This is a genomic window from Catenibacterium sp. AM22-6LB, assembly GCF_003435615.1.
Classification (GTDB): domain Bacteria; phylum Bacillota_I; class Bacilli_A; order Erysipelotrichales; family Coprobacillaceae; genus Catenibacterium; species Catenibacterium mitsuoka_A.
Genome location: NZ_QTUM01000007.1, coordinates 361 through 58,031 on the forward strand (window position 1 = coordinate 361; position 57,671 = coordinate 58,031).

The following is a 57,671-nucleotide window of genomic DNA, read 5'->3' on the forward strand; positions in this document are numbered from 1 at the left end:
CATCTTTCAAAGGCAGTTGCTTCGCAGAAGTTTTATGAATTTAAAACAAAGCTTCTAGCTAAATGCAAAGAGAACGGAATCGAACTTCGAATAGTAGATAGATGGTTCCCATCATCTAAGACATGTTACTGCTGCAAAAGTATCAAGAAAGATTTAAAGCTTTCAGATAGAATTTTCAGATGTGACTGTGGATATATCGAAGACAGAGATTTCAATGCTGCACTAAATCTGAGAGATGCTACGACTTACGAAGTTGCATAAATGAACGCAAACGTAGGTATGTACCGAAGGCTATTTCGGGAATTTACGACTATGGAGTGTACTTGAACTTGTGAGTAGATATGATTTCGGTCAATCCAAAGCATACACGATGACAAAGTAAGTAATGTTCGTGAGAACTTACATTATCTCGATGTGAGTATATTTAATCACATTTTGAGTGGCAGGATTATATATAATGGGAATGACAATGACGCAGAAGATCTTAGCTGATCATGCGGGAGTAAAAGAAGTTCATGCAGGTGAATTAATTGAAGCAAATGTAGATATTGTAATGGCAAATGATATTACAGGACCTATGGCTTTACCAATCTTTAAGAAAATGGCTGATAAGGTCTTTGATAAAGATAAGGTTGTCTTAGTGCCAGATCACTTTACACCTAATAAAGATATTAAATCTGCAGAGAACTCAAAGGCAATCAGAGAATTCTCTCGTGAGCAGGGATTAACACATCATATGGAACAGGGTAAATGTGGTGTAGAACATGCTATTTTACCTGAAAGCGGCATTGTTGTGGCAGGAGATGCTGTCATTGGTGCAGACTCACATACTTGTACTTATGGAGCGATTGGTGCTTTCTCTACAGGTGTAGGAACAACTGATATTGCGACAGGTATGGCGACTGGACAGTTATGGTTCAAGGTACCTTCAGCCATTAAATTTAATCTTCATGGCAAATTACCAAAATACGTATCTGGTAAGGATGTTATTTTACATATTATTGGACGTATTGGTGTAGATGGTGCTTTATATAAATCAATGGAATTTACTGGTGAGGGTGTCAAAGAATTATCTATGGCAGATCGTTTCACTATTTGTAATATGGCTATTGAAGCAGGAGCTAAGAATGGTATCTTCCCTGTTGACGAAGCCGCTATTGAATACTTAGATAAACATGCTAAACGTGAATATAAGATCTATGAAGCAGATAGTGATGCTGAATATGAAGAAGTGGTAGATGTAGACTTATCTGCTATTAGACCAACTGTTGCTTTCCCTCATCTTCCAGGTAATGCGAAGACAGTGGATGAAATTGAAGCAATGGATAAGATCTATATTGATCAGGTTGTTATTGGATCATGTACAAATGGTCGTATGGAAGACTTAAGAAAAGCAGCCGCTATTCTTAAAGGTAAGAAAGTCGCTGATAATGTGAGAGTGATGGTTGTACCAGCCACTCAGAAGATTTACTTACAGTGTATCCTAGAAGGTATTCTAGAAACATTTGTAGAATCAGGATGTGCTGTCAATACACCAAGCTGTGGTCCATGTATGGGTGGTCATATGGGTGTACTTGCGAAAGGTGAAAAGTGTGTTTCTACTACAAATAGAAACTTCGTTGGACGTATGGGTGATGTAGAATCATTAATTTATCTTGCATCTCCAGAAACAGCAGCTGCAAGTGCGATTGCAGGTTATATCGCAAATCCAGAAAAATTCGGAGGTAATAACTAATGGAAGCTAAAGGTAGAGTATTTAAATATGGTGATAACGTTGATACAGACGTTATTATTCCAGCAAGATATCTTAATTCATTTGATGCCAAAGAATTAGCAAGTCACGCTATGGTGGACTTAGATCCTACATTTGTAGAAAGAGTTCAGCCTGGTGATATTATTGTCGCAAAGAAGAACTTTGGTTGTGGTTCATCAAGAGAACATGCCCCTCTTGCATTAAAGACAGCAGGTGTTTCATGTGTTATCGCAAAAAGCTTTGCACGTATCTTCTATCGTAACTCTATTAATATCGGTTTTGCGATTCTTGAATGTCCAGAAGCCGTAGATGGTATTGATGATGGCGATGAAGTAAAAGTAGATTATGAAACAGGTAAGATTTATAACCTCACTAAGAATACAGAATATCAGGGTCAGCCTTTCCCAGCGTTCATGCAGAAGATTATTGAACAGGGTGGTCTTGTAAACTACGTCAATAATAAGAAAGGATAGAGGATATGGAAAAGAATATTGCGGTTATTAAAGGTGATGGAATCGGTCCTGAAATTGTGAATGAAGCAATTAAGGTACTTGATGCCATCGCAAAGAAATATAATCATACATTCAACTATAAGAATATCCTCATGGGAGGCTGTTCTATTGATGCTTATGGAGTCCCATTAACTGATGAGGCATTAGAAGTCGCAAAAAACAGTGATGCTGTATTATTAGGTTCTATTGGGGGAGATACTAATACATCTCCATGGTATAAATTAGATCCTACATTAAGACCAGAAGCAGGATTATTAAAGATTAGAAAAGAATTAGGTTTATTCGCAAACTTAAGACCTGCTTATTTATATAAAGAACTTGCAGGTGCATGTCCATTAAAGGAAAGCACATCAGAAGCAGGTTTTGATATGATTATCGTAAGAGAATTGACTGGTGGTTTATATTTTGGTGAAAGAAACACAAAAGAAATCAATGGTGAATTAGTGGCTCATGATAATCTTGTTTATTCAGAACTTGAAATTAGACGTATCGCACAAAGAGGATTTGAAATTGCGATGAAACGTGGTAAGAAACTTACAAGTGTGGATAAAGCCAATGTTTTAGATACATCTCGCTTATGGCGTAAGATTGTGAATGAAGTGGCTCAGGATTTCCCAGAAGTAAAAGTAGAACATATGCTTGTAGATAACTGTGCCATGCAGTTAGTTAAAGATCCAGCACAGTTTGATGTTGTCCTCACTGAGAATATGTTTGGGGATATCTTAAGTGATGAAGCATCTATGGTTACTGGTTCTATTGGTATGTTATCAAGTGCTTCACTTCGTGAAGACAGTCTAGGTATGTATGAACCAAGTCATGGCAGTGCACCTGATATTGCAGGACAGAATATTGCGAATCCACTTGCGACTATCTTAAGTGCTGCTATGATGCTACGTTATTCATTTGATATGGATGAAGAAGCAGCATGTATTGAAAAAGCAGTAGAAAAGGTTCTTGCAGATAATATTCGTACTGTTGATATTTATAAAGAAGGAATGACAAAAGTATCTACATCACAGATGGGTGATGCTGTAGTAGAAAGACTTTAGGAGGCTAATATGAGAAGTGATAATGTAAAAAAGGGAGTAGAACGTGCACCTCATCGTTCACTCTTCAATGCCTTAGGCATGACAGAAGAAGAATTAGAAAGACCTCTAATCGGGGTAGTTTGTTCATATAATGAAATTGTTCCTGGTCATATGAATCTAGATAAGATCAGTGAAGCAGTTAAGAAAGGTGTTTATTTAGCTGGTGGTGTACCAGTTGAAGTACCTGCGATTGCAGTATGTGATGGTATTGCGATGAACCATACAGGTATGAAATATTCACTCGTTACAAGAGAATTAATTGCTGATAGTACAGAATGTCTTGCGACAGCACATCAGTTTGATGGTCTTGTTATGATCCCTAACTGTGATAAAAACGTTCCAGGCTTATTAATGGCAGCTGCTCGTTTAAATATTCCAACTATCTTTGTATCAGGTGGACCAATGCTTGCAGGTAAGAAATTAAATGGTAAGAAGACTTGTCTTTCTTCACTATTTGAAGCTGTTGGTCAATATAATGCAGGTACTCTAGATGCCGCACATCTTGAAGAATTTGAAGAAAAAGCATGTCCAACATGTGGTTCATGTTCAGGTATGTATACTGCAAATTCTATGAACTGTTTAACTGAAGCACTCGGTATGGGTCTTCGTGGTAATGGTACTATTCCAGCTGTTTATTCAGCACGTATCAGACTTGCTAAACATGCTGGTATGAAGATCATGGAATTAGTAGAAAAGAACATCAAACCAAGAGATATCATGACTCCAGCTGCATTCAAGAATGCGATGACAGTGGACATGGCTTTAGGATGTTCTACAAACTCAATGCTTCATTTACCAGCAATCGCACATGAAGCAGGTGTGGAATTAAATCTTGAAATTGCGAATGAAATTTCTAAATATACACCAAACCTTTGTCACTTAGCACCAGCAGGTTCTACATTTATGGAAGATTTAGATGATGCCGGTGGCGTATATGCAGTCATGAATGAACTTGATTCATTAGGTATTTTAGATACAACAGGAATCACATGTACTGGGAAGACTATTAAAGAAAATATTGCAGGATGTGTAAACTTAGATTCAGAAATCATCCGTCCTGTTGATAACCCTTATATGAAAACAGGTGGTATTGCAGTATTAAAGGGTAATATTGCACCTGATAGCTGTGTTGTTAAGGCAGCGGCAGTCGCACCTGAAATGATGACACATACTGGACCAGCAAGAGTATTTGATAGTGAAGATGATGCAATCAAGGCAATTCGTGCTGGTAAGATTGTTAAGGGTGATGTTGTTGTTATTCGTTATGAAGGTCCTAAAGGTGGTCCTGGTATGAGAGAAATGTTATCTCCTACAAGTGAAATTGCTGGTATGGGACTTGATAAAGATGTTGCATTAATTACCGATGGTCGTTTCTCAGGAGCAACTAGAGGGGCGTCTATTGGACATGTATCTCCTGAAGCAGCAGTAGGAGGACCTATCGCTTTAATTGAAGAAGGAGATATGATTTCTATTGATATTCCAAATAATAAGATTAATGTAGCTGTAGATGATGCTACATTAGAAGCACGTCGTGCTAAATGGCAGCCAAGAGAACCTCGTATCACTACAGGTTACTTAAGACGTTATGCTGCTCAGGTAACAAGTGCCAATACTGGAGCTGTATTACAGCCAAATGATAAGTAAAGGAGGAGAATCCAAAAATGTTAATGAAAGGATCGGACATTGTAGTAGAAAGCCTTCTTGAACAGGGCGTTGATACTATCTTTGGCTATCCAGGAGGTGCCATCCTAGAAGTCTATGATAGTTTATATAAGTATCAGGATAAGATTCATCATGTTCTTACATCTCATGAACAAGGTGCGTCTCATGCAGCTGATGGTTATGCACGTGCCACTGGTAAAGTGGGTGTTTGTATGGCAACAAGTGGACCGGGTGCCACTAACCTTGTCACAGGTATTGCGACAGCCATGATGGATTCTATTCCTTTAGTCGCTTTAACTGCCAATGTAGGTGTCAATGCCTTAGGTAAAGATGCCTTCCAGGAAATTGATATCAAGGGTGTGACTATCCCTATCACAAAACATAATTTTATCTGTAAATCACCAGAAGAATTGGCTCCAACTATTCGTAAAGCATTCCAGATTGCGAAAGAAGGACGTCCAGGTCCAGTATTAGTCGATATGACTAAGAATGCGACTGTAGGTTCATGTGAATATACTAAAAAGGTGCCAGATGTCATTGGCAGCCGTAATTATACATTCCCTACATCTTCAATTAAGAAGGCTGTAGAAATGATTGAAGCATCAGAAAAGCCATTCGTATTTGTCGGTGGTGGATGTATTGCCTCTCAGGCGAGTGCACCATTAAAAGAATTTGTAGAAAAAATCGATGCACCAGTTACTGATACATTAATGGGTAAAGGAGCATATGACGGCACTAATCCACGTTATGCAGGAATGCTAGGAATGCACGGGACTAAAGCAAGTAATATCGGTGTATCAGAATGTGACTTATTGATTGCGATTGGTGTACGTTTCAGTGACCGTATTACTGGTAATGTGGATACATTTGCGAAGAATGCGAAGATTATTCATATTGATGTCGATGATGCAGAAATCGATAAGAATGTGCCTGTTGATTTAGGTATTGTCGGAGATGCAAAAGATGTTATTGAAGCCATTAACTTAACTTTAACACAACAGAATCATCCAGGATGGATGAAGGAAGTACGTACATTAAAGGATCGTTATCCTTTAACTTATGATCAGTCTAGATTAACTGGTCCATATGTGATTGAACAGATTGATAACTTCACTGATTCTCAGGCTATTATCACAACTGAAGTAGGTCAGAACCAGATGTGGGCAGCACAGTACTATCACTATAGACGTCCTAGACAGTTCTTAAGTTCTGGTGGACTTGGTACTATGGGTTATGGACTAGGTGCTGCAATAGGAGCTAAATATGGCTGTCCTAATCAGTTAGTATTCAATATTGCAGGTGATGGATGTTTCCGTATGAACCTTAATGAACTCGCTACTGCATCACGTTATAATGTCCCAATCATTGAAGTAGTACTTAATAACCATGTACTTGGAATGGTAAGACAGTGGCAGACATTATTCTATGGTGAACGCTATAGTGCAACAGTACTTCATGATAAGGTAGACTTCTGTAAAGTAGCAGAAGGATTAGGCTGTAAAGCTATCCGTGTCACTAAGAAAGAAGAAGTCATGCCTGCTTTACAGGAAGCAGTGGATTATCATGGTCCAGTTGTTATTGAATGTATCATTGATGATGATGACAAGGTATTCCCAATGGTTGCACCAGGAAGCTCTATTGCGGAAGTATTTGATGAAGCAGATATTAATAAGTAATTAAAAAGGCTGTTAAACTAATGAGAGTTCGAAAGATATACTATCTCATTAGCATTTACAGCCTTTTTACATGTCTAATTTTTCAAACACCTTTTACCTCACCATAAGTTGGAAGATTGTTTATTCTGCCAGTACTTGTCCACGTATTGGCTTCCATTGTGACCAAAGAAATACAAATTGTTATTATTCTTTTTCGTTTCATGGCTTTCTTCTTTTATGTTTTATGAAAAATAAATACAGTATTGGAATATAGAGGATTATACCAATTGGTAATACATTAAAAAAATCATATTGTAAAAAAGTGATAGAGGTTAATATAGATGATAAATGACACAAATCTCCACTATATACATAAAATGAATGATAAGTAGTAAATATTGTAATAAAGAATACAGAATAATAAAATAAAATTATTTTATCTAATAATGTAATATCAAATAAGCGTACACTCATTTTATAATAAGTAAAGAATAGAATGAGTAATAGTAAGCTGCTAGCCAACAGAATTTTTGAAAAAATATTAAATTGAATAAGGTAATCTGTTTGATCAATTATAGCTCCGGGAGATATGTATGCAGTAAAATGTTTTTCTTTTAAAAATATAGAAACAGCTATTACAATAGCAAAGAAACTTATTTTTATGATTAAATGTAATTTTTTCATCATACTAAATAGTATACTCCTTTTGATCTTATATTTGCTTGCCCTCTAATTATCTTATGATCAAGCCTTTTTTAATGGAATAGAGATGTGGATGGAGAATGTTTCTTCACTTTCTTCAATAGAACATGTTCCGTTATGAAGTTCTACAATACGTTTTACACTTCTTAAACCAATCTTATTACTCTCTACTTTAGATAAATCACTCTTCTTTTTATTGGTTAAGAGGAGATCAAAAGAATCATCAAGAGTAAGAGTCATATCTACATGTTTATCGGAATACTTATGAATATTAGAACAGAGGTTATTGATCATTCTTTTGATCATGGAGAAGTCTAAAAGGACTTCTTTTTTTATATATTTAATGTCTTTGTGAATGATAAAGCCTTCTAATTCTAGATAGTTGAGATTCTCTTCTATATAACCTAAGAGTTCTTCTGTAGATATCTTTTCTAATTGAGGATGACTATTCTGTTCAAACACAAGTGAATAAGCAAATGTCTTATTAGACAATTCTTTGATTTGTTCTACTTTGTCAATACATCTATGTAAGTAGTTATCCATCTGTTCCTGATCCTTGAAACAATGCAAGGCAAGAATATCCAGATAACCTCTTAAACTTGTGAGAGGAGTTCTTAAGTCATGTGACATGGCAGTAATCAAATCATGATGTGTCTGTTGCATTTCTTTTTCTTTCTCATAATTTTCCTCTAATGTCATTCTTAGACCATCTATTTGATGAGCAAGTACTGCAAGTTCATCACGTCCTTGAATTGTCATAGGATGAGATAAATCACCCTGGGACATATTGAGTATTTCCTGTTTTAAACATTCAATATATTTGACTTTATGACGAATAAAAAAGAAAGTAGGAAGAAGGAATGTGAGGAAAGAAGCAAACAAAGCAATATAGAAATAATACTTAATATATTTAAGTAAGTTCATATCATACAGTTCTACTTCAGCCTTTTGATCCTTGAACTGTACAATCTTTGTATAAACCGCATTATACGCATCTGTTTCAAAGTCTGTCTGTAAGATATAAAGTGGTGTAATCACACTCACAGGTTGAGTAAGGAAATCTGCATAATTAGCTGCAACATAATATTCATTCTTATTATCATAAATATAAACAGACAAGTAAGGATCATTGGTCTTGATCAATTTCTTTACTTGTTTCTTATCTGTTAAATTGACATCTTTCGCTTTTTCTTTAAACTCTTTAAAGAACTTATTTCTCTTATCCTTAATACCAGCAACTTCATCTATAAAACTATAATAGTGAGGAATCTGTTCTCTAAAACAGCTATATACCAATACTGCAGACATACTTGAGGCAATTAATATAAAGAAAATCTTAGAGGCAAGACTTACATATTTCTTACTCACAATAATATCCTTTACCCCAGATTGTTTTGATATGTTCAGGATTTGTAGGATCCTTTTCAATCTTCTGTCTTAAATGTCTAATATGCACCATGATTGTATTGTTTGCCCCATAATAATATTCTTCATGCCAGATAGCTTCAAATAGCTGACTAGGAGAAATAACATGCTGTTTATTCATTAATAAATATTCTAGAATATTATATTCTAAATCTGTTAAGTTGAGTTTCTCTCCATCTATTGATGCTGTACGTTTCGCACTATTGACTTCTATATTACCTGTCTTATATATAATCTGTTTTTCTTGTGTAGTGCTTTTACCCTGATACACATGATAGCGTCTCAGTAATGCTTTCACACGTCCATTTAACTCATTATAAGAAAATGGTTTAGTTAAGTAATCATCGCCACCACTAGAAAAAACTAATGTTTTATCACTATCCTGCCCCTTTGCAGTTAAAAAGAGAATAGGGGCTTTTGTTTTCTCTCTTAATAATACACACGCTTGATACCCATTCATTTCAGGCATCATCACATCAAGAATAATAAGATCTGTATCATCATCCACTAATTCTAATGCTTCTTTCCCATTACTTGCTTCTATGACATTATATCCTTCACTAGACAATAATACCTGGATTACTTCTCGTATATCTTTATCATCATCTACTATCATGATTCTTTCATTCATAACTATCTCCAATCCTTTGCCTTCACCCAGTTCTCATGAGGTAACATGTGTCCAAGATGATCCATAACCTTAGATTGTGAACTATACATACTTGTTAACTTCATCTTCTTCTCTAAATCACTTTGACTTATAGAATTAAGATTATGAGGCATATTCTTTTTTCTATAGTATTTACCGAAATAGACAAGCTGATTCATATCAACACGACTATCTTTACTTACTATATAAGAAGTCATCTGATGATGCGTATGACCATATTCACCATCAGGATTATGTGTCACAACAGTTTTCCATTTCTTCTTACCTAATATATAGTGTACATCATTTTTGATATATTTTCTTGATTTATTCCAATTATCTCTTTGTCCATTTGTTTTATCTGGATAATTAAACATAACACCTGTACTACCTGTTGCCTTCATGACATTCATAAACTCTTTTCTTCTTACCTTATTATTACCATTAGTCAAACATACAACAAGATAATGTTTCTTTAAAAGATGACTGCCACCCCATATAGTTTCATCATCAGGATGTGCTACAAACATCACAGAATCTATATTCTTAAGATTTAATCCATCAATCATCTTCTTATGCTTAATTGTATGATTAGAACCAAATAATGAACTAATCATCAACAAAGAACTAATTGTCAACATTTTTAAATTATTCATATTTATCACCCATTTTTACAATATCATCTCTTTATTTAAAAAACCTTAAAAGAATTCTTAAGATTTCTTAAACATAAAATTCACAAAAATTAAGTGAATTTAAGATTTGTTTAAGTCTAAATTTAAGATTTGTTTCTTACAATAGTATCGAGGTGAAAATCATGACTAAAAAAGACAAGCGCACCGTTTGTCTACTTGGTCTACTATCTATCGCATTAGTCTTTATACTTACATCCAATGTCTTTGGTAACACAATTGACTGGTATAGCCAACATGTAGTTATTGCGGATGCATTAAGACATGCAATAAGAAGTGAAGGAACACTATTCCCTACTTATATGAAACAGTTAATGGGTGGAGGAAATATATATCACTTCTCTTATTATGGATACTTAAGACTAGATATTCTTATAGGTGCATTACTCATACATGTAAATATGCAGACAATCATCATTGCCTATAGTGTATTGATGCTGACACTCTCTGTTATATGTTGTTATATCTTTTTAAGACAACATACAGATAACGAAAACATCTGTATCTTTGTCAGCTTGCTTGTATTATTATCAAGTATCTTCTTTCATTCACATAAACAGATCATGTTTGTGAACTATATGCCTTACTTATTCCTCGCTTTAATAAGTATAGAAAAGAAGAACTTTGCAGCTTTTACACTATGTGGCAGTATGATTGTACTTCATAGCTATTTCTATTGTATTGGATGCTTTATTGTATGTTTCATTTATTTACTCTATCGTTATCCTGCTGAATGGAAAAAGCTCTTTATATCCTATGTACTCATTGTCTTATTAACCGCAATACTGACAATTCCAACACTCTATATTATATTAATGAATGGTAAATCTGGTGCACCCACTGCACTTGCATCATTATTCATCCCTTCTCTTAATTTAAAGGGATTACTCTATAGTAAATATGGATGTGGACTAACATATATCTCATATATTCTTTTAGTTCTTGCATTAAGTGATAAACAGCTAAGAAAGCTTTCTATTGTCACTCTTGTATCATTCTACTCTCCACTTATGTGGTTTATTATGAATGGTTTCTTATATGCAAGAAGTAAGATCATGATTGTCTTTATTCCAATCGTGGCTTATATCATGTGTATGATGTTAGTAAAGATTAAAGAAGGGGATGTTACACTTTCTAGATATTCTGTACTGTTACTAATGATTCCATTATTCTTTATTAAATACCCATTCTCAGCACTTGTAGATTGCCTATTTGCGCTTCTTATCTTACTCCAAAGAAGAAAGCATGTACTGTATGGATATCTTGTGGTTCCAATGTTGGTTGTATCATTTATTAATGGACCTTCTTCATTCTATAAGCCAAAGAAATCAGAAAAGAATGTTTCACAGTTAGTAAGAAGAAATAAGATGCATACAGTCGCGGATTTGACTACAAGACAGAATGTCAATCAAACTCATGGTTATCTATTTAAACGTGTATCAGGCTATACATCTACTAATAATAAACATTACAATGAATTCCTATTTGATACATTAAGAATCCCTGTTCCTACAAATAACCGTGTAGCACAGAATGACACAGACAATATCTTCTACCTTAAGACACTTGGTATTGATACAGTTATTTCTAAAAGAAATGCCCCTTATGGTTATTCTTTAAAGGATCAAGATAAGAATGTAAAACTTTATCAATCAAATACTTCTTTACCTCAAGCTTATGCAACAAACCAGTTAATGAGTGAAAAACATTTTAGACAGCTCTCTTATCCATATACTCTAGATACACTTGTGAATTGCGCGATTGTGAATAAAGGTGATACACATTATCAAAGTCAATTTATTAAAGAAGATCCAGGATTCAAGAATTCTTATCATATTACTAAAAAACAGAAAAAAGAAATGACATTGAATCGTCAAACAAACAATGAAATCGTTGTATTAGAAGCAGATATTGAGAATAAGAAACCTCTTAAGGGTGTATCTATTACTGTCAATGGAATGAAGAATAAACTCGCTAGTATTAAGAATCCTTATTATCATCCTCATACACATTTCACTTATGTGACTACAAGTAATCAATTAAAAGTAACTCTCTCTAAAGGTGACTATATTATTAAAAATATTAAGATGTATACACTTCCTGCTTCTGCATTAAATCAGACTGTTGATCCATTAGATATTAAGAAATCATCCAATGTACTAGAAGGTAAAATCAATGTCTCTCAAGATGGTTACTTTATTACACGTATTCCTTATGAAAAGGGTTATACAATGTATATTGATAATAAGAAAGTCAATACAGAAAAAGTCAATCAAGCATTCTTAGGATGTCGTATCACAAAAGGGTGTCATACAATTAAGATCACATTTACTCCTCCAGGATATACTCTTTCATGTATTATAAGTACAATAGGTGTTATTCTATTTGTATTATTCTATATATATCAAAGAAAATATGATACTATGTGTGAGGAGGGGTAGAAAAATGAATAAAAGATTATATCGTTCAGCTCATGACCGTATGCTTGCTGGCGTATGTGGAGGTATTGCGGAATACTTCCAGATTGATCCTACTCTTGTCAGACTAGGATGGGTCGCATTTACAGCGCTAGGAGGAAGCGGTATTCTCGCTTATATTATTCTTGCGGTTATTGTCCCAAGTGAATACTAAAAAGAAGGTTCTCGCGAACCTTCTTTTTTTGGCTAGATAGTCATTAATTTCTGTGCAATCTTTTCTGTTTCATCAAAGATATAACGCATTAAACCTCTGTCCTTCTTATAAGACTTTTTTAAGTTTATATAGAGTTCTAATGCATCCTCATCTTTCATTTTAGGAAGGTTGCTTTTTAGTATTAGAAAGCATTCTTCTTCATATGGATCACTTAAAATTCTCATATCTAACATAGAAATCATCCCCTTGGTCAAATAATAGTAAATACAATGAGATTATCCTTGCCTATATATATTATAGACCCTTTTACATAATTTGTAACAAATAATACCATAATCTCTGTATTTTTATCATTTAGAGGATGTAAGAATTATGTTAAAATGTACACAAGTAGGTGAGAGTAATGGATGAGAGAAGTAAAAGGACACTTCATATTATTATAGGATTAGTGATTGCTGTATTGTTAGGAACAGTTTATACAAGCTATCTAACACCACAAAAGACACATCTTGTCTTTGGGGCAACTTATATGACTATGAACAACCCTTTCTATGAAGTGGTTAATAACGAATTAAGAAAAGAAATAGAACAAAACGGGGATGAACTTATTGTACGTAATCCTGAACTTGATACAGATAAACAGAATGAACAGATAGAGGAATTTGTATCAAAGAAGGTGGATGGTATTTTTGTGAATCCTATTGATTCAAAGAAGCTTTCTTCCTTAGACTCTGCAAGAAAAGCAGGAATTCCAGTGATTGCGATAGATGCGTCTGTAGATAATACAGATTTGATTGATTGTGTTATTGAATCTGATAATTATAATGCAGGTGTTTTATGTGCTCAAAATATGATGAAAAGAATGCAATCAGCCAATATTGTCTTATTAAAACATTCTACTGTCGAATCAGCAGTTTCAAGAATACAGGGATTTGTAGATACTATTAAAGATTATCCACAATATCAAATTATAGACTCTGCAGAATGTGAAGGACAATTAGAACGTGCGATGCCTTTAATGCAGACAGTATTAAAAAAGCATACAAATGTTGATGTTGTGATGGCTTTAAATGATCCTTCAGCATTAGGTGCACTCGCTGCCATAGAATCATTAAATCGTCAAGATATTATTGTCTATGGAGTAGATGGCACACCAGATTTAAAATCACTTATTAAACAGAGTCCGCTTATCGCAGGTACAGCTGCACAATCTCCACTTAAGTTTGGAAAACTCTCTGCAAAGAAGATGTATGATATTCTTCAAAGAAAAGATATTCCAAAAATTATTGAAGTACCTGTCACAATGATTACTAAAGACAATATCGACTCCTATAGTTTAAAGGGGTGGCAATAATGTTGAAAAGTATTAGCTTAAAAAGAATCCGTACATTTATGATGTCTTGGAATTTCTTTATGATCACATGTTACGCAATGATATTTATGTTCAGTACAAACTATATTATTGCGAATAAGCTTTCTAGAGACTTTCTAAGCTCTTTAAACTATATCCCAGAAAACCCAGGATTGATCTTCTTTGAAACACTAATTCTTTTTAGCGGTGTTATTGTATTAATGAATGTCTTTGATCATCGTGTTAAAGAATACCCTTTTGAGAATCTTCTCTTTCTTTCTATAGAAACAATTCTAGGATTTTTCATAATGAAATCTCTTTATTTTAGCTATCATGGTATTATCTATTTAATATTCTGTGATGCATTATTTAGATTTAAAGAGAATAAATATGTCAAATGGCTGACAATTCCTTTAAGTTTGCTTCTTATAATATCTAACTATGATTTCTTTAGTACATTATTTCCTCTTGTGAATGCGGATGCTTATTTCGAAGTTTATACAAGTACGACTAGAGGTTTATTGCAGGTAGGTGTTAACTTCTTAGATATTATTAATCTTCTTTTCTTTATTCTCTTTTTAATGATTTATATTGCGAATGAAGTACAGGAAAATGAACGTATGACTCAGGAATTAATCATGGTACATCAAGTCAATCATGAATTAGAGAATTATGCAGCAGTGAGTGAAAAGATTGCGGAAGATAAAGAAAGAAAAAGACTTGCTCGTGAAATCCATGATACTTTAGGCCATGCCTTAACAGGTATTGCAGCAGGTGTAGATGCCTGCATTGCAATGATTGATATCAATCCAGAAGCAACCAAGAAACAATTAATGGTCATTAGTAAAGTAGTCAGACAAGGAATTGTGGATGTGCGTAACTCTTTAAATAAATTACGTCCTGGTGCTCTTGAACAGCATGGCTTTAAAGGGGCTATAGAAAATATGATTGAAGAATTCACAAGTGTCAGTGATCTCACAATTTCTCTAGATTATCGTCTAGATAAAGTGGATTTTGAAAATACTAAAGAAGACATCTTATTTAGAGTGATTCAGGAAAGTGTTACGAATGCAGTAAGACATGGTGATGCAACGCATATTGATATTTCATTATATATAGAAGATAATAGTTTATATCTAAAGATTCAGGATAATGGACAGGGATGTGAAGAGATTCATTATGGTTTTGGATTAAAACAGATGAAAGAACGTTTAGGTATGATTAATGGTAAGGTCGCTTATGATGGTCATCATGGTTTCTTAACTATTGTCACTATACCTTTGCAGGAGGGAGAACTATATGATTAAGGTAATGATTGCAGATGATCAGGAACTGATTAGAGAATCATTAAAGATAGTATTAAGTACGCATGTTGATATTGATGTGGTAGATACTGCATCAGATGGTTTTGAAGTATTAAAATGTTTAGAAAAGTATGTTGTTGATGTTATTTTAATGGATATTCGTATGCCCGGTATGGATGGTGTTATGGCTACTAAGGAAGTAAAAGCGAAATATCCTAATACAAAGATTATTATATTGACTACTTTTGATGATGATGACTTTGTCTTTAGTGCTTTGCGTTATGGTGCGAGTGGTTATTTATTAAAAGGTGTATCAATGGATGAACTTTATAAAGCAATTGTGACAGTTAATACCGGAGGGGCAATGATTAATCCTGATATTGCGACAAAAGTCTTTAGTATGTTCTCTAAGATGCAGCAGAACAACTATACTATTAAAGTAGATGAAAAAGATGTAGAAACATTAAGTAAACCAGAATGGAAGGTTATACAGCATGTAGGATATGGCTTATCTAATAAAGAAATAGCCCAGAAACTCTTCTTATCAGAAGGAACAGTCAGAAACTATTTAAGCTCTATACTCTCTAAATTAAACTTAAGAGACCGTACTCAACTTGCGATATGGACAGTAGAGAGTGGTTTACTCACAAAGGCGATTGACGATGAGTAGAGTTAAACCTGTATTAATTATAATAGTATTATCACTTTTCTTTATGATAGTGGTCAATTATCCTAATACCATTACTTTAGAACTAGGTGTTTTTTCTGGAAGTAACTGGGGTGTACCAAGTGGTGAAAGCTATAAGATTATTGATGGGGCTATAGAAAGATTTGAAAAGAAATATCCTGGAATAAAAGTAGAGTATGAGAATGGTATTATGAAGAGTGATTACTCTTCATGGCTTTCTGATAAGATTGTGAGAGGGAAGGAACCGGATGTCTTTATGGTTCTTGATGATGATTTTAATACATTAAGTTCTATTGGTGCGCTTGCAAACATTGATAGTTATATGACTCATGATCAGAATTTCAGTGAAAATGATTATTATTCAAGTGTTTTAAAGGCGGGTACCTATTCTAAGCACCAATATGCATTACCTTATGAATGTGATCCTACACTCATGTTCGTGAATAAAACACTCTTAGAAGAATGTCATATTGATATGCCTGATAATGATTGGACTTTGGATGATTTCTATACAATATGCAAGAAAGTAAGTGAGTATTCTAATAACTATTATGGCTGTTATGATTATGAATGGCTTGACTCTATCTATGGATATGGCACACAGGTATTTAATGAAACAGGAACAAAATGTTTCCTTGAGCAAAGTGCTGTGAGAAATGCATTAGAATTCTATCGAAAGCTTAATAATCTTAATAAGGGACATAGTGTCACTTCTGAAGAATTTGATAAAGGCTTAGTGGCTTTTTCACCACTCTCTTTATCAGTCTATCGTACTTATAAACCTTATCCATGGCGTATTAAGAAGTATTCTACATTTGAATGGGATTGCCTTAAAATGCCAACAGTAAGTAAAGATAAAGGTAGTACACAGGTTTCTACATTACTTATGGGGATGAGTAGTAAATCTTATCATAAATCACAGGCCTGGGATTTACTAAAAGAACTGTGTAATGATACAAAGACTCAGCAGTCTTTAACACACTATTCTCAAGGTATTTCACCTTTAAAGAAGGTTGCACAATCTCAGACTATTATTGATATGTTAGATGAAGAATCAGGAGATAGTCAGATAAGTATGTCTTTATTGAATCAAGCACTTCTAGTTGCCCGTAATAGAGAGAAGTTTAAGAAATATGATTCAGCAATGACAATGATTAATAACGGCATTGGAAAGATTGTTCATTCAAGTGATGACTTTGATCTTTCTTTAATGGAATTACAAAAAGAAGTAAACAAATATCTCAATGACTAGAGTGGTTTAACCACTCTTTTTTAATGTGACAAATGTCATATAAAAGACATGACTTTAGACAGATGGAATGAAAGCGTTTGAATGCTAGAATGTAATCACAGGAGGAGAAGAAAGATGAAATATGTAGTACTTGTAAGCCATGGTGAGTTTGCAAAGGGATTAGCCAATGCACTTAGCATGTTAGCTGGAGAAAAGAAAGAAGTCATTGCAGTTGGATTAGAGAATGGTAAAACTGCTGATGAATTCGCAGAAGTATTTAAGGAAGCAGTAAGTCCTATTACTGGAGAAGATGAAATCATTCTTCTTGGTGATTTAATTGGTGGATCACCATTAACTACTGCACTAAATGTAATCAATGAAAAAGGTTTAACAGATAATACAGTTGTCCTTGGTGGTATGAACCTTCCACTTGCATTAACTACAGTATTAATGAAGGATAACATGGATAAGGAAATGCTTCCTCAGGCAGTACTTGGTGAAGCACATGAAGCATTAAAAGAATTTAAACTCGCATCAGATGATGACGAAGAAGACGACATTTAAGGAGGAAAATAAATATGTCAGTTTCATTTATTCGTATTGATGACCGTATGATTCATGGTCAGACTTGTACTCGCTGGGCTAGAGAATATCCTTGTGATGGTTTAGTAGCAGTTAATGATAAAGCAGCAGATAACAGCGTATTAAAGGCTGCTTATAAAGCTGCAAGTGGTAAAAAGACATTTGTCTGGACACTTGATGCTTTTGCTAAGAAATCTCAGAAGGTATTAGACTCTGATACTCAGTATTTCTTAATCACTAAGAATCCTGTTGATATGGCTACAATCTTAGTAGATCAGGGATTCAAGTGTGGTATTGATACAGTTATTGTTGGTCCTTGTAATGACCGTGAAGGCGCTGTAAAGCTTGGTAATAACCAGTCTATTACTCAGGAAGAAGCAGATGCATTCGAAAGAATTTCTAAAGCAGGTTATAAAATCAAATTTGCCTTACTACCAGATGTCTCAATCGGTACATGGGATGATTTCAAAGGTAAATTCGGTTATTAACAAATATTATATTTAAGGGAGAAAAAAATTATGGAAATTAGTTGGTTTCAAGCTGCCCTACTTGGCCTATTTGCTTGTTTATCAAGTATGCCAGGTTTAGGTGGTACTTCTATTGGTAACTACACTTTAGGTAGACCTTTAGTTGGTGGTTTAATTTGTGGTCTTATCTTAGGCGATTTAAAGACAGGTATTCTTGTTGGTATCGCTATGCAGTTAGTTTATATCGCATTAGTTACTCCTGGTGGAACAGTATCTGCAGACGTTCGTGCTGTCAGCTACATTGGTATCCCACTAGCAATGATTGCGGTTCATTCTTATGGTTTAAATCCTGCTTCAAGAGAAGCTCAGGGTCTTGCTACTTCATTCGGTTCAATGGTTGGTACATTAGGTACAGTATTATTCTATGGAACAGCTACTATCAACTTAGCATGGCAGCATGTCGGCTGGACTGCAGTTGAAAAAGGTGATTTCAAGAAATTATATACAGTTAACTGGGTACTTCCTTGGATCTCACATATCATTTGTTCATTCATTCCAACATTAATCATGTGTAAAATGGGTGCACCAATGGTTGACTTAATCAAGACTTACTTACCAATGGATGGTCTTGCTATGAAGACATTATTCACTGTTGGTTCATTATTACCATGTGTCGGAATTGCTATCTTATTAAAACAGATTGTTACTAAAGCAGTAGATTTCATCCCATTCTTCTTTGGCTTCACTTTAGCTGCTTCACTTGGCATTAACTTAGTATCTGCAACATTAGTTGCTGCATTATTCGCTTTAATCAATTATAAAATCAAAATGCTTTCTTTATCAAAACCAGCTGTTGTTGCTGCAGATGATTTAGATGATGATGACGAGGAGGATATCTAAAATGGAAAAGAAGATTTCAAAGAAAACTCTATCAAAATCATTCCATCATTGGTACTATGGTAACCTTACATGTTTCTCACAGGAACATATGCAGACTTTTGGTTATTTAACATCAATGTTACCAATTATCGAAGAGTTATATGACAAAAAAGAAGATCAGGAAAAAGCTTTAAAAACATATACAGCTTTCTTTAACACTGAACCTCAGTTAGGTACTGTTATCGTTGGTGTTACTGCTGGTCTTGAAGAAGCACGTGCAAACGGTGCTCAGGACGTAGATGATGAAACAATCAATGGTTTACGTGCTGGTTTAATGGGTCCAATCGCTGGTATTGGTGACTCATTAGTTGTAGGTACTGTTATTCCAATCTTATTAGGTATCGCTTTAGGTATGAGTACTGGAGGTTCTCCTCTTGGTGCTATCTTCTATATGATTGTATGGAACTTATTCGCATACTTCGGAATGAAGTTCTTATACTTCAAAGGTTATGAACTTGGTGGTAAAGCCGTAGACTTCTTAGTAGGTCCTCAGGGTGAAGCACTAAGAGAATCTATCACAATGCTTGGTGGTATCGTTATTGGTGCTGTTGCAGCTACTTGGGTAAGTATCAAAACTTCATTCACAATGACTGCAGCTGGTGCAACTAAGCCTTTCTTAGAATTACAGAAAACATTAGATGGTGTATATCCTGGATTCTTAACAGCAGCATTCGTTATTATTAGCTGGTATCTATTAGCTAAGAAGAAAATGTCTCCTATCAAAGTAATGTTATTACTTGTAGTTGTTGCTTTCGTAGGTGTTGTTATTGGATTCTTCAACCCTGGACTAAAATACTAATATAAAGGAGCGTTCTATCATGAATAAAGAGCTTAAATCACATTATGTAGAAGAAGTAAAATATCAAACTAAGATGCTTAATAACTTAAAGAGATGGCTAAAGTGTTCAATCATTTTTTCCTCATTATTCCTTGCGTTCATTTTATTTGGACCATCTGCTATCATCTTAAGAATAATTGGCATTATAGGTATGGTGCTTTGTGTGATTGCATCTGTGGTCATTGGGCTTGGAATCAGAAATGGTAGAAACAACGTCAATAAGATATTAGATTTAATTCAATAATCCTATCAACTTATACATTTAGCTATATGAGCATCACTGATTGTGATGCTCATTTTTTTGGAGGTAACAATATGTATCAATGTATATTAAGTGATATTGATGGCACATTACTTACAGATGACCATCATATGAGTCCTAAAACAAGAGACGCTATTAAATCTTTAGATATTCCTTTCTTACCTGTCTCTGCAAGAAGTCCAGAAGGTATCTATCCAATACTGAAAGAGAATGATATTGTTTGTCCAATGATCTGTTTTAGTGGAGGACTCATCTTAAATGAAAAGGGACAGGTATTATATGAAAATGGGATGAATTATAAACAGACAGAAGAAGTCATTACTTTTATTAAAGAAAAGAAATTTGATTGTACTATTAATATTTATGCATTACATGATTGGTTAGTAGAGGATAAAGAAGATCCTCGTGTACTAAGAGAAGAACGTATAGTAAAAGCAGAAGCACAGAAAGGTACACTTTCTTCTTTAGATCCTTCTAGAAAAATACATAAGCTATTATGTATGTGTAATCCTCTTTATACAAAAGAGATAGAAAGAAACTTAAAAGACAGATTTCCTCATTGTTCTATTGCCTGTTCTTCAGATATCTTAATAGAAATCATGAATGAAGGAGTCACTAAAGCAGATGCCATTAATCATCTATGTGACTATTATTCTATTGATAAGAATGATATTGTGGCTTTTGGTGATAACTATAATGATAAAGAGATGCTAGAGAGTGTAGGAATGGGTATTGCGATGGGAAATGCACCTGATGATATTAAAAACATCGCAAAAGATGTAACAAGTACCAATAATCAGGATGGCATTTTCAAAGCCTTACGAAAATTACATATTATATAGAAGAAATCTCCGGATAGTTGTAGTATAATGTAAGCAATTACGGAGGTATGGAAAAAATGAAAAGATTATTGAATTGTACAACAAGTGAAATGCTTGCAATGAATGGAGAAGAATTAAAACAGTCTATTCTTGCATGTGAAGGAAGAACTGTCATGACTGAAACAGTAGTGGCTATCCCACCATTATTAGGAGATTTAACAAATGCGGAACTCGCTGTTTCTTTTGGTAGTGATATGGTTCTTTTAAATGTATTTGATTGCAATAATCCAGTGATCAATGGTTTGCCAGAATGTAATGAACCAGTTAAGAAGTTACAGGAATTAATTGGTAGACCAGTAGGATGTAACCTTGAACCAGTAGACTTAGATGCTGATATGCTTGAAGAAAGACAGACAATCGCATCTGGTAGACAGGCAACTGCAGAAACATTTAAGAAAGCACAGGAATTAGGATTCAACTTCATCTGTTTAACAGGTAACCCAGGTGTTGGTGTATCTAATCATTCAATTGCTGCTGCAATTAAGGAAGCTAAGAAATATTTTAAGGGCTTAATTATTGCTGGTAAGATGCATGGTGCTGGTGTTAATGAACCAGTTGTAGATTTAGAAGCTATTAAGGAATTCATTGATGCAGGTGCTGATGTGATCTTAATGCCAGCTGTAAATACAGTACCAGGATTATCTGAAGCAACAGTTACTAAAGCATGTGAATATATTCATGCACATAATGCTTTAGCACTATCTGCAATCGGTACAAGCCAGGAAGGTGCAGATACTGAAACAGTCAGAGAAATCGCTATTGTGAATAAAAGATGTGGCGTAGACATCCAGCATATTGGTGATGCTGGATGGTGTGGTATGGCTTTACCTGAAAATATCATGACGTTAAGCGTTGCCATTAGAGGAAAAAGATGGACATATCATAAAATTGCTTCATCTGTAAACAGATAATTGGTAAGAATAGTATTTTTGATTGTATATAAATATTTAATTGTGCTATAATTCGTCGTAGGAGGATGATAATTAATGGATAAATTAACAATTAGAGATATTGATGTCGCAGGCAAGACAGTTCTTGTACGTGTAGATTTCAATGTACCAAGAGACAAAGACACAGGAGAAATTACAGACGATAACAGAGTTGTTGCTGCATTACCAACAATCAACTACTTATTAGATCACAACCCAAAGGCTGTTGTGCTTTTCTCTCACTTAGGTAAGATCAAGAAGGAAGAAGACAAAGCTAAGAACGATATGGCTGTTGTTGCTCCTAAACTTGCTGAATTATTAGGAAGAGATGTTAAGTTCGTAAACGCTACTCGCGGTGCTGAACTTGAAGAAGCAGTTAAGAATGCTGAAAACGGACAGGTTATCTTAGTTCAGAACACTCGTTATGAAGCTGGTGAAACTAAGAACGATCCTGAATTAGGTGCTTACTGGGCATCACTTGGTGATGTATTCGTAGAAGATGCATTCGGTTCAGTTCATAGAGCTCATGCTTCAACTGTAGGAATCGCTGCTCACTTACCAGCAGTTGCAGGTTTCTTAGTAGAAAAGGAAATCGCTTATATTGGTAAGGCTGTATCTGATCCAGAAAGACCTTTAGTAGCTATCTTAGGTGGTTCTAAAGTATCTTCTAAGATCGGTGTAATTGAAAACTTATTAAACATTGCTGATAAGATCATTATCGGTGGTGGTATGTGCTATACTTTCGCTAAAGCTCAGGGACATACAGTTGGTTCTTCATTAGTTGAAGAAGATAAGGTAGACTTAGCTAAGTCATTCATCGAAAAGGGTGGAGATAAGTTAATCCTTCCAATCGACTCTGTAGTAAGCAGTAAGTTTGGTGAAGATGGAGATATCAAGGTTGTTGGTGAAGATGTACCAGAAGGATACATGGGTCTTGATATTGGTCCTAAGACTGTTGAATTATTCGCTAAAGAACTTGAAGGTGCTAAGACAGTTATCTGGAATGGCCCTATGGGTGTATTCGAAATGCCTAAGTTCGCAGAAGGTACTAAAGCTGTATGTAGCATGTTAGCTAACCTTAAGGGTGCTAACACTATCATCGGTGGTGGTGACTCTGCAGCTGCTGTTAAGCAGTTAGGATTCGCTGATAAGGTATCTCATATTTCTACTGGTGGAGGAGCATCATTAGAATATATGGAAGGTAAAGTATTACCAGGTATCGCTGCTATCAACGATAAATAATTTTTCGAGGAGATATAATTTAAAATGAGAAAACCAATTATTGTAGGAAACTGGAAAATGAACCATGGCATCGCAGAAACAAAGGAATTTGTTGCTGCTGTTGATGGTAAAGTAACTGATAAAGCTGATTGGGGTATCGCTACTCCTTTCTTAGATTTAGCAACTGCTAAAGAAGGCGCAAAGAACTTAATCGTTGCTGCTGAAAACTGCCATTTCAAAGACAGTGGTGCTTATACTGGTGAAGTAAGCGTTGGAATGTTAAAAGAAATCGGTGTTGAATGGGTTATCTTAGGACATTCTGAAAGAAGACAGTACTTCGGTGAAACTGATGAAACTGTTAACTTAAAGATGCTTCAGGTATTAAACAACGGTATGACTCCAATCGTTTGTGTTGGTGAATCTTTAGAAGAATATGAAGCTGGAAAGACTCATGATGTAGTTAAGACTCAGGTTGTTGCTGCGTTCAAGGATGTTACAGCTGAAGCTGCTGAAAGAGTAGTTATCGCTTATGAACCAATCTGGGCTATCGGAACTGGTAAGACTGCAACTAATGAAATCGCAGAAGACGTTTGTGGTTACATTAGAGGTGTAGTTGCTGAACTTTATGGTCAGGACGTTGCTGAAAAAGTAAGAATCCAGTACGGAGGATCTGTAAAGCCTGCTACATTAAAAGCTTTACTTGAACAGCCTAACATCGATGGTGCTTTAGTTGGTGGAGCATCATTACAGGTTGAATCATACGTAGCTATGATCGAAGCTTTAAACGACTAATTATTTAAGAGATGATTCCTTTGGAATCATCTTTTTTTGTGTATGAAATACAAATGAGTGGTATACTATAACTAACTCATTGAAAGGAGCATTATTATGGCAGAAACAATGAAAGAACGTAAAGATATGGATCCACAATATATGTGGGATCTCTCAACACTTTTTAAAAACGATGAAGAATGGAATAACGCATTACCTGAACTTGATGAAATGATTAAGAAATTACCAGAATACCAGGGAAAACTCAATAATGCGAAAACAATCAGAGAATTCTTTGATTTTGATACACATCTAGGTAGAAAATTGTCTGATTTCTATTGTTATGCATCACTTAGAAATTGTGAAGATACAAGAGATAGTGACGCACAGGCAATGGAAGCAAAAGCATATCAAGTCTATACAGCTTATGCAACTGCAATCAGCTTTGCTGAACCTGAAATCCTATCACTTGATGAAGAAGTTTTAGAATCAATTGTACATTCAGATGATTTATTACCATATGCATTTAATATGCAGAAGTTATTAGATCAGAAACCTCATGTATTAAGTGCTAAAGAAGAAGCCCTTCTTGCCGCCTTTACAGAAACATTAGGGGCTCCTAGTAAGATTTCTGAAAGCTTACAGGATGCTGATATGACATTTGAATCAGTGACTGATTCAAATGGAGAAGTCCATGAACTCAACCAGTCTAACTATATTCTTTTACAGATGAGTGAAGACCGTACACTTAGATTAAATGCCTTTAAATCTTTCTATAAAGGATTCAAACAACATATTAATACCTTTGCCTCTACATATAATGCATGTATTAAAGAAGCAGTGGCAGAAGCACAGGTGAGACATTATGAATCTTCACGTGCAATGAGCATGGCTTATGAACATGTACCTGGTGTAGTGTATGATAGTTTAGTAGATACAGTAAGAAAGTTCATGCCTGAAATGTATCGTTATGTACGTTTAAGAAAACAGATGCTTGGTTTAGATGAACTACACTATTATGATGTTTATACACCTCTAGTTGCAGGATCATCTAAGTCATATACTTATGAAGAAGCACAGCAGATGGTATTAGATGCAGTCACACCACTTGGTAAAGACTATGTCAATAGAGTAAAACAAGCTTATAAGGATAGATGGATTGATGTTTATCCTAATAATGGTAAACGTGGTGGTGCTTTCTCTAGTGGTACTTATGACTCTAATCCATACATTCTTACTAGCTTTACAGGCACATTAGATAGTGTCAGTACAATTGCCCATGAAATGGGTCATTCACAGCATACGTGGCTTTCTAACCATACACAGACACCACAAAATGCAGACTATACACTCTTTGTGGCTGAAGTCGCTTCTACAGTCAATGAAAACTTACTTGTAGAACAGTTATTACAGAAGACAACTGAACCTAAAGAACGTTTGGCTTTATTAAACCATTATCTAGAAGGTTTCAAAGGAACAGTTTATCGTCAGACAATGTTTGCAGAATTTGAAAGAGATGCACATGCCATGGCTGAAAGAGGAGAGGCCATCACTGCAGCAAGCATGAATACATTATATAAGAACTTGATCAAAGATTATTTTGGTGAAGATCTCGTCATTGATGATGAAGTACAGTATGAATGGGCGAGAATTCCTCATTTCTATAGACCATTCTATGTATATAAGTATGCAACAAGTTATTGTGCAGCAGTTGCGCTAAGTGAAGCAATTCTTAATAATGAAGATGGTGCAGTAAAGAAATACTTAGAATTCTTATCAATGGGTGGTAGTGCTTATCCATTAGATGAATTAAAGCATGCAGGTGTAGATTTTAGTACACCAGAACCTGTATCTAGAGCTTTAACTAAGTTCAGTCAGATTCTAGATGATGTAGAAGAAACATTAAAGAAATTATAAGAATGAGAGATTAGCATGAATTTAAAAACAAAAAAATAATTTTTTCAATTTTGTTGATCATATTAGTTCTAGGATTAATAGGATTGTATTCTTACTATAATTTTTAATATGCCGTGAGCAAGAAGTCATAGGACAACCCTTAGGGGTTGTTCTTTTTTTAATAGAGTGAACTATGGTATAATGTCAAAAGATAAGGTTAGAAGAACAGTAGCTACTAGAACTATAGATAGGGAATTCCTGGTGAACAGGTAAGGAACTTATTAGGACATTCTCAGATAGATACAACCATGCATTATGCAATGGTTAATCAAAATAATGTAAAAGAGTCTCATGGAAAGTATATGACTTAAAGAAAGGATGGTTACTAATGGAATTATTTCATGGAAGTAGTGTGATTGTAGATCAGCCAAAAATTATTACAGATGGTTTTTATAAAGATTTTGGATATGGTTTTTATTGTACAAATTTAGAAAAACAAGCTAAACGTTGGGCATTGACTAAAAAGCATGGACATGTTGTGAATGTATATAGCTACACTAAGGATGATTCATTAAATACATTAGTATTTAATGAAATGACGGATGAATGGTTAGATTTTGTAGTGGATTGTAGAAGAGGTAAGACACATAACTATGATTGTGTAGAAGGTCCTATGGCAGATGATACTATTTGGAATTATGTGGATGATTTTGTGCGAGGGTTAATTACTAGAGAAGCATTCTGGGAACTAGTAAAGTTCAAGTATCCTACACATCAGATTGTATTTTGTACAGAAGAATCTTTGAAACAACTTTGTTTTGAAAGGAGTTATTCACTATGATTAATAAATACTTTGAAGATGAAGAGATAACTGAAAATGATTTATTGTTTATGTGTTTCATGATTGAGCTTGTAGCACGTAAATTACGTCAAAGAAATAAGTATGTGGTCAATACTATAGGTTATGATAACTTGTATCATTTGATTAGTGTTGCAAGTGTACTACACTGTGAGAATCCAGATAAAGTTGCAGATGATTGGATCAAAGATTATGGATTAAAACAAGGCAAATTTAATATAGAAGACGTAGATAGTGAGTTATGCACTATTATTCCAACGGCTATGGATATGGGAAAGGTTTATTCACGTCTTATTGTAGATACTTCAGTGTCTAATGAAGATTATGTATCAGGTATTATTCGCGTTTATAACGATGAAATTTGTAATACTATTGATAGTTATACAAATGGTGCTTTTTATGAACCTTCTTATGTGATTGCTAGAGCATATAAAGAAGGAGAGTTTTAATAAGTGATGGAATATGTACTATTCAAACAGATAAGTAATATAAATATGGATCGATCTCCCACTTCATCAACTTTTAATGAAGTAAAAAGAGATTACCAACATCTTATGAAAAATAGAATTGAAAAATATAGTGTTAAAGCACAAATTACATTAATAAACAGGTGGAAAATATACCTTTTGAGACGGTATAATCTTCCACCTGTTTTTATGATATGATTGTAGTAATCAATTTTGTCTATTTTTTCTAATACATAAGAATCAATTTTTACATTAAAATTTGACCCCATATTTTTCTTCCCTGTCTTTTATGAAATCCTCAAACTCTATAAGTTTGAAGTCTTTATTCTTTTTTCTTTCTTCGTATGCGATTGTAGTTTTGAAATCATCTAACTCTTCATCAGTAAAGTAATTATAAGATACCCCATCAAGAATAATCTTTCTATTTTCCATATCACATCCCACCCTTTTGTGTTAGTATAATATAATTCTGTTTAAAATTACATAAAATGCTGCGAATAGCCTTTATTTCACTAGAAAATGATTCCATGAAAACACCAGAACAATTATTATCCTTCCTTGGAGCAATAATTCATGGTAGATTTGGAAATATCATTAGAGCAAAGGGACAGCTGATGGCGGGAGAACAGTATTTTCAATTTGGATGTAGATATAGCATTACAGGACTTGATTCCAAAGGCATGGGTAAGATGGTATTTATTGGAGATGGATTAAGAAAGAAAGCTATTTGCGAAAACTTTGTTAAAACTGATAAGTATAAGAAGATTAAGTATAAAACACAAAATAATTTGGTTTAGATAGATTGGAAGAGTAACCTTCCAATTTTTTATTTTAATCACTGGAGTATTGTTGCAAATAAAGAACAGTTTAAATGACATTTGTCATATACCAATGTTACATATCACACATCACTAATCAAACTAATAATTATATAATAAATGTGTAAGCGATTTCTAAGAAAAGGAAAGGAAGGGAAATATGATAAAGAAATTATTCAGTTTTTTATTAGTTTTTTCATTATGTTTTACAAATCTAACGTTTGTAAATGCATCTAATATGCTGGATGAAAAAACTAATGTTCCTAATGGAACATTTGAAAGAAAAGTAGAAGCAAAAGAGTTACATGATTTTGTTTCTAAGAGTAATGGTGAAGTTACATCAAATGAAGATGGTATAGTGTTGAGTAAAAAAGATGGTGCTGATCATCATGCTTTATTAAATAAAGGAGATAAATACAAAAGCTTTATTTATGAAGGAGATGTAAAACTTATTGATGGAATTAGTGCAGGATTGGCGATAGGCGTTGCAGATCAAGAAAATGTTACTAATTCGTGGTATGCAATTAATTTTAATACTGATGAGACACAAAATAGAGCTCGATTATTTAAAGTAGAAAATGGTGTTACAAATTACGCTTACATAACTAGTGATGAAGCCCGTTCAATTGATTTTAGTGATACAGTTCATATGTATATTGAATTTGATGAAATGGGTAATTATGTTTTTAAGTTATCAAATAATGCTAAAAATGAAGTTGTTAGAACTGGTAAAGTTGATAATTGGAATGGGGGATATATTGGGTTATTAACATTTAATAGTAGTGCTAAATTTAGTAATATTAAAATTACAGATACAAGTAATTCCAAGTTTTTAAATACAAACTTAGATGGTATTAAAGAAAATGATAACTATAAAATTAGTGATATTGGAATTACAGGAAAATCTAATGGTGCAAATGATGCGTTTTTGTTAAGTGAAACAGATGGAGATAATTTTGTTTATGAAGCAGATGTCAAGTTTAATGAACGTCGTGGTGCAGCATCATTAGTGTTTAGAGCAAGTAAAGATTTAAATAATAAAAGTATGTATGTAGCAAATATTAATGGTGCTAGTGGAGAAGCAAGATTATTTAAATTTGAACAAGATGGTACTTATGATTTGGCTAGATCAAAGTCTATATCATTAGATGAAAATGATGAGTATCATTTAAAAGTGACTGTTATTGATAAACATATTGTTTATTATATCAATGGTCAACTTGTAATTAATACTGCTGATTATACGATGAATGATCGTAATGAAGATTCTCATTATGGACAAAATGATGCTCTTACAAGGGGTAAATTTGGTTTACTTACTTGGAATGGCAATGTAACATATCAAAATATTGAATACACACCTATAGATGGTACTAATTCACCTCAATTAGATAATTTGAGTGTTAATAGTATTAATGGTAAAGTTGATAAACAAATTGCATTTTCTAAAGGTCAATATGTTTACATTACATATGTTACAAACAGTACAACAGCAGTAAGCTTAAGTCCAGAAATTAAAAATGATAGTCAAATTGTTGCGACTAATGAAAATGGAGAAATAGTTGATATTAATAATTTGCCAGTTACCAAAGACTTACAAACTTATACATTAACAGTAAGAAATGGAAATGCAAAGGTTTTATATCGAATCCGTGTTCATCGTATGCAAGCTGATGAATCATACTATAACGAAGATTATCGTGGTCAATACCATTATTCTGTAAAAGATGGATGGGGTAATGATCCATGTGGACTAGTATATTATAAAGGAAAATATCATTTATTTTACCAATACTATGATTCATCAAATTGGGGACCAATGCATTGGTCTCATGCGACAAGTACAGATTTGATTCATTGGAAAGAACAGCCAATTCAATTTTATCCAGATGAATATGGAACAATGTATTCAGGGTGTGCAGTAATTGCTAATCATGAAACAGCACCAGCAATATTTAATGAAGGTGAAGAAGGACTTGTATTCTTTATTACTTCTAATGGTGGTAATGGTAGTGATGTTCAAAAAATTACTGCAGCATATAGTAAAGATGGTGAAACTTTCCATAAATATGATGAAGGAAAAGTCTTAATTAATTGGACAGACGATTCTTTAAAAAATACTGCATGTAGAGATCCAAAAGTATTTAGATATGAAAATAAATGGTTTATGGTGCTCGCTGGAGGACCATTAAGAATATATTCATCAGAAGATTTAGTTAATTGGAAAGTTGAATCAGTTTATGGAGATTTACATACTGAATGTCCAGATTTATATCCATTAGTAGTTAAAGATGAAAATAATCAAGAAACTGGCGAAGTTAAATGGGTCTTAGACCGTGGCGGAAGAAAATATAAAATAGGTGATTTTAAACAAGTTAATGGTAAATGGTCTTTTGTTCCTGATGAACAATATGCAAGTACTAATGCTGGTGGAATGGGAAATGAAGATAATGATGGAATTATGAACTTTGGTCCTGATTCATACGCAGCAATGACATATTATAGAGGGGATTTTGGAACTAAGGATAATTTTAAACCTCAAGATATTATTGCGTTAAATTGGATGAACACTTGGGATAGTGGTTTTAATAATGCAATTCCTAATGCTAATGGTAATACTATTTTTAACGGAACATATAATTTACAGTTAAGATTAGGAATCAAGAAGAATAGTTCTGGTAAATATTATTTAACTCAAACACCAATTAATGAATATAAAACATTAAGAGATGAAGCAAATAAAGTTGAATTAAATGACGTTACTATTAATGAAAAAAATAATCCATTAAAGAATTTTAGTGGTGATAGTTATGAACTTGTTGCACATTTAAAACCAGATAGTAAATGCAGTGAAGTAGGTTTTAAAGTTAGAACAGGTAATGATCAGGAAACAGTTGTTAAATATAATCTAAAAAATAAACAGTTAACTATTGATCGTTTAAAATCAGGAGTTATTGTTGTTAAAGGTGAACGACTTAATGTATGTGGTCAAAATGTTGAATTGAATGCTGATGGTTCAATTGATTTACATATTTATGTTGATCGCAGTTCTGTAGAAGTATTTACAAAGGATTATACAGTTGCAGGAGCAATGCAAATTTTTGCAAGTCCAGTAAGTAAAGGTTTAAGTGTTTATAGTATTGATGGTAATGCTACTGGAAATATTACAATATATCCAATGAAAACAATTTGGACAGATAAATTAACACCAACTAAACCACTATCTGTAGGAATTAATAAAACTAATATCGATGGCTATGTAGGTGATGAATTTACATTAAATAGTTGGGTTTCACCAGCTGAATTATCTCAAGAGTTAGTTTATACAGTTGATAATAAGGATGTTATTTCCTTAGAACAAGATGGTGGCAAAGCTGTATTAAAAGCATTGAAAGCTGGTGACGCAACAATCACTGTTGCAGCAAAACAAAATCCAAATATTACAAAAAAATGTTCAGTTCATATTTATAAAAATAATTTTAAAACAAATTTAAGTGATTTTAAAGCTGTAGCTGGCAACTGGCATATTGATGATGAAACATATGTTGCATCTTCTAATGACAACGGCTTCATGTTTGCGAATAAAATTAGTACAAATAAATTTAAATATGAAATAGATGCTACATATCAAACAGGTATATTAAACTTTATTTTTCAATCAAAAACAAAAAATGTATGGGATGGATGTTATTCATTACAATTAAATGGAAACACTGTACGTTTATTTGATTTTAAAGGTGATTATACCTTTGCAAGTACAAATAACCTAGCAATAGCACCTGATAACAAATACCATATAGAAATTAATGTCGACGGTAATAAAATTGTTGCTTTAGTAAATGGTGTAGAATATATAAATCATGTAATTAGTGAATCTGATCGTCAATATAATGAAGGTTATGTAGGCTTAGGAATATACAATACAAATGCTAAATATCAAAATTTCTATATTACAACAGATACACCAATAACTCAAATAACATCTAAAATACCAGATTTACACCCAGCTATTAATGCTAATTTAGAAGATATCAAAGCACTTTTACCAACAATGGTAACTGTTGCTGGGGATGATAATTTAAATAAAAAAGAAATGGCTGAAATTACATGGAATTTAGATATAATTGATGTTAATGTACCAGGTACTTATAGCGTAACAGGAACAATTGCAAATGGTGTTACAACAACTGTAAAAGTAATAACTCGTTCAAATAAAGCATTAGCTGATTTGGTGGCTAAAACATACAATGAAAAAGATTATACATCAAATAGCTATAAAGAATATTTATCAGCACTAGATAGGGCAAAAGAAGTATTGAATACTGATGATAGTAGTCAAAAAGAAATTGATACAGCATATTCAAATTTACAGTTAGCTATTGAAAAATTAATTCTAATTAAAGTTGATAAAACTGCTTTAAAAGCACTCATCGATAAAGCAAGTGGTTTAGAAGCTACAAAATACACAGAAGCTACATGGACTCTATTTAATGATGCCTTAAAAGCAGCAACTGATGTATATAATGATGAAAATGCAACACAAATTGAAGTGGATAATGCAAAAGCTGAATTAGAAAAAGCAATGGCAAACTTAAAAACAATTAATAATGGTGATACAACTGTAAGTGTAAAAACAGGCGATGAAAGCTTAGTAGGAATGTTTGCAGTAATTGCTTTATTAAGTATTGTTGGATATACATTATTAAGAAGAAAAGAAGATTAATATAATTGGACGTTTTGAATTAAGAGAACAGCTCGGGTATGAGTTGTTCTTTTTTTAGTGGAGTGAACTATGTTATAATGTCAAAAGATAAGGAGAACATTATGTTAACAGGAGAATTAAAGAATAAGGTTGATAAGATATGGGAGTCGTTCTGGACAGGAGGGATTACTAACCCTTTAGATGTCATTGAACAATTCACTTATCTTATGTATATGAAACAATTAGATGAAGCAGAAACAAAGAATGAAGCAGATGCTGAATTATTTGGAATGAATATTGAAGGTTTATTCCCTAAAGATAAACCATATTTGAGATGGCATCATTTCAAGGATATTGGTAGTGCTGATAAGATGTATCAAATTATGAATGATGAATTATTCCCATTCATTAAGAATTTAAAAGGTGATGGTGAATCTTCTTATGCAAGATTTATGAGAGATGCCATCTTTAAGATTCCTACTGCAAACCTATTACAGAAAGTAGTTACAGGAATAGAAGGACTCAATACAGAAGAAGCAGATATAAAAGGTGACTTATATGAATACCTATTAAATAAGCTTAATAATTCTGGTACAAATGGACAGTTTAGAACACCTAGACATATCATTAATATGATGGTAAATCTTGTAAAACCTGTACCTACAGATACAATATGTGATCCAGCAATGGGGACTGCAGGGTTCCTTATTGGTGCTGAAGAATACTTAAGAGAAAAACATGAAGAATTATTCTTAGATGATAAACTTAAAGAACATTTTAATAATAAGATGTTTAATGGTTTTGATATGGATTCTACAATGCTTAGAATTGGGGCTATGAACCTTATTTCTCATTATGTAGAAAATCCACAAATAGAATATAGAGACAGCCTTTCACAACAGAATATTGATGAAAATAAGTACTCTCTTATCTTAGCTAATCCGCCATTCAAGGGGTCATTAGACTATGAGGTAGTTGCAGAAAACTTATTATCTGTATGTAAGACTAAGAAGACAGAATTGTTATTTATTGCGTTATTCTTACGTTCATTACAGGTAGGTGGTAGATGTGCATGTATCGTACCTGATGGTGTATTATTTGGTTCTAGTAAAGCACATAAGAGTATTAGAAAAGAACTAGTAGAGAATAACCAGTTACATGCAGTTATTTCTATGCCTAGTGGTGTATTTAGACCTTATGCAGGTGTATCTACAGCTATATTAGTATTTACTAAGACTACTACAGGTGGTACTGATAATGTCTGGTTCTATGATATGAAAGCTGATGGTCTTTCATTAGATGATAAGCGTTCACCAGTAGAAGAGAATGATATTCCTGATATTATTCATAGATATGAACATTTAGATGAAGAGAAGGATAGAAAGAGAACAGAGCAGAGTTTCTTTGTACCTAAAGAAGAGATTGCAGAGAATGATTATGATCTTTCTATTAATAAATATAAAGAGATTGTTTATGAGAAGGTTGAGTATCGTCCTACTCATGAGATATTAGGTGATATTGAAGCACTTAATAAAGAGATAGAAGAGAGTATTAAGGAATTAAAGTCTTTATTGAAGGACTAGAAAGGAGCTAAATGTGGGTGATAAATCTGCATTTGTAGGATAAGTGTGGAGTATAAAAAGCTTGGTGATATCGCTACTTATATAAATGGTTATGCATTTAAGCCAGAACAGAGAGGTAGTGAAGGATTACCTATAATCAGAATACAAGATCTCACTGGTAATGCTTATGACTTAGGATATTACAATGGAGATTATCCTAAAAAAATAGAGTTAAATGATGGAGATGTGTTGATTTCTTGGTCTGCTAGTTTAGGTGTATATCTTTGGAATCGTGGAAAAGCATTATTAAATCAACATATCTTTAAAGTTGTATTTGATAAAGTTGAAATTGACAAATTCTATTTCATGTATGCTGTTGAATACAATTTAGATAAAATGTCTTTAAAGACACATGGAGCTACAATGAAACACATTACAAAGAAAGACTTTGATAATGTTGTTATTCCGTATCCTGATTTAGATTATCAAAAAGATATTTCATATAGACTTACTAGTTTGAAGAGAATTATTGAGAAGTATCAAGAACAATTAGATTTATTAGATGAGCTTATCAAAGCCCGATTTGTGGAGATGTTTGGTCGTCCAACGGATAAGATAACAAGATATCCAAAAGTCAAAATAGGTAATTTGATAAAAGAAGGAAAAGCTTCAATTAAAGCAGGACCTTTCGGCTCATCTTTAAAAAAAGAATTTTATGTAAAAAAGGGCTTTAAAATATATGGACAAGAACAAGTGATAAAAAATGATCCTACTTTTGGAGATTATTATATTAATGAAGATAGATTTAACAGTTTAAAAAGTTGCGAGGTTCATGCAGGAGATATACTGATAAGTTTGGTAGGTACATGCGGAAAAACAATGATTATGCCAGAGAATTTTGAACCTGGGATAATCAATCCACGTCTGTTGAAAATAGCATTTGATGCAGAATTTATTATTTCAATATATTTCAAATATTTTTTTGGAAGTGATGATTTACAAAAAATACTGAATTCAGCATCTGGACATTCGACTATGAATGTAGTGAATGCAGGCATGCTCAAAAATGTAGAACTTATAATGGCACCAATTGAACTCCAAAATCAGTTCGCATCATTCGTAGAAGAAATCGATAAATCAAGGTCTCGAATACAGAAGTCATTAGAAGCATCACAAGAACTATTTGATAGCTTAATGCAAGAGTATTTTGGTTAATATAATTGAATAAATTTGTTTAATAAGGGTGTAGATGATGTTGGTAACGGAGGTTATCAACATGAAAGAAACTATTATTAAAGAAATTGAACAGAAATTGTTACGTTATCTAGACAATGCACAGATGGAAATGTTACATAGAACATTAAAGTCTTGTCTGGATAACGTAACTTTTATTATGGAAGAAGATAGTATTCAGGATATCTTTGAATACTCTAATATGGAACTCATAGATAAGTTTATTGCATCAAAAGAGATAGAAGGATGTTCAAAAAGAACAACTCAATATTATAAGTCTACTTTAGTAATGTTGGAGAATAGAACAGATATACATTTTACACATATGACTACAGATCATTTAAGAACATATCTTACTGATTATCAGAAGATAAACAATTGTTCTAAGGTAAGTATAGATAATATAAGAAGAAATTTAAGTAGTTTCTTCTCTTGGCTAGAAGAAGAAAACTATATTCTTAAGAGCCCTATGAAGAGAATTCATAAGATAAAAACAGATAAGGTGATTAAAGAAACTTTATCTGATGAATCTTTAGAGTGTTTAAGAGATAGTTGTGATAATTTAAGAGACTTGGCTATTATTGATTTGTTGGCTTCTACAGGTATGAGAGTAGGGGAACTAGTAAATATCAATATAGAAGATATAGATTTTGAGAATAGAGAATGTGTTGTGTTTGGTAAGGGGAATAAAGAAAGACCTGTTTACTTTGATGCAAGAACAAAAATACACTTAAAGAATTATCTAAAGAGCCGAACAGATGATAATCCAGCATTATTCGTCTCTTTAGATAAACCTTTTAATAGGTTACAGATTAGTGGTGTAGAGATAAGATTAAGGAATTTAGGTAGACGTTTAGGTATACATAGAGTACATCCACATAAGTTTAGAAGAACAGTAGCTACTAGAGCTATAGATAAAGGGATGCCTATTGAACAGGTACAGAGTTTATTAGGGCATTCACAAATAGATACAACTATGCATTATGCAATGGTTAATCAGAATAATGTTAAAGAGTCACATAGAAAGTTTGTGGCTTGATAGAGTAAAAAATTGAGGTGGGAAAGTGCTCTATAAATCCTGATTTTATGATTAAATGCAAATCTGCATTTGTGGAGTGAATGAGTAGATGTAAATTAGAAGAATTCATTTCTTATGAACAGCCGGCAAAATATATCGTAGACAGTGATCAATACGATGATTCTTATGAGACTCCAGTATTAACAGCTGGTAAGTCATTTATACTTGGATATACTGATGAAAAGAATAATATATTTGATAATTTGCCAGTAATTATATTTGATGATTTTACTACTTCGGTGCAATTTGTTGATTTTCCATTCAAAGTAAAATCTTCTGCTATGAAGTTATTGAAGAATACAGAACAAGCAGATATTAAGTATTGTTACTATTTGTTGAAGTTCTTACAGCATACGCCTGAAAATCATAAGCGACAATGGTTGTCTGCGACTTCACAGAACATAGTTGAACTGCCAACAATTGAAAAGCAAAAAAATATAGTTATGAAATTGGATAAGATTTTAGAGGTTATTGATAATCAGAATAACCAATTGGAACTACTAGACGAAGCAATCAAAGCCCGATTTGTGGAGATGTTTGGGGATCCTAATATTGAGTTTAAATATAGTTCTGTAAAGTTTAATGATTTGGTTGCAAGAATGACAAAAGGTCCTTTCGGAAGTGACATGAAAAAAGATTTGTTTGTTCCAAAAGGAGAAGATACATATAAAGTGTATATTCAAATAAATGCTATTCAAAAAAATCAATCACTTGGAGAGTATTATATATCAAAAGAATACTTTGATAGAAAAGTGTCAAGATTTGAATTATTTCCAAATGATTATATTATTACTTGTGATGGAACTTTAGGTAAGTATTTAAAACTTGATGAGAATATGGAAAAGGGTGTAATTTCTCCTTCTTTATTAAGACTGACATTGCAAAATGATAAAATCAATGATAAATATTTTGAAAATATTTGGGATTTTTATATGCTAGGACTTATGAAGAAAGAAGCTCGTAATGCCTGTTTAGTACATTTGCCATCCGCTAAAAAAATAGGAGAAATATCAATTCCTGTTCCCCCTCTAGAACTCCAAAATCAGTTCGCATCATTCGTACAAGAAATCGATAAATCAAGGTTACGTGAACTATTAGCAATAAAACATATTAAGTTACTATTGAACGATTTTGGGCTTTTATATTAGTTGTGATTATATGTCAATATATCAATAAAATCTCAATTCATAAGCATAATGTGCTAAAATTATTTTATGAATATTATTTGTGGGGGTATTTACAATGAATAAATTTGAAATGAAGAATGTTATTGAAAATACAGGAAATGAAGTTAAAAAGGCTGTTTCAAAAGGCAAAGATATTGTTTTTGATTCTAATGATAAAGTATTTGATGCTTTAGATATTAATAAAGATGGAAGAGTGGATACTGAAGATATAATTATTCTTGGGCTAAGAATACCGGGTGTGCATATTGATCGAGAAGAATTTTTGAGAAAGCAATTTATGAAAAACTATGCAAATGATGTTGTTCAAGACGCAGTAAAGTTCAATCCAGCACATGCAGGTATAACAGTTGAAGAAATTGATAATATAGCAGATCAAGTAATCCAATATGAAAGAAATTGTGTAAGTGGTATTTCCTTAGCATTGGGTGCTCCTGGTGGAGCTGCTATGTTTGCTACATTGCCAACAGATATTGCTCAATATTATGGGTATATGCTAAGAGCTATACAGAAATTGTTATATCTGTATGGTTTTCCTGAAATAAATGTTGAAAATGGTGTGAATATTGATGACGAGACTATGAATCTTATTACTTTATGTTTAGGTGTAATGTATGGAGTAGAGGGCTCAGTTGCAAGCATTAAGATACTTTCTAATGCATTAGGAAAAGGAGTAGAGAAAAAACTATTACAAAAAGCACTAACAAAAGGTACTTTCTATCCTATTGTAAAGAAAATCTCAAGATGGTTTGGTGTGTATATGACTAAACAGGTTTTTGCTGGTTTCTTTAGAAAAGCAATTCCTGTAGTTGGTGGTGTTGTTGGTGGAGGAATAACTTATTTATCATTTAAACCTTGCTGTGATAATTTGAAAAAGTCATTACAGGACACAGCGTTATGTAATCCAAGTTCAAGAAAATCATTTGATGAATTTGATGTAATAGATGCTTAATCAGAGATATTTAATAGTAGTTGGTTATTCATTATGAAAAATGAATAAGTAATTTTATAGAATGAACGCGAGAAAGGTGGTTGCAATGAGTTTATTTGATTTTTTTAAGAAAAAGGAAGTAAGTAAAGCGAAATCAGATGGTTCTGATTTATTAAATAAAAATCAAGATAATACGTTTCCTATTGAAAAGGGAATAAGTGGTAAAATGCCTACTTGTGATTCCTTATATCCACATGAAGTTCTTGTTCTAAGCTATGCAAGTTATTATTGTACATCTGGTAACAAGTTTCCAAAATTCTGGTCTTATGAATATGGAATTAAGGATGTTCAATCAATTCTTTCAAAACTTGAAAAGGATGGTTTTATAGAAATAGATTTTTCAGCAAACAGACTTACAAAGAAAAAGATATCTGAGTTAAAACCCGTTCTTCAGTCTCATGGATTAAAAGCGTCAGGGAAAAAGTCAGAAATGATTGAACGTATTCTAGAAAATATTTCAGAAGAAGAGCTAGATATCTTATTTCCTGAAAAACCATATAAATATACATCAAAAGGGGAAGCGTTGTTGAAAAAATATGAATGGATTCCTTATATACATAATCATAGAATTAATGGTTTGGATATATGGAATTTTACAGAAAAAATGCAAACACCTCCTTATAGAAACTATCGTGATAAGATTTGGCAGTATTTTAATGAAGAATGTATCAAAAATATTGAGACTAGAGATTTTGGATGTTATAGATGTGTTAAATTAGAAATGGCAGATTTTCTTGTTGAAGAACATAATGAAAAAGGCGCCTTTAAATTGCTTTGTGAGGTAATTTCATATGATTTAAGTGGATTATGCAATGGTTTTAATATGGAATATTTATCTATATATAGTGAAAACTTTTTTCCCTACGAAAAATCAATTGTAACAATGGCACCAGCAATCACAAAAAGAATAAAAAATATGAGTGATGACTTTGGATGGAGTGAAAAAGAATTGATTTCAAATTTGTTAAAAGAAATCTCAGCTATTAAACTTCCATTTACTATTTTTATTCCAGAAGAGAAGGTTGAAATAGTTATTGCTGAAATAAATGATGACAAATTAACACTTGAATCTATTTATAATACCGGTGCTAAAAGATTCAAAAGACAATATAGGATTTAGATATCATCATTGAAATTTATCTTAGACAGGACCAATCCTGCCTTTTATATAATAAAAAAGCAGCCTTAGCTGCTAATCACCACTACCTAATATATCTCTTAGTTCTTCAAAAGTATCCTCTATAGGTGCTACTCTACCATCTCTAACATCCTCTTCAGATTTTTCAAGTAATTCCAATAATTCATCATGTTGCTTTGAATCCATAAAATCACCTCCATAGAATATAGCTAAAGTATACCATTCTTTAAGTTAAATAGATAATGTAACTACAATTATTCCCAATAAAGTTCTTTTTTAGGATATAATAGAAACATAAAGGAGATGGTACTATTGAACTTTACATTTTTAAAGAAAAAAACAGAATTTCAAGACTTTGCTGAAATATGTATAGAAGCAGAAAAAGGACTTATGGTATCACCTTCATCCTGTGCAATGCTTACAAGACGTGCATTAGAACAAGCAGTTCATTACATGTATAAGAACGATATAGACTTACAGATGCCATATAGAGATAATCTAAGTGCTTTAGTCAATGAATACACATTTAAACAAATTGTTCCTAATGATGTTTATGAAGGTGTTAAATATATAGTTAAATTGGGTAACTATGCAACGCATACAAATGCTAAGGTGAATAGAGAAGAAGCAGTACTTGCTTTGAATAATCTCTATAGACTTATTAGCTGGATTAATTATTCATATGGAATAAATTACCAGGAACAGTTACCTAAATTTGATCCTGCTAAGTTACCTGATCAAACACATATGTTTGTGAATAAGGATCTTAAAGAACAGATCAGAGAGATTCTTACTAAACAAAAAGAAAAAGAAGCAAAACAAAAAGAAGAACTTGCTAGAGTTATTGCTGAAAATGTGGAATTAAGAAAACAAGGTGCTGCTAAGAGAAAAGAAGAGAAAGCTGTTGAGTATATTGATGTTAATAATGCTCTTGAATGGCAGACAAGAAAACTTGTTATTGATCTGCAACTTAAAGAAGCAGGATGGGACTTTGATACAAATGTACAAGTAGAATTTCCTGTACATCATATGCCAACAGAGTCTCAAGATGGTTATGTAGATTATATATTACGTGGTAGAACTGGGAAGATTATAGCTGTTATAGAAGCTAAAAAAACAAGTGCAAATCCTCGTATTGGACGTAATCAGGCTAAGCTTTATGCAGATTGCATTGAAAAGGAATATGGTCTAAGACCTGTCATATTCTATACAAATGGTTATGAAACATATATCTGGGATGATATGATGTATCCAGATAGAAGGATTTCTTCTATCTTCTCACAGGATGAGATACAGTTACTTATTGATAGAAGAGATACTCGTAGAAGTATTTCTAAACCTGTTATACAAGATGCCATCACAAACCGTTATTACCAGAAAGAAGCCATTGTAAGAACATGTGAAGACTTTGAAAAAGGAAGTCGTAAAGCATTACTTGTTATGGCAACAGGGAGTGGTAAAACACGTGTTGCGATAAGTTTAGTAGATGTATTGACTAAAGCGGATTGGGCAAAGAATATTTTATTCCTTGCTGATCGTACTGCATTAGTAAGACAGGCAAAGAAAAGTTTTGTAAACCTTCTGCCTTCTTTGACTACATGTAACCTTTGTGAAAATAAAGATGATCCAGAAGTATCAAGGATGATCTTTAGTACATATCCTACAATGATGAATGCGATTGATGAAACAAGAAGAAAAGATGGAAATCGTTTATTCACACCAGGACACTTTGATTTGATTATCCTAGATGAAAGTCATCGTAGTATATATAACAGGTATAAAGATATATTTGATTACTTTGATGCTTTACTTATAGGTTTGACTGCAACACCTAAAGACAGTATAAGTATGAATACATATTCTATATTTGACTTAGAAACAGGTGTTCCTACATATGCTTATGAATATGAAAAAGCTGTAAAAGATAAATATTTAGTCAGTTACCATTCTTATGAAACAAAACTAAAGTTCTTAGAAGAAGGTATTTGCTATGACGATTTATCGGAAGAGGAGAAGGAAGAATTTGATACACTTTTCCCTGATACTGATACGATTGAGTCATCACAGCTAAATAAGTTTATCTTTAATTTAAATACAATTGATACTGTGATTAGAGAACTTATGGAACATGGTATTAAGATTGAAGGAGGAGATAAGATAGGTAAAACTATTATATTTGCTGCTAATCAAGATCATGCACATAAGATCAAGGAAAGATTTGATGTACTCTATCCTGAATATAAAGGAAAACTAGCTGAAGTTATTACATTTAATACAAAATATGCTCAGGAAGCTATAGAACGTTTTGGTAAAACAGACAGTTACCCTCAAGTAGCTATTAGTGTAGATATGTTAGATACAGGAATAGATGTACCGGATATTGTGAATCTTGTATTCTTCAAAAAGGTGAGAAGTAAATCAAAATTCTGGCAGATGATTGGACGAGGGACAAGACTAAGAAAAGACTTGTTTGGTCCAGGAGATGACAAGAAAGAATTCTTAATATTTGATTACCTAGGAAATATGGAATATTTCAGAGTAAACAAGAATGCTGAAAAATCAGGTATTATAGAATCACTCTCTCAGCGTATTTATAAGTTGCGAGTAGATATACTTTATGCGCTTGAACAGAATGCAACAGACCAGGATTATGTTGATGAAATCAACAAACAGATCAAAGAAATGTCAGACTATATTCAATCACTCAATGAAGATAGTTTTAATGTAAAACTGCGTTTGAAGTATGTACATCAATATAAAAATCCGGATAATTGGAGAAATCTCAATGAAATGGATACACATTATATTAAAGATGAATTGTCTTCGCTTGTTGTCATTCATGATGAAGATACACAAGCTAAATTCTTTGATAGACAGATGTATATGATTGAAATGGCTTATCTCAATCATTATGATGCTACTTCAGTTATCAACAATGTTGTTGCGATTGCAAATGAACTTTATAAAAAACAAGCAACTCCTGATATTGCAAGAAATGCTGAATATTTAAAATGTGCCAAAGATCCTGATTACTGGAAGACAGCTAATTATTTTGATCTAGAAGTACTACGTGAGAAGATTAGAGGGTTGGTTAAGTATTTAGACCCTGGTCCAATAGTAGATCCAGTAGATACACATTTTGAAGATGAAATCATTGAAACAAAGATGAATGATGCTTTCTATAATGATGAAGGCTTAGAGAACTATAAAGAGAAAGTACAGCATTATTTAAAAGCACATGAAGATGATGAAGCTATCTATAAGCTCAGACATAATCAAGTCATTACACCGGATGAAATGAAACATCTAGAAAACTTATTATGGATAGACTTAGGAAGTAAAGACGATTATCGATTACATTTTGGTGATACACCTATCACAAGATTAATTAGAAAGATAGTAGGATTAGACAGACAAGCAGCTATGGCTGAGTTCTCACGCTTCTTAGATGATCAGAGCTTGAATTCTAGGCAGATTCACTTTGTAGAATTATTAGTAGATTATATTGTGAAGAATGGTTTCATTGAAGACAAGAAGGTCTTGTTACAGGATCCTTTCAAGTCAATTGGTAGTATGAGTGCCTTATTTAAGGATAAGATGAATATTGCAAGAGAGATATTAAAGACTGTAGATACGTTCAGCGAAAGATGTTAAGAGAAAACATTCACGATTTTGAGAGTATTCTATCACTATAAAAAATAATTATAATTTAAAATTCTGATAAAAACTAAGCACAAAATAACACAATCGGATATCCCTAAACTGCAAACGTTTACAGTAAATGCTATGTACAAATTGTGTAAATTTTCACAAAAGTATGCTTGTTTTTTCACAAGAACTCATGTATAGTGAACTTACAAAATATGAAGAAGAAATATTTTGGTCAATGGAGGATATAAAAATGGCTGATAAGAAAGTCGAAAAGAAAGTTGAAGAATGGACAGAAGAAAAGACTGATGCTTGCATTGATGAGTTAGTTAATAACGCATTAACAGCATTAGACGAATTCGAAGGTTTTGACCAGGAAACTGTTGACTACATCGTAGCAAAGATGTCAGTTGCTGGTCTTGATAAACACGGTGTTCTTGCAGAAGCTGCTGTAAAAGAAACTGGCCGTGGTGTATTTGAAGACAAAGCTGTTAAGAACTTATTCGCTTGTGAATATGTTACTAACAACATGCGTCATACAAAGACTGTAGGTATTATTAATGAAGATCCACTTACTGGTATCACTGAAATCGCTGAACCAGTTGGTGTTGTTTGTGGTATCGTTCCAGTAACAAACCCAACTTCTACAGTTATCTTTAAGTCTTTAATCGCTATGAAGACTAGAAACCCAATCATCTTCTCATTCCACCCAGGTGCTCATGACTGTTCAGTTATGGCTGCTAAGGTAATGTTAGATGCTGCTGTAAAAGCTGGTGCTCCTAAGAACGTAATCCAGTGGTTACCAATGAAAACTATGTATGCAACTAGTGCATTAATGAATCATCCAGGTGTTGCTACTATCTTAGCTACTGGTGGTAACGCAATGGTTAAGGCTGCTTACTCTTGTGGTAAACCTGCTTTAGGTGTAGGTGCTGGTAACGTTCCTGCATACGTAGAAAAGTCTTGTAAAATCAAAATGGCAGCAAACGATATTTATTTATCAAAATCATTCGATAACGGTATGATTTGTGCATCTGAACAGGTTGTTGTTGTAGATCACGAAATCTATGATGAATTCAAGAAAGAACTTGGTCGTTATCATGTACATTTCTGTAATGCTGAAGAAAAGAAGAAACTTGAACAGTTCATGTTCGGTGCAACAGCATACAGTGAAAACGTAAATGAAGCTAGATTAAACAGCATCGTTCCAGGTAAGAACGCTACTTGGATCGCTGAACAGGCTGGTTTCAAAGTAGCTGATGATGTTCAGATCTTAGTTTGCGAAGTTAAGGAAATCGGTCCTAACGAACCAATGACTAGAGAAAAGCTTTCTCCAGTATTAGGTATGATCAAAGCAAACTCTACTGAAGATGGTATTGAAAAGGCTGCTCAGACTGTTGAATTCAACGGTTTAGGACATTCAGCTGCAATCCATACTACTAATCATGAAATTTCTAAAGCATTTGGTAAGAGAATCAAAGCTATCCGTATTATTGAAAACGCTCCATCTACATTCGGTGGTATCGGTTCAGTATACAATGCATTCTTACCTTCATTAACACTTGGTTGTGGTTCTTATGGTCATAACTCAGTATCAAACAACGTAAGTGCTATTAACTTACTAAATATTAAGAGAATAGGGAGACGTAACAACAATATGCAATGGGTTAAACTTCCTCCAAAGATTTATTTCGAAAGAAATTCAATCAGATATCTTAGAGATATGAAGGAAATGAAGAAAGCAATGATCGTTACAGACAGAGGTATGTATGACCTTGGTTATGTAGGAAAGATCGAAGATGTTATCAGAAGAAGACGTAACAAAGTAGACGTTGACTTATTCATCGACGTTGAACCAGATCCATCTTTAGATATGACTCTTAAGGGTCTTGAAATCATGAAGAGCTTCCAGCCTGATACAATCATCGCTATCGGTGGTGGATCTTCAATGGATGCTGCTAAAGTTATGTGGTTAATGTATGAACATCCAGAAGTTAACTTCGATGACATCAAGCAGAAATTCATGGATATCAGAAAGAGAGCATTCAAGTTCCCAGAACTTGGTAAGAAAGCTAAGTTAGTATGTATCCCAACTACTTCAGGTACAGGTTCAGAAGTAACTCCATTCGCAGTTATCACTGATACTAAGGAAAACAAGAAATATCCATTAACTGACTACGCTTTAACTCCAACAATCGCAATTGTTGACCCTGAATTCGCTATGTCTATGCCACCAAGAATCGCTGCAGATACTGGTATCGACGTATTAACTCATGCTATTGAAGCATATGTTTCAATCTTAGCTTCTGACTTCACTGATGGTTGGGCTAAACAGGCTGTTAAGTTAGTATTCGAAAACCTTGAAAAGTCAGTACTTGAAGGTGATCCTGATGCTAGAATCAAGATGCATAATGCTGCATCAATCGCAGGTATGGCATTCGCTAACGCATTCTTAGGAATGAACCACTCATTAGCTCATAAGATCGGTGGAGAATGGCATATTCCTCATGGACGTACTAACGGTATGTTATTACCACATGTAATCAGATACAATGGTACAGTTCCAACTAAGTTAAACATCTGGCCAAAGATCGAAGACTATAAGGCAGATAAGAAATATAGAGAATTAGCAGAATTAATCGGCTTACATCCAAAGACTGATGCAGAAGGTGTTGAAATGTTCGCACAGGCTGTTGAAAAGTTATGGGTAAAAGTTGGTGGTGCTGTAAACGTTAAGTCACAGAACATCAGCAAAGCTGATTGGGAAGAATCAGTACATAGAATCGCTATGAACGCATACGAAGACCAGTGTACTCCTGCTAACCCAAGAATGCCTATGGTTAAAGATATGGAAACTATCCTAGAAACAATCTACGATTACGAATCTCCATTCGCTAAGAAATAATTCTTAAAACCATTTAGAGGAAAGCCTTACGGCTCTCCTCTTTTTTGTGTTAAATTATGTTAAATTGAATCGTTTATTGACTCATATAAGTGAACTCATTAAAATGTGCTTTTGGAGGACACTGTCATGAAACATAAACGTTTTTTATTCTTACTTACTGCAGCTGTCGCTTTCATTATTCAATTAATCGATATCATTTCTTATACAATCAAGTTTTCTATTACACAGACATTTGTACTTGTTATTATACAGATGATTGGTTTAGTAGGTTATGCCTATGATGCAAGAAATGTAGTCAAAAATAAAAGAAGAATGTTTACTATACTTCATAGTATCGCATTCATCATCTACCTTATAAATCTTACTTATCAACTGTTCCTTAACCCAGCATTAAGACATGTCAAAGCATTAAGTAGTGTGAATATCAGTCCATTAAAGACAATACTTCTTTATTACACAGCTTATGAAAGACATACATTACCTATTAAGAATATTATTCTTAATATGATTGGGAATGTCATGTTGTTCATGCCTTTTGGTTATTTTGTATATGTCTTGTTTAAATCAATGCGTTCATTTCTACCTTATTTCCTCTTTTTCTTATTTATGATTATAGGAGTAGAAGTCATTCAGTATATTTGGAAAGTAGGATCAGCGGATATAGATGATATTATTCTGAATATGAGCGGCGTACTGATTCTATATATTGTATTGAAAATCCCATTCATTAAAAAATTATTTTAAAGTCAAAAAATCACAAGTATTACACATCTTTTCTGTTACAATAATTGTATAAGAAAGAGGTGAATCTTGTGCTTTTTATTTTTCTACTATTGTTGTTCTTATATTTGTTCCTAACAAGATACTACATCACTGAAGACGTGATTGTAAAAGAAGTCCTTGAAGATAAGATCATATTTGAATCAGAACTTGGTAAAGAAATTGTACTCAAAGTAACAAAACCTCATGAATATCTAGAAGGACAAAAGGGACAAGTCTCATTTCATGGAGAAAGAATTGTATCATTTCAAAAAGCAGCCTAGAAGGGCTGCTTTTAGTTTAGATGACGTTAAAATGTTTTAAGGCATTGTAGATGCCGTCATCTTCAATATCAGTTGTAATATACGTTACATAATCAAATAGAACAGGATTAGAATTACCCATAGCTACTGATTCCTTAGTATAAGTCAACATTGGTAGATCATTGGTAGAATCACCAATAGAAATACAATCATCAATAGAAGCACCAATGAGATCAATAAATGTTTGAATACCTGTTGCTTTAGAACATGCTTTAGGAACTACTTCAATGAAGTCTTCAGCACGTTGGATATATTCTAAATCATCTTTAAATGCATCCTTAAATGCTTCAATGTCATCTTCTGGTGTATACCATGCAGTGAACTTATCAAAGTTAGGTTCATCATCTTTATGATATACAGGAACATTTACTTTAATATCACTATAATGTTCTTTGATTTCCTGAACTGTCTTTGTCTTGATTGTTTCAGGGAAATAAATAGATTCAGGACCTTCTAATACGGCATCAATATCTAATTCAATAGCTTTATTCACAATTCCTTTCTTTAATTCTGAAGGAAGTTTAGCATGATAGATTTCTTTACCATGATAGTAGATATTAGTCCCACAACCACAGATATAACCATCTAATCCTAATTCTTTAATTACATCTTCTATAATACAAATAGTACGTCCTGTATTCACCATCAAGATATGTCCATTATCCTGAGCTAGTTTAATTGCTTTCTTTGTGCTTTCAGGAACAGTAAAGTCTGTTTCTGTAGATAAAGTACCATCAATATCAAAAAATATAACTCTTCTACTCATATATATTCTCCTTGTTTTATAAACTAAACCACAAATAATTACATCTGTCAACAATCTCTCAATTCTTGAAAATACCACATGGTAGCGCATTGATTTACTATCAAGCGACATTGAATAGAAACCTAATGTGTGATAAGATTAAATAAGATTCAGAAAGGATTGAGAATATGTATAAGATTGTAAAAAAAGAAGTACTTAATGACGTTGTACAGTTAATGGAAGTACATGCGCCAATGGTTGCAAGAAAATGTGAACCAGGTCAGTTTATTATTTTACGTGTAGGAGAAGATGGAGAAAGAATCCCTCTTACAATTGCTGATTATGATAGAGAAAAGGAAACAATCACAATAATTTATCAGATTGTAGGTTACTCTACTAAACAGCTTGCTAAGTTAGAAGAAGGAGACTATATCACTGACTTCGTAGGTCCTCTTGGGGTCCCTACTCATCTTGAAAAGAAGGATCATGTCATCGGTGTAGCTGGTGGTGTGGGTAGTGCACCATTATTCCCACAGTTAAGAAAATTAGCAGAACTTGGTACTAAGGTTGATGTAATCATCGGTGGACGTGAAGAACAGTATGTATTATGGGCAGATCGTTTTAAAGAATTCTGTGATAATGTATATATCGCAACAAATGATGGTTCTGTAGGTACAAAAGGTTTTGTTACTGATGTTTTAACTGATTTACTTGATAAGGGTGAAAAGTATGATGAAGTTATTGCAATTGGACCAGTTGTAATGATGAAGGCAGTTGTTGGAGTAACTAAGCCTAGAGATATTAAGACAATGGTTTCACTTAACCCAATCATGATTGATGGTACTGGTATGTGTGGATGCTGCCGTGTAACTGTTGATGGTAAGATCAAGTTTGCCTGCGTTGATGGACCAGACTTTGATGGTTTAAATGTTGACTTTGATGAATTAATGGCAAGACAGAGAATGTTCAAGGAAGAAGAACATCTTGTTGACAGCAATGCAGACCGTATGTGTAACTTAATGAAGGGGGTTAAATAATATGCCTAATATGTCAAATAAAAAGGTAGAAATGCCTTCTCAGGAACCTGAAATTCGTGCAACTAACTTTAAAGAAGTTGCTTTAGGATATACTAAAGAAATGGCTCAGGAAGAAGCAACTCGTTGCTTAAACTGTAAAAAGCCTCGCTGTGTAGAGGGATGTCCAGTAAATGTACCTATTCCTCAGTTTATTCAGGAAGTAGTGAATGGTGATTTTGAAAAAGCTTATGAAATCATCACTACAGAAAATGCTTTACCTGCTATCTGTGGTCGTGTATGTCCACAGGAAAACCAGTGTGAAGGTAAGTGTGTAAGAGGCTTTAAGGGTGAATCAGTTGCGATTGGTAGACTTGAAAGATTCGTTGCTGATTATCATAGAGATCATGGTAAACCAACTGAAACTAAGATTGAAAAGAACGGCAAGAAAGTGGCTATTGTAGGCTCAGGACCTTCAGGTATTTCTTGTGCCGGTGAACTTGCTAAACGTGGTTATGATGTAACAGTATTTGAAGCATTACATAAAACTGGTGGTGTATTATCTTATGGTATCCCAGAATTCCGTTTACCAAAAGATTTAGTACAGGCTGAAATTGATGGTGTTGCAGACTTAGGTGTTAAGTTTGAAACAAACGTTGTAGTAGGTCGTTCTATCACAATTGATGAATTACAGGAAAGTGGCTATGATGCTGTATTCGTAGGTGCTGGTGCTGGTTTACCTCGTTTCCAGGGTATTCCAGGTGAAAACCTTGATGGTGTTTATGCTGCAAACGAATTCTTAACTCGTGTTAACTTAATGAAGGGTTATGAATTCCCTAAACATCCTACTCCAGTTAAAGTGGCTGATACAGTATGTGTTGTAGGTGCTGGTAACGTAGCTATGGATGCTGCAAGAACTGCTAAGAGACTTGGTGCTAAGAACGTATATATCGTATATCGTCGTAGTGATGCTGAAATTCCTGCACGTGCTGAAGAAGTACATCATGCTAAGGAAGAAGGTATTATCTTCAAGTTATTAACTAATCCAGTTGCTGTTCATGGTGACAATGGTTCAGTTAAAGCTCTTGAATGTGTAGAAATGGAATTAGGAGAACCAGATGCATCTGGTAGAAGAAGACCAATTGCAAAAGAAGGCACTAACTTTACTATTGATTGTGGAACAGTTGTTATCGCAATCGGTCAGTCTCCAAACCCATTAATTAGACAGACTACTCCTGGTCTTGATTGCCAGAAGTGGGGTGGTATCATCGTTGAAGAAGAAACTAACCATACATCTAAAGAAGGCGTATGGGCTGGTGGTGACGTTGTAACTGGTGCTGCTACTGTAATTCTTGCTATGGGTGCTGGTAAAAAAGCAGCTAAGGCTATTGATGAAAAATTAAGTGGTGAATAAATGTATTGTACACGATGTGGTAAAGAGTTAGAGGAAGATGCAAAGTTCTGTCCTAATTGTGGAGAACCTGTAAGATTAGAAAATAGAACAGACTACACAAGCATGGAAGACTACGCTTCTAGTAATGGCTATACAAGTCCTTATTATGAAGAAGATCGTGCCTCTATTGGTTTATGTATTATTTCATTCCTATTCCCTTTTATGGGTGTTATCTTCTTCTTCATGAAAAGAAGAATGACTCCTAATAAGGCGAAAGCATGTTTAATTACAGGAATCGTTAGCTTTATATTGAATTTTATTGCAACTTATGCATTATTATTAAACACAGGAATCAGAATCTTTTGATTCCTGTGTTTTTCGTACTTGTAAAGTAACAGTTTGATTTAGTAAAATAGAGGAATGGAGGTGTTACTCATGCCAAAAGGTATTTCAATTATGTCTCAATTATTAAGTATTGTAAATTATGGTGATGGTAAAGAAGTGAATGTTGATATCGCTAAGACTATATTACAGAATTATAATAAGATTCCAGAACTCACTATTTTTGATTTAGCTGATTTGTGCTACGTCTCTTCTTCGTCTATTACAAGATTTGTGAGAACACTGGGATATGATAGCTATAAAGAATTCAAGAGTGATATAAATCATACTTTGACAATTGATGTAGATTACTCTAAGCGCATCAATATGGCAACTGCTGAAGACTTAAAGCCCATTTATCAAAGATATACTGAAAATGTCATTGAGAATATACAATTCACTTTTGATCATATAGATTATCGCCAATTAAATAGAGTATGTGAAATGATCTATCAGGCGAAGGAAATTGCTTTATTTGGTTTAGAATATGCAAATTATGTAGGTATTCATTTCCAAAATAAGATGGCAAGTTTAAATCGTTTGATTCAATTAGGTGTTTCTGATGAAAAACAATTAGAACTTGCAAAAAATATTGCACCACATTCACTAGTATTCATCATCTCATTAGAAGGAAGTTTCTTTTATCGTAATACAGAGATTATTGATATATTGACAGAAAAAGAATGTAAGATTGTGGCTATATCTATGATTACAGTTGGCAAACTTATTAGTGCATGTGATGAAGTCATCTTATGCAATAAGACAAATAGTAATACTGAAGGACGTATTACTCTTATGTATACAATTGAGTTGATTATTATTTACTACTATATTAACTATTCACATATATAAAAAATTTCATAAACTGAAATTATGCTGGAGAATATGACATCTTCAGCATTTTTTTGACGAAAAAAATGAGTTCACTTTGTATTAAGATATCAGTGGGAGGAAAAAGAATATGAAAAACAAAGAATTTCCTAAAGACTTCTTATGGGGTGCTTCTACAAGTGCCTTTCAAGTAGAAGGCGGTTTTAATGAAGAAAGAGGTATTGCGAATAGCGACATGCGTCATATACCAGATGGTTTGGCAGACTATAAAACTGCCTCAGATCATTATCACCATGTCAAAGAAGATGTACAATTAATGAAAGAACTTGGTATGAAGGTATACCGCTTTTCATTCTTCTGGTCAAGAATTATGCCAGATGGTGAAAATGTGAATCAGAATGGCTTGAACTTCTACCATGAGTTGATTGATGAGCTTCTTGCAAATGGTATTCAGCCATTTCCTACACTTTATCATTTTGAAATGCCTTATGCATTGATTGAAAAGTATGGAGGATGGAAGAGTAGAAAATGTGTAGATGCATACGTAAAATATGCCAGAATTTGTTTTGAAGAATTTGGATCAAAAGTTAAGCTGTGGGCAACTATTAATGAACAGATGTGTGCGGCAGCACCAGATGATATGAATATGAATCTTGAAAAAGATCCACATTTAAGACAGAAGAATCTTTATCAGATGTCATATCATATGACATTAGCAGAAAAGATTGCGACAAGTTATTTTAAAGAAATGGTACCTGATGGAAAAATTGGTCATGTAGTTGCTATGCAGGTGATTTATCCAGCAACATCCGCACCAGAAGATGTGCTTGCTGCAAAGAATGCAGAGGATGAAGTGCAGTGGAGTTTCCTGGATTTATCTATTAAGGGACACTACTCTCATCACTTTACAAAATATTTGAAGGATAGAGATGTTTATCCAGAAATGAATGAAGAAGATCTTCATTATCTTAAAGAAAATCATCCAGATTTCATTGGTGTAAACTATTATGCAAGCTGCACAGTCAGAACTAAATATCCAGAAGATGAATGTACAAGAATGCCACCATTTTATATCAGTGATCAGTTCTATGTTGTGAATAATGAAAAATTGAAACCAACAGAATGGATGCATTTTGGAATTGATCCAGATGGTCTATATATTGGAATTAGAAATCTCTATGACAGATATGAATTACCAATGATTATTACTGAAAATGGTATGGCTTATACAGATAAAATAGAAGAAGATGGTTCAATAAATGATATTTATCGTATTGATTATCTGACAAAACATATTAATCAGTGTTATAAGCTGATTGAAGAAGGTTATCCGCTTTTTGGATATTGTCCTTGGTCATTTTTAGATGTTGTTAGTTCACATGAAGGATTTAATAAGCGTTATGGTCTTGTCTATGTGGACCGTACAAATAGAGATGTAAAATCATGTGCACGTATTAAGAAGAACAGTTTTTACTGGTATAAGAATGTTATTAAGAATAATGGATTCAAAGGAGAATAAATATGAACAAGTTTATACAATTCATGGAACAAAAATTTATTCCAGTTGCAAATAAAATATCTAGAATTAAAGCATTGCAGGCAGTATCAGGAGGTTCTATGTCACTTTTAGGTGTTATTATGGTAGGAGCAATTTTTTCGGTTTTAACTTCTATCACATGGGCACCTTATCAGAATTTCTTAAAGGCAACACACTTATTGACTATTATTAATTTTGTACCTAATGTCACTACAGAGCTTATTGGCTTATTTATGGCATTCTCTATTGCATATAATGGGGCTAAGGTTTATGGCATTGAAAAGAATGCATTTAATACAGGAGTAATCTCTTTAGTGGCATTCATTCTATTAGCACCTATTACTGTAGAACAACAAGGTATGGTATCGACTAATATGTTTGATGCAGCTTATTTTGGACCAAAAGCGGTTATTTCAGCAATTGTTGTTTCATTGATTGTCATTCAGATTATGAAGTTCTTTATGAATAAGAATATTACAATCAAGATGCCAGAAGGTGTTCCACCAATGGTCAGCAATTCATTCACTTCATTAATCCCAGCAGTTGTCATTGTATTAGTGTTTGGACTTGTAAAATATGGTTTCTCTGTCACTCATTTTAAGACATTTAATGATTTTATCTATACAATCATTCAGACACCATTACAGTCTCTAGTAGGAAGTTTCCCTGCATTTATCTTATTATTAGTTATTGCCCAATTATTATGGTTCTTCGGTATTCATGGATCACAGACAGTTTTACCAATTCTTATTCCAGTTTGGTTAGGCTATATGTCAGAAAACACAGCTTCACTTGCAGCAGGACATGGGATTGTCCATACTATTAACTTTGGCTTATGGGATTTAGCTTGTATTGGTGGTTGTGGTGCGACAATTGGTTTAGTTATTATGATGTTCTTTACAGCTAAGAGTGAAAGATATAAAGCATTTGGTAAAATTACTTTCCCTTGTGGAATTTTCAGTGTCAATGAACCACTTATCTTTGGTTTACCACTTATGTTGAATGTCATGACAATCATTCCATTTATTGTATGCCCAATCGTTGTATCATCTGTAGGTTACTTACTCATGAAACTTCATATCATTGCGCCTTATGTTGGTATTCTTGGTACAGGATCTCTTCCACCATTTATACATGGTATGGTAAATGGAAGCGTGAGTGCAGGTATCTATGAACTTGTTGCAGTTGTTCTATCATGTATTATCTGGTATCCATTCTTTAAGATGTTAGATAAACAGGCATTAGAAGAAGAAAATAGAATCAAGGAAGAAAAAGCAAATGATTAATATACTAGAATATTCAGATATTACATTCCCAGAAGATTTTTTATGGGGTGCTACTACTGCAGGACAACAGATTGAAGGTAACAATAATTCATTTTATGATGATAAGGAGATTGCACCTAAGTTTGCATACGGTGGTGTACCTTATCAAATGGCAGGACGTGCATGTAATAGCTATGAAATGTACAAAGAAGATATCGCATTACTCAAGAAGATGCATTTAAACTCATATCGTATGTCTTTGGAATGGTCACGTATTGAACCAGTAGAAGGTCAGTTTGATGAAAAAGAGATTGAACATTATAGAGATGTCTTGAAAGAATTAAAGAAGAATAACATTAAAGTATGTTTAACACTTCATCATAATTCACATCCTGTCTGGTTTCACCAGTTAGGTGCATTTAAAACTATGGATAATCTTGACTATTTCTTAAGATATGTTGAGAAGGTTGTTCCGGAGTTTGATGAGTATGTTGAATGCTGGCTCATTATCAATGAGATGAACATTGTCTTCGAATATACAATTGAAGAAAGTATCAATTTGCTTCAGTATCATGCTAAGGCATATCATGTGATTAAGAAATATTCAAATAAGCCTGTCTCATCTCCTATGAATTATGCTGAAAAGAAACCAATGAGAGGCATCACAGATAAGCCAGATCAGATCATGGCAGATTATATAGATTATATGGAAAATGAATTCTTCCTACATGCAATAAGAACAGGGGAGATCGTTGTACCATTCCATGATGCTGTTTATATGCCTGAATTAAAGGATACATGTGATTTCTGGGCAGTGAATGTTTATACAAGACAGCTGATTAATAGTAGAAAAGCAATGTTTAGATTTGATCGCTATGAAGCAAGCAGTATTCACAGTTTAGATGTTCCATATTTTAGTGATGATATTTGCCCCGAGGTTGTATTCCATTGTCTCAATAGATTAAAGGATAAACCAGTTCTCATTACTGAAAATGGTATTGCTTGCAAAAATGATAAATATCGTGTCATTTACATTGCGACTGTATTACAAGCTGTCAAGCAGGCGATGGATAGTGGAGTCAAGGTATTAGGTTATCTTCATTGGTCATTATTAGATAACTGGGAATGGGGCACTTATACACCGACATTTGGATTAGCTTCAGTTAATCATGAAACTTATGAAAGAACACTTAAACCAAGTGGATATTTCTATGGTGAAATAGTAGAAAATAATGCCCTCACACTTGATATTATTAAAAAATACTATTCAAATAACATATAGGCACCTTTAAAAAGGTGTCTTTTTTCTGCATAATAAAAAATAATAAAAAATTTCTGTTTTATGATAATAATAATTTACTGATATTTTTTATTATGATAAAATACTCTGTTGTAAAGGAGGAAGTATAATGCATAAATTATTAGAACCATATGCAGCCCTTGTCCCATTCCTAGGTGTTGCGTTAGGGGATAATGTTGAAATAGCTTTACACGATCTCACATCTCCTCAACAGGAAGTTGTTGCTATCGCAAATGGTGAGATTTCTGGCAGAGAAGTTGGTGCTAAGCTTTCAAATTTATCTGTTCATTATTTAGAAACAAAACAGTATGAAAAAAGTGACTTTGTCATGAACTACAAAACAGCCGGACCTGATGGTAAACTGTTAAAATCTGCAACATATTGGATCAAGGAACCAGGCAATGTTTATCCTGTTGGTATGCTTTGTATTAACGTTAACGTCACAGATTTTGAATATATTGAAACTGCAATGAGAAGAATCCTAGGTATTAAGGATAATACAAATGTAGAATTCAAATATGATAGCCCAATCGAAATCTTATCTTCTCCACTTGATGAGATGGTAGAAAAGTATATTGCTGAATGTATGCAGAATATGGGAGTTCCATCTTACGTTCATGCAGAAAGATTAAAAGTAGAAGAAAAGATCAGAGTTGTTAAATACTTACAGGATAAAGGAACATTTAAAGTAAAAGGCGCAATTGCCCTAGTTGCAGATAAGTTAGATGTTTCTGAACCAACAATTTATCGTTATTTAAAGAAAGCATAGGAGGAAAAACATGGATTTAGTTTACGTAAGTGGTCATAAGAATCCGGATACAGATTCAATTTGTGCGGCCATCAGTTATTCATATTTATTAAATGCAACTCATAAGTACGGACAGGCAATACCAGTAAGACTTGGTGAAGTAAGCCGTGAAACTGAGTATGTATTAAAGAGATTTAATGCACATACACCACAGTTATTAAAGTCAGTTAAACAGAAAGTAGAAGATCTTGATTATGATCAGGTAACTTTATTCTCTAAAGAATTAACTTTAAGAACTGCTTGGTCATTAATGTGCCAGATGAACTTAAAGAGCGCTCCAGTATTAGATGATCATTCTCATCTTTTAGGTTTATTATCTTCTACAAACATTATTGAAGGTTACATGGAAGATTGGGATAAAGATATCTTAAAGAATGCACATACTCCAATTGAAAACGTAGTAGATACATTAGATGCTAAGATTGTTTATTTAAACCCAGAATTACGTACTATCAAAGGTAGTCTTCATATCACTGGTATGAACTCTCAGGAAGTTATTGATCATGTTAATGAACATGATGTTATCATTACTGGTGGTGACAGAACTGAAGGCATTCGTGAAATGTTGAAGAAGAAGGTTGATTTAATCATCCTTACTAACT

The 57,671-nt window shown here is 33.4% G+C and carries 53 protein-coding genes and 1 pseudogene (1 of these 54 running past the window's edge); 46 read left to right on the forward strand and 8 right to left on the reverse strand.

The genetic code is table 11. From position 1 onward, the window contains the following. From DW269_RS02875 to ilvB, 6 genes are all read left to right on the forward strand, one after another. Positions 1-261: zinc ribbon domain-containing protein (locus DW269_RS02875; RefSeq protein ID WP_147321675.1), on the forward strand; the 261-nt coding region annotated here is incomplete at its 5' end. A gap of 196 nt (positions 262-457) precedes the next feature. Next, positions 458-1,735 (forward strand): 3-isopropylmalate dehydratase large subunit, encoded by a 1,278-nt coding sequence (gene leuC / locus DW269_RS02880; protein ID WP_117458472.1) that lies wholly within the window; start codon positions 458-460, stop codon positions 1,733-1,735. Beyond that, positions 1,735-2,226 (forward strand): 3-isopropylmalate dehydratase small subunit, encoded by a 492-nt coding sequence (gene leuD / locus DW269_RS02885; RefSeq protein WP_117458473.1) that lies wholly within the window; start codon positions 1,735-1,737, stop codon positions 2,224-2,226. Before leuC ends, leuD begins: the two co-directional genes overlap by 1 nt. A gap of 5 nt (positions 2,227-2,231) precedes the next feature. Next, positions 2,232-3,314 (forward strand): 3-isopropylmalate dehydrogenase, encoded by a 1,083-nt coding sequence (gene leuB / locus DW269_RS02890; RefSeq protein ID WP_117458474.1) that lies wholly within the window; start codon positions 2,232-2,234, stop codon positions 3,312-3,314. 9 nt (positions 3,315-3,323) lie between these two features. Beyond that, positions 3,324-4,997 (forward strand): dihydroxy-acid dehydratase, encoded by a 1,674-nt coding sequence (ilvD, locus tag DW269_RS02895; protein WP_117458475.1) that lies wholly within the window; start codon positions 3,324-3,326, stop codon positions 4,995-4,997. 17 nt (positions 4,998-5,014) lie between these two features. Next, on the forward strand, positions 5,015-6,691 hold the full coding sequence (gene ilvB / locus DW269_RS02900) for a biosynthetic-type acetolactate synthase large subunit (RefSeq protein WP_117458476.1): 1,677 nt from the start codon (positions 5,015-5,017) through the stop codon (positions 6,689-6,691). Positions 6,692-6,889: 198 nt separating this feature from the next. Here the strand turns inward: ilvB and DW269_RS02905 are convergent, their stop codons facing one another. Genes DW269_RS02905 through DW269_RS02920 form a run of 4 tightly spaced genes read right to left on the reverse strand, consistent with a single transcriptional unit; the run spans position 6,890 to position 10,102 of the window. After that, the gene (locus DW269_RS02905; RefSeq protein WP_117458477.1) at positions 6,890-7,357 is read right to left on the reverse strand and encodes a hypothetical protein; all 468 of its coding nucleotides are present in this window, start codon (positions 7,355-7,357) and stop codon (positions 6,890-6,892) included. A 57-nt stretch (positions 7,358-7,414) separates the two neighbouring features. Then, entirely contained in the window at positions 7,415-8,740 is a 1,326-nt protein-coding gene (locus DW269_RS02910; RefSeq protein ID WP_117458478.1) for a HAMP domain-containing sensor histidine kinase, read from the reverse strand. Then, positions 8,733-9,428 (reverse strand): response regulator transcription factor, encoded by a 696-nt coding sequence (locus DW269_RS02915; protein ID WP_117458479.1) that lies wholly within the window; start codon positions 9,426-9,428, stop codon positions 8,733-8,735. The genes DW269_RS02910 and DW269_RS02915 overlap by 8 nt, the downstream gene beginning before the upstream one ends. 2 nt (positions 9,429-9,430) lie before the next feature. Further along, on the reverse strand, positions 9,431-10,102 hold the full coding sequence (locus DW269_RS02920; RefSeq protein WP_226793769.1) for a PIG-L family deacetylase: 672 nt from the start codon (positions 10,100-10,102) through the stop codon (positions 9,431-9,433). A gap of 161 nt (positions 10,103-10,263) precedes the next feature. Between DW269_RS02920 and DW269_RS02925 the strand changes: the two genes are divergently transcribed. Then, on the forward strand, positions 10,264-12,579 hold the full coding sequence (locus DW269_RS02925; RefSeq protein ID WP_117458480.1) for a YfhO family protein: 2,316 nt from the start codon (positions 10,264-10,266) through the stop codon (positions 12,577-12,579). Between the two features lie 4 nt (positions 12,580-12,583). Beyond that, a complete protein-coding gene (locus DW269_RS02930; protein ID WP_022425271.1) occupies positions 12,584-12,769 on the forward strand; it encodes a PspC domain-containing protein in 186 nt (61 codons plus the stop codon). Positions 12,770-12,801: 32 nt separating this feature from the next. Here the strand turns inward: DW269_RS02930 and DW269_RS02935 are convergent, their stop codons facing one another. Then, positions 12,802-13,002: a hypothetical protein gene (locus DW269_RS02935; RefSeq protein ID WP_117458481.1), complete on the reverse strand. Its 201-nt coding sequence runs from the start codon at positions 13,000-13,002 to the stop codon at positions 12,802-12,804. A 170-nt stretch (positions 13,003-13,172) separates the two neighbouring features. Here DW269_RS02935 and DW269_RS02940 point away from each other — a divergent pair, with 170 nt between their 5' ends. The 17 genes and pseudogenes from DW269_RS02940 (at position 13,173) to DW269_RS03020 (ending at position 27,437) form a co-directional block, all read left to right on the forward strand. Beyond that, complete coding sequence (locus DW269_RS02940) at positions 13,173-14,123, forward strand: sugar ABC transporter substrate-binding protein (RefSeq protein WP_233502409.1); 951 nt, start codon at positions 13,173-13,175, stop codon at positions 14,121-14,123. Then, entirely contained in the window at positions 14,123-15,427 is a 1,305-nt protein-coding gene (locus DW269_RS02945) for a sensor histidine kinase (RefSeq protein ID WP_117458482.1), read from the forward strand. Before DW269_RS02940 ends, DW269_RS02945 begins: the two co-directional genes overlap by 1 nt. Continuing rightward, complete coding sequence (locus tag DW269_RS02950; RefSeq protein ID WP_117458483.1) at positions 15,420-16,094, forward strand: response regulator transcription factor; 675 nt, start codon at positions 15,420-15,422, stop codon at positions 16,092-16,094. Before DW269_RS02945 ends, DW269_RS02950 begins: the two co-directional genes overlap by 8 nt. After that, positions 16,087-17,364: an extracellular solute-binding protein gene (locus tag DW269_RS02955; RefSeq protein ID WP_117458484.1), complete on the forward strand. Its 1,278-nt coding sequence runs from the start codon at positions 16,087-16,089 to the stop codon at positions 17,362-17,364. The genes DW269_RS02950 and DW269_RS02955 overlap by 8 nt, the downstream gene beginning before the upstream one ends. A 114-nt stretch (positions 17,365-17,478) precedes the next feature. After that, complete coding sequence (locus DW269_RS02960; protein ID WP_022425265.1) at positions 17,479-17,907, forward strand: PTS sugar transporter subunit IIA; 429 nt, start codon at positions 17,479-17,481, stop codon at positions 17,905-17,907. 14 nt (positions 17,908-17,921) lie between these two features. Further along, positions 17,922-18,413: a PTS sugar transporter subunit IIB gene (locus DW269_RS02965; protein WP_117458485.1), complete on the forward strand. Its 492-nt coding sequence runs from the start codon at positions 17,922-17,924 to the stop codon at positions 18,411-18,413. A gap of 30 nt (positions 18,414-18,443) precedes the next feature. After that, positions 18,444-19,292 (forward strand): PTS sugar transporter subunit IIC, encoded by an 849-nt coding sequence (locus DW269_RS02970; RefSeq protein WP_117458486.1) that lies wholly within the window; start codon positions 18,444-18,446, stop codon positions 19,290-19,292. Between the two features lies 1 nt (position 19,293). Further along, positions 19,294-20,130 (forward strand): PTS system mannose/fructose/sorbose family transporter subunit IID, encoded by an 837-nt coding sequence (locus DW269_RS02975; RefSeq protein ID WP_117458487.1) that lies wholly within the window; start codon positions 19,294-19,296, stop codon positions 20,128-20,130. A gap of 19 nt (positions 20,131-20,149) precedes the next feature. Next, positions 20,150-20,413 carry a hypothetical protein gene (locus tag DW269_RS02980; RefSeq protein ID WP_117458488.1) on the forward strand — a complete coding sequence of 88 codons (264 nt, stop codon included), beginning with the start codon at positions 20,150-20,152 and terminating at the stop codon, positions 20,411-20,413. A gap of 71 nt (positions 20,414-20,484) precedes the next feature. After that, positions 20,485-21,273: a Cof-type HAD-IIB family hydrolase gene (locus tag DW269_RS02985; RefSeq protein ID WP_158546294.1), complete on the forward strand. Its 789-nt coding sequence runs from the start codon at positions 20,485-20,487 to the stop codon at positions 21,271-21,273. A 56-nt stretch (positions 21,274-21,329) separates the two neighbouring features. Further along, positions 21,330-22,223 carry a haloacid dehalogenase-like hydrolase gene (locus DW269_RS02990; RefSeq protein WP_117458490.1) on the forward strand — a complete coding sequence of 298 codons (894 nt, stop codon included), beginning with the start codon at positions 21,330-21,332 and terminating at the stop codon, positions 22,221-22,223. Between the two features lie 75 nt (positions 22,224-22,298). Then, entirely contained in the window at positions 22,299-23,483 is a 1,185-nt protein-coding gene (gene pgk, locus DW269_RS02995; RefSeq protein ID WP_117458491.1) for a phosphoglycerate kinase, read from the forward strand. A 24-nt stretch (positions 23,484-23,507) separates the two neighbouring features. Then, complete coding sequence (gene tpiA / locus DW269_RS03000) at positions 23,508-24,254, forward strand: triose-phosphate isomerase (RefSeq protein WP_022425257.1); 747 nt, start codon at positions 23,508-23,510, stop codon at positions 24,252-24,254. Between the two features lie 96 nt (positions 24,255-24,350). Next, positions 24,351-26,150, forward strand: coding sequence for an oligoendopeptidase F (gene pepF / locus DW269_RS03005; protein WP_117458492.1), 1,800 nt, complete (start codon positions 24,351-24,353; stop codon positions 26,148-26,150). A 192-nt stretch (positions 26,151-26,342) separates the two neighbouring features. Continuing rightward, positions 26,343-26,500, forward strand: a pseudogene (locus tag DW269_RS12895) (tyrosine-type recombinase/integrase); the annotation flags it as partial. Positions 26,501-26,517: 17 nt separating this feature from the next. Beyond that, positions 26,518-26,970, forward strand: a complete 453-nt coding sequence (locus tag DW269_RS03015; protein ID WP_117458493.1) for a DUF3990 domain-containing protein — start codon at positions 26,518-26,520, stop codon at positions 26,968-26,970. Next, positions 26,967-27,437, forward strand: a complete 471-nt coding sequence (locus tag DW269_RS03020; RefSeq protein WP_117458494.1) for a hypothetical protein — start codon at positions 26,967-26,969, stop codon at positions 27,435-27,437. The genes DW269_RS03015 and DW269_RS03020 overlap by 4 nt, the downstream gene beginning before the upstream one ends. A 270-nt stretch (positions 27,438-27,707) precedes the next feature. Here the strand turns inward: DW269_RS03020 and DW269_RS03030 are convergent, their stop codons facing one another. Further along, on the reverse strand, positions 27,708-27,887 hold the full coding sequence (locus DW269_RS03030; protein ID WP_117458496.1) for a hypothetical protein: 180 nt from the start codon (positions 27,885-27,887) through the stop codon (positions 27,708-27,710). A 95-nt stretch (positions 27,888-27,982) separates the two neighbouring features. On the opposite strand from DW269_RS03030, the gene DW269_RS03035 reads away from it, so the two are divergent. The 8 genes from DW269_RS03035 (at position 27,983) to DW269_RS03070 (ending at position 40,143) form a co-directional block, all read left to right on the forward strand. Then, on the forward strand, positions 27,983-28,252 hold the full coding sequence (locus tag DW269_RS03035) for a GTP-binding protein (protein ID WP_117458497.1): 270 nt from the start codon (positions 27,983-27,985) through the stop codon (positions 28,250-28,252). 181 nt (positions 28,253-28,433) lie between these two features. Continuing rightward, positions 28,434-32,996: a GH32 C-terminal domain-containing protein gene (locus tag DW269_RS03040; protein WP_117458498.1), complete on the forward strand. Its 4,563-nt coding sequence runs from the start codon at positions 28,434-28,436 to the stop codon at positions 32,994-32,996. A gap of 101 nt (positions 32,997-33,097) precedes the next feature. Further along, the gene (locus tag DW269_RS03045) at positions 33,098-34,558 is read left to right on the forward strand and encodes a class I SAM-dependent DNA methyltransferase (RefSeq protein ID WP_117458499.1); all 1,461 of its coding nucleotides are present in this window, start codon (positions 33,098-33,100) and stop codon (positions 34,556-34,558) included. Positions 34,559-34,603: 45 nt separating this feature from the next. Then, a complete protein-coding gene (locus DW269_RS03050) occupies positions 34,604-35,752 on the forward strand; it encodes a restriction endonuclease subunit S (protein ID WP_117458500.1) in 1,149 nt (382 codons plus the stop codon). Between the two features lie 61 nt (positions 35,753-35,813). Further along, positions 35,814-36,809 (forward strand): site-specific tyrosine recombinase/integron integrase, encoded by a 996-nt coding sequence (gene xerA, locus DW269_RS03055; RefSeq protein ID WP_117458501.1) that lies wholly within the window; start codon positions 35,814-35,816, stop codon positions 36,807-36,809. Between the two features lie 80 nt (positions 36,810-36,889). Beyond that, positions 36,890-37,996, forward strand: a complete 1,107-nt coding sequence (locus DW269_RS03060) for a restriction endonuclease subunit S (RefSeq protein WP_117458502.1) — start codon at positions 36,890-36,892, stop codon at positions 37,994-37,996. 94 nt (positions 37,997-38,090) lie between these two features. Continuing rightward, the gene (locus tag DW269_RS03065; protein ID WP_117458503.1) at positions 38,091-38,984 is read left to right on the forward strand and encodes an EcsC family protein; all 894 of its coding nucleotides are present in this window, start codon (positions 38,091-38,093) and stop codon (positions 38,982-38,984) included. A gap of 85 nt (positions 38,985-39,069) precedes the next feature. Continuing rightward, on the forward strand, positions 39,070-40,143 hold the full coding sequence (locus DW269_RS03070; RefSeq protein WP_158546295.1) for an SAP domain-containing protein: 1,074 nt from the start codon (positions 39,070-39,072) through the stop codon (positions 40,141-40,143). Positions 40,144-40,215: 72 nt separating this feature from the next. Here the strand turns inward: DW269_RS03070 and DW269_RS13100 are convergent, their stop codons facing one another. Further along, complete coding sequence (locus DW269_RS13100) at positions 40,216-40,347, reverse strand: hypothetical protein (RefSeq protein ID WP_255413822.1); 132 nt, start codon at positions 40,345-40,347, stop codon at positions 40,216-40,218. 117 nt (positions 40,348-40,464) lie between these two features. On the opposite strand from DW269_RS13100, the gene DW269_RS03080 reads away from it, so the two are divergent. The 4 genes from DW269_RS03080 to DW269_RS03095 all read left to right on the forward strand — a co-directional run bounded on the left by DW269_RS03080 (position 40,465) and on the right by DW269_RS03095 (position 47,757). Beyond that, on the forward strand, positions 40,465-43,815 hold the full coding sequence (locus DW269_RS03080) for a DEAD/DEAH box helicase family protein (RefSeq protein WP_117458505.1): 3,351 nt from the start codon (positions 40,465-40,467) through the stop codon (positions 43,813-43,815). A 247-nt stretch (positions 43,816-44,062) separates the two neighbouring features. After that, positions 44,063-46,714, forward strand: coding sequence for a bifunctional acetaldehyde-CoA/alcohol dehydrogenase (gene adhE / locus DW269_RS03085; RefSeq protein ID WP_117458506.1), 2,652 nt, complete (start codon positions 44,063-44,065; stop codon positions 46,712-46,714). Between the two features lie 126 nt (positions 46,715-46,840). After that, the gene (locus DW269_RS03090; protein ID WP_117458507.1) at positions 46,841-47,458 is read left to right on the forward strand and encodes a VanZ family protein; all 618 of its coding nucleotides are present in this window, start codon (positions 46,841-46,843) and stop codon (positions 47,456-47,458) included. 68 nt (positions 47,459-47,526) lie between these two features. Beyond that, positions 47,527-47,757, forward strand: a complete 231-nt coding sequence (locus DW269_RS03095) for a hypothetical protein (protein ID WP_022425252.1) — start codon at positions 47,527-47,529, stop codon at positions 47,755-47,757. 16 nt (positions 47,758-47,773) lie between these two features. On the opposite strand, the gene DW269_RS03100 is transcribed toward DW269_RS03095, so the two are convergent. Next, positions 47,774-48,562: an HAD family hydrolase gene (locus DW269_RS03100; RefSeq protein WP_117458508.1), complete on the reverse strand. Its 789-nt coding sequence runs from the start codon at positions 48,560-48,562 to the stop codon at positions 47,774-47,776. 167 nt (positions 48,563-48,729) lie between these two features. On the opposite strand from DW269_RS03100, the gene DW269_RS03105 reads away from it, so the two are divergent. The 9 genes from DW269_RS03105 to DW269_RS03145 form a co-directional block, all read left to right on the forward strand. After that, on the forward strand, positions 48,730-49,578 hold the full coding sequence (locus tag DW269_RS03105) for a sulfide/dihydroorotate dehydrogenase-like FAD/NAD-binding protein (protein WP_117458509.1): 849 nt from the start codon (positions 48,730-48,732) through the stop codon (positions 49,576-49,578). 1 nt (position 49,579) lies between these two features. Further along, positions 49,580-50,968, forward strand: coding sequence for an NADPH-dependent glutamate synthase (gene gltA, locus DW269_RS03110; RefSeq protein ID WP_117458510.1), 1,389 nt, complete (start codon positions 49,580-49,582; stop codon positions 50,966-50,968). Then, positions 50,969-51,313, forward strand: coding sequence for a zinc-ribbon domain-containing protein (locus DW269_RS03115; protein ID WP_117458511.1), 345 nt, complete (start codon positions 50,969-50,971; stop codon positions 51,311-51,313). 69 nt (positions 51,314-51,382) lie between these two features. Further along, a complete protein-coding gene (locus DW269_RS03120; protein WP_158546296.1) occupies positions 51,383-52,180 on the forward strand; it encodes a MurR/RpiR family transcriptional regulator in 798 nt (265 codons plus the stop codon). Positions 52,181-52,289: 109 nt separating this feature from the next. After that, positions 52,290-53,678 (forward strand): glycoside hydrolase family 1 protein, encoded by a 1,389-nt coding sequence (locus DW269_RS03125; RefSeq protein ID WP_117458513.1) that lies wholly within the window; start codon positions 52,290-52,292, stop codon positions 53,676-53,678. Positions 53,679-53,680: 2 nt separating this feature from the next. Next, positions 53,681-54,982, forward strand: a complete 1,302-nt coding sequence (locus DW269_RS03130) for a PTS sugar transporter subunit IIC (protein ID WP_117458514.1) — start codon at positions 53,681-53,683, stop codon at positions 54,980-54,982. Next, positions 54,975-56,243, forward strand: a complete 1,269-nt coding sequence (locus DW269_RS03135) for a glycoside hydrolase family 1 protein (protein WP_117458515.1) — start codon at positions 54,975-54,977, stop codon at positions 56,241-56,243. The genes DW269_RS03130 and DW269_RS03135 overlap by 8 nt, the downstream gene beginning before the upstream one ends. A 127-nt stretch (positions 56,244-56,370) precedes the next feature. Further along, positions 56,371-57,030, forward strand: coding sequence for a transcriptional regulator (locus tag DW269_RS03140; RefSeq protein ID WP_117458516.1), 660 nt, complete (start codon positions 56,371-56,373; stop codon positions 57,028-57,030). Between the two features lie 10 nt (positions 57,031-57,040). Further along, a protein-coding gene (locus tag DW269_RS03145; protein ID WP_117458517.1) for a putative manganese-dependent inorganic diphosphatase crosses the window boundary here: on the forward strand, positions 57,041-57,671 show its 5' end (the start). 1,010 nt of this gene lie beyond the right edge of the window; the window shows 631 of its 1,641 coding nt (coding positions 1-631); it begins with the start codon at positions 57,041-57,043; its stop codon lies beyond the right edge, outside the window.

Excerpts from the sequence above, each read along its gene's own strand:
- leuC (WP_117458472.1), top strand. The coding sequence starts at position 458 with ATGGGAATGACAATGACGCAGAAGATCTTAGCTGATCATGCGGGAGTA.
- leuD (WP_117458473.1), top strand. The coding sequence starts at position 1,735 with ATGGAAGCTAAAGGTAGAGTATTTAAATATGGTGATAACGTTGATACA.
- leuB (WP_117458474.1), top strand. The coding sequence starts at position 2,232 with ATGGAAAAGAATATTGCGGTTATTAAAGGTGATGGAATCGGTCCTGAA.
- ilvD (WP_117458475.1), top strand. The coding sequence starts at position 3,324 with ATGAGAAGTGATAATGTAAAAAAGGGAGTAGAACGTGCACCTCATCGT.
- ilvB (WP_117458476.1), top strand. The coding sequence starts at position 5,015 with ATGTTAATGAAAGGATCGGACATTGTAGTAGAAAGCCTTCTTGAACAG.
- DW269_RS02905 (WP_117458477.1), bottom strand. The coding sequence starts at position 7,357 with ATGATGAAAAAATTACATTTAATCATAAAAATAAGTTTCTTTGCTATT.
- DW269_RS02915 (WP_117458479.1), bottom strand. The coding sequence starts at position 9,428 with ATGAATGAAAGAATCATGATAGTAGATGATGATAAAGATATACGAGAA.
- DW269_RS02920 (WP_226793769.1), bottom strand. The coding sequence starts at position 10,102 with ATGAATAATTTAAAAATGTTGACAATTAGTTCTTTGTTGATGATTAGT.
- DW269_RS02925 (WP_117458480.1), top strand. The coding sequence starts at position 10,264 with ATGACTAAAAAAGACAAGCGCACCGTTTGTCTACTTGGTCTACTATCT.
- DW269_RS02930 (WP_022425271.1), top strand. The coding sequence starts at position 12,584 with ATGAATAAAAGATTATATCGTTCAGCTCATGACCGTATGCTTGCTGGC.
- DW269_RS02935 (WP_117458481.1), bottom strand. The coding sequence starts at position 13,002 with ATGTTAGATATGAGAATTTTAAGTGATCCATATGAAGAAGAATGCTTT.
- DW269_RS02940 (WP_233502409.1), top strand. The coding sequence starts at position 13,173 with ATGGATGAGAGAAGTAAAAGGACACTTCATATTATTATAGGATTAGTG.
- DW269_RS02945 (WP_117458482.1), top strand. The coding sequence starts at position 14,123 with ATGTTGAAAAGTATTAGCTTAAAAAGAATCCGTACATTTATGATGTCT.
- DW269_RS02950 (WP_117458483.1), top strand. The coding sequence starts at position 15,420 with ATGATTAAGGTAATGATTGCAGATGATCAGGAACTGATTAGAGAATCA.
- DW269_RS02955 (WP_117458484.1), top strand. The coding sequence starts at position 16,087 with ATGAGTAGAGTTAAACCTGTATTAATTATAATAGTATTATCACTTTTC.
- DW269_RS02960 (WP_022425265.1), top strand. The coding sequence starts at position 17,479 with ATGAAATATGTAGTACTTGTAAGCCATGGTGAGTTTGCAAAGGGATTA.
- DW269_RS02965 (WP_117458485.1), top strand. The coding sequence starts at position 17,922 with ATGTCAGTTTCATTTATTCGTATTGATGACCGTATGATTCATGGTCAG.
- DW269_RS02970 (WP_117458486.1), top strand. The coding sequence starts at position 18,444 with ATGGAAATTAGTTGGTTTCAAGCTGCCCTACTTGGCCTATTTGCTTGT.
- DW269_RS02975 (WP_117458487.1), top strand. The coding sequence starts at position 19,294 with ATGGAAAAGAAGATTTCAAAGAAAACTCTATCAAAATCATTCCATCAT.
- DW269_RS02980 (WP_117458488.1), top strand. The coding sequence starts at position 20,150 with ATGAATAAAGAGCTTAAATCACATTATGTAGAAGAAGTAAAATATCAA.
- DW269_RS02985 (WP_158546294.1), top strand. The coding sequence starts at position 20,485 with ATGTATCAATGTATATTAAGTGATATTGATGGCACATTACTTACAGAT.
- DW269_RS02990 (WP_117458490.1), top strand. The coding sequence starts at position 21,330 with ATGAAAAGATTATTGAATTGTACAACAAGTGAAATGCTTGCAATGAAT.
- pgk (WP_117458491.1), top strand. The coding sequence starts at position 22,299 with ATGGATAAATTAACAATTAGAGATATTGATGTCGCAGGCAAGACAGTT.
- tpiA (WP_022425257.1), top strand. The coding sequence starts at position 23,508 with ATGAGAAAACCAATTATTGTAGGAAACTGGAAAATGAACCATGGCATC.
- pepF (WP_117458492.1), top strand. The coding sequence starts at position 24,351 with ATGGCAGAAACAATGAAAGAACGTAAAGATATGGATCCACAATATATG.
- DW269_RS03015 (WP_117458493.1), top strand. The coding sequence starts at position 26,518 with ATGGAATTATTTCATGGAAGTAGTGTGATTGTAGATCAGCCAAAAATT.
- DW269_RS03020 (WP_117458494.1), top strand. The coding sequence starts at position 26,967 with ATGATTAATAAATACTTTGAAGATGAAGAGATAACTGAAAATGATTTA.
- DW269_RS03030 (WP_117458496.1), bottom strand. The coding sequence starts at position 27,887 with ATGGAAAATAGAAAGATTATTCTTGATGGGGTATCTTATAATTACTTT.
- DW269_RS03035 (WP_117458497.1), top strand. The coding sequence starts at position 27,983 with ATGAAAACACCAGAACAATTATTATCCTTCCTTGGAGCAATAATTCAT.
- DW269_RS03040 (WP_117458498.1), top strand. The coding sequence starts at position 28,434 with ATGATAAAGAAATTATTCAGTTTTTTATTAGTTTTTTCATTATGTTTT.
- DW269_RS03045 (WP_117458499.1), top strand. The coding sequence starts at position 33,098 with ATGTTAACAGGAGAATTAAAGAATAAGGTTGATAAGATATGGGAGTCG.
- xerA (WP_117458501.1), top strand. The coding sequence starts at position 35,814 with ATGAAAGAAACTATTATTAAAGAAATTGAACAGAAATTGTTACGTTAT.
- DW269_RS03060 (WP_117458502.1), top strand. The coding sequence starts at position 36,890 with ATGAGTAGATGTAAATTAGAAGAATTCATTTCTTATGAACAGCCGGCA.
- DW269_RS03065 (WP_117458503.1), top strand. The coding sequence starts at position 38,091 with ATGAATAAATTTGAAATGAAGAATGTTATTGAAAATACAGGAAATGAA.
- DW269_RS03070 (WP_158546295.1), top strand. The coding sequence starts at position 39,070 with ATGAGTTTATTTGATTTTTTTAAGAAAAAGGAAGTAAGTAAAGCGAAA.
- DW269_RS13100 (WP_255413822.1), bottom strand. The coding sequence starts at position 40,347 with ATGGATTCAAAGCAACATGATGAATTATTGGAATTACTTGAAAAATCT.
- DW269_RS03080 (WP_117458505.1), top strand. The coding sequence starts at position 40,465 with ATGGTACTATTGAACTTTACATTTTTAAAGAAAAAAACAGAATTTCAA.
- adhE (WP_117458506.1), top strand. The coding sequence starts at position 44,063 with ATGGCTGATAAGAAAGTCGAAAAGAAAGTTGAAGAATGGACAGAAGAA.
- DW269_RS03090 (WP_117458507.1), top strand. The coding sequence starts at position 46,841 with ATGAAACATAAACGTTTTTTATTCTTACTTACTGCAGCTGTCGCTTTC.
- DW269_RS03100 (WP_117458508.1), bottom strand. The coding sequence starts at position 48,562 with ATGAGTAGAAGAGTTATATTTTTTGATATTGATGGTACTTTATCTACA.
- DW269_RS03105 (WP_117458509.1), top strand. The coding sequence starts at position 48,730 with ATGTATAAGATTGTAAAAAAAGAAGTACTTAATGACGTTGTACAGTTA.
- gltA (WP_117458510.1), top strand. The coding sequence starts at position 49,580 with ATGCCTAATATGTCAAATAAAAAGGTAGAAATGCCTTCTCAGGAACCT.
- DW269_RS03115 (WP_117458511.1), top strand. The coding sequence starts at position 50,969 with ATGTATTGTACACGATGTGGTAAAGAGTTAGAGGAAGATGCAAAGTTC.
- DW269_RS03120 (WP_158546296.1), top strand. The coding sequence starts at position 51,383 with ATGCCAAAAGGTATTTCAATTATGTCTCAATTATTAAGTATTGTAAAT.
- DW269_RS03125 (WP_117458513.1), top strand. The coding sequence starts at position 52,290 with ATGAAAAACAAAGAATTTCCTAAAGACTTCTTATGGGGTGCTTCTACA.
- DW269_RS03130 (WP_117458514.1), top strand. The coding sequence starts at position 53,681 with ATGAACAAGTTTATACAATTCATGGAACAAAAATTTATTCCAGTTGCA.
- DW269_RS03135 (WP_117458515.1), top strand. The coding sequence starts at position 54,975 with ATGATTAATATACTAGAATATTCAGATATTACATTCCCAGAAGATTTT.
- DW269_RS03140 (WP_117458516.1), top strand. The coding sequence starts at position 56,371 with ATGCATAAATTATTAGAACCATATGCAGCCCTTGTCCCATTCCTAGGT.